This window comes from Actinoplanes sp. NPDC051861 (assembly GCF_040681145.1).
In the GTDB taxonomy this organism is placed as follows: domain Bacteria; phylum Actinomycetota; class Actinomycetes; order Mycobacteriales; family Micromonosporaceae; genus Actinoplanes.
On sequence record NZ_JBFAYE010000006.1, the window covers coordinates 258,277 to 315,947 of the forward strand.

The following is a 57,671-nucleotide window of genomic DNA, read 5'->3' on the forward strand; positions in this document are numbered from 1 at the left end:
CGATCGCCGAGCAGTTGCTGGCCCGGGTGGCGGCCGACGAGAACCTGCACATGGTCTTCTACCGCAACCTGCTCTCGGCGGCGTTCGACCTGGCGCCGGACCAGGCGATGCGCGCGGTGCACGACGTGGTGGCCGGGTTCAAGATGCCGGGGGCGAACATCGAGGGGTTCGGCCGCAAGGCGCTGTCGATCGCGCTGGCCGGGATCTACGACCTCCGCCAGCACCGGGACGAGGTGCTGGCGCCGGTGCTGCGGCAGTGGAACGTGTGGGACCGGGTGGACGTCGGCGCGGCGGGGGAGCAGGCGCGGGAGGAGCTGGCCACGCACATGGCCGACCTGGAGACCCAGGCCTCCCGCTTCGAGGAGAAACGAGACGCGAGGGCGGCCCGGCTGGCGCCTGTTTCGGAGTGAGGGCTGGGCTGCGGCGTGGCCCAGCCGCCGCCTGGCCGCACGTCGCGAACACCCAGATACAACCCCGGTATCTGGGCGCCCGCGCCGCACACCCAGACGACACCTGGACCTCGCCTCGCTCCTGCCCCCACTCCGAAACAGGCGCTAAGCCGGTAGGTCGAAGATCAGGCAGCTCGAGGTGGCGTGCGCGACCAGGCGGCCGGTGGCGTCGGTCAGCCGGGCCTCGGCCAGCGCGGTGCGGCGGCCGCGCTGCAGGACGGTGCCGGTGCAGGTGAGGCGGCCGGAGTCGACGGTGACCGGGCGCAGGAACTTCACGTTGAGGTCCATGCTCGTGTAACCCACCCCGGCCGGCAGCGTGCTGTGCACGGAGCAGGCGGCGGCGGTGTCGAGCAGCGTGGAGATCACGCCGCCGTGCACGGTGCCGATCGGGTTGTAGTGGAACTCCTGCGGGTCGAGCGTGAGCGTGACGACGCCCTCCTCGGCGTGCAGGCCGTTGCCGTCGATGAGCTGCATGATCGGCGGGGGCGGGAGCTCGCCGGTGCCCATCGCCTGCAGCATCTCCAGGCCGGTGCGGCCGGCGAGCGACCGGACGTGCTGCGCCGGGTCGCTCCAGCTGAAGGTGCGCGTCCGGGTGGCATCCTGAGTCTGCGTCATGGACGCAGGCTCCCAGGTTCTTGCTGCGTCTGTCAACGAGACGTAGCCTACTGCCCATGGAAGCGCTGAACTGGTCGGTCGACAACTGCACCATCAGCCGCGCCATGGCGATCCTGGGTGAGCGGTGGACGATCGTGGTGCTGCGCGAGATCTTCAGCGGGCTGCGGCGCTTCGACGACATGCGGGTGCGCACCGGGATCCCGCGGCAGGTGCTGACGAACCGGCTGGCACTGCTGGTCGAGCACGGCGTGCTGCGCCGCGAGCCGTACCGGGAGCCCGGCGCCCGGGTGCGCCACGAGTACCGGCTCACCGAGAAGGGCTTCGACCTCTACCCGGTGCTGATCGCCGTCGCCGAGTGGGGCAACCGCTACCTGGCCGACCCCGAGGGGCCGCCGATCGAGTACGCCCACCGCGGCTGCGGCGCCGAGGTCCGTCTCGAGATGCACTGCGCCGCGGGCCACACGATCGACGACGAACGCGCCGTCGCGCCGCGACCGGGACCGGGCACACATCGGCGCAGAATCTCCGAGTGATCGAAACAGGCGCCTGGACGCCACTGCGCATACCGGTGTTCCGGATGCTCTGGCTCGCCGTGCTGGCCGGCAACGTCGGCACCTGGATGCAGACGGTCGGGGCGCAATGGCTGGTCGTCGGCGAGCCGGGCGCCGCCACCTGGGTCAGCCTCGTGCAGACCGTCACGATGCTGCCGGTGCTGCTGTTCGCGTTGCCCAGCGGTGCGCTCGCGGACACGCTCGACCGGAGGCGGCTGCTGCTCGGCGTACAGATGACGCTCTTCTGTGTGGCGACGGCCCTGACCCTGCTCACCCTGCTGGACCACATGCGGCCTCCGCTCCTGCTCGTCTTCACCTTTCTGCTCGGGTGCGGGCAGGCGCTGACGCTGCCGTCCTGGCAGGCCCTGATCCCGGAGATCGTGCCGCACGACGCCCTGCCGGCGGCCTCCGCGCTCGGCGCGGTCAACACCAACCTGGCCCGGTCTCTCGGGCCGGCGATCGGCGGCCTGCTCGTCGCGCACCTCGGCTCGGCCGCGGTCTTCGCGCTGAACGCGCTCTCCTTCGCCGTCTTCGCGCTGGCCCTGGCGCTGTGGCGGCGCCCGCCGCGAACGCCGACCGGCAGCCCCGAGCACTTCGGATCGGCCCTGCGCGCAGGCGGGCGATACGTGCGCTACTCGCCGGAGATCCGGATGATCCTGGCCCGCGTGCTGCTGTTCGTGCTGCCCGGCAGCGCGGTCTGGGGCCTGCTGCCGCTGGTGGCGCGGGACCGGCTGGGCATGGGCGCGAGCGGTTACGGCGTGCTTCTCGCGGCGCTCGGGGCGGGCGCGATCGCCGGTGCGCTGCTGATGCCCCGGGCTCGCGCGCTGCTCAGCACCGACCGCATGATCGTCGGAACCGGCCTGGTCTACGGCGCCGCGCTGGCCGTGGTGGCGCTGGTGACCGACCCGTTCGTGGTCACGGCCGTGCTGGCCGCCGCGGGCCTGGCGTGGATGATGCTGGTCTCCCGGATGAACGTGGCGATGCAGCTGCTGCTGCCCAACTGGGTGCGCGCCCGGGCGCTGGCGATCTATCAGCTGGTCTTCGCGGGCGGCCAGGCGGCCGGTGCGCTGCTGTGGGGCCAGGCCGCCTCGGCCTTCGGCCTCGCGGAGGCGTTCGGTGCGGCCTCGGTGATGATGCTTGCGGGCGTTCTTACCGTACGGGTGATGCCCGTGCACACCTCCGAGGAGGAGGACCGGACGCCGGCCGTGTTCTGGGCCGAGCCGCACCTCATGCTCCAGCCGCACCTGGACGACGGGCCGATCCTGATCTCCGCGAGTTACCGGGTGCCGGACGCGAACACGGCTGAGTTCGCCACGGTGATGGAGGAGGTCCGGTGGTCCCGGCAGCGCACCGGCGCGACGCAGTGGGGCCTGTTCCGCGACGGCGAGGACCCGGCCGTGTTCGTCGAGGTCTACCTGGTGCCGACCTGGGCCGAGCACCTGCGCCAGCATCGTGGCCGGCTTACCGGGCAGGACGAACAGGTCGAGGAGCGCGCGGTGGCCCTGGCCGATGGCCCACCGGAGATCACGCATCTGCTTCCGCATAAAACGAATTAGGCGGATGTTTCGGTTTTGTTCCGATTAACCTCAGCAGTAGCCCGATCGGGCTACTGAGGAGGAGCGGTGGAGGGTGGCGTCAACCCGCGCCGCGGCCGGCTACTGCTCATGGGCGGAGCCGCCGGAGCGGGGTTGCTCGCGCGCTTCGTCGACCTGGCCGGCGCCACCACCGCCCGGATCGTGGTGATCGCGACGGCCAGCGAGACACCGGAGACCGCTGAGGCCGCGTACGCCGAGAAGTTCTCCGCCCTCGGCGCCGGCAGCGTCCGCGCCCTGCGGCTCACCCGCCGCCCCGAGGCGAACGCACCCGGCGTCGACGTGCTGCGCGAGGCCACCGGGGTGTTCTTCACCGGCGGCGACCAGGAGCGGATCACCAGCGTGATCGGCGGCACGGCGGCCGACTCGCTGCTGCAGGAGCTGTCCGGAACCGGCGCGCTGGTGCTGGCCGGCACGAGCGCGGGAGCGGCCATGATGTCCGCCACCATGATCACCGGTGGCGACGGCACCGGCGTCACCGCACGCAGCGTGAGCACCGGACCGGGCCTGGAGTTCCTGCCCGGCGTCCTGATCGACCAGCACTTCGCCGAGCGTGGCCGCCTGAACCGGCTGCTCAGCGCGGTGGCGCGATACCCGCACGAGCTCGGCGTCGGCATCGACGAGGACACCGCGATCCTGACCGACGGCGACTGCTTCGAGGTGCTCGGCAACGGCGCGGTCACCGTCGTCGACGCCGGCTGCGCCACCGACATCCGGGTGCCGGGGTCCGGGCCGATCGCGCTGGCCGGCGCGAGCATCCACGTGCTGCCGGCCGGCTACACCTTCCACCTCACGGGCCGCCGGCCGGTCGTCGCCGCGCCCGCCGCTGAACGGGAACGAGCCCAATGAAGATCGAGTCTCTGCGCCGCCTGCGCGGCCCCAACGTCTATCTGTCCCGTCCCGCCGTCGTCGCCCGGCTGCTGCTCGGAGACCTCACCGGCCGGGAGACCTCCGACGTCACCGGCTTCACCGAGCGGCTGCTGCGCGCGCTGCCCGGTCTCACCGAGCACCACTGCGCCGCCGGGTCGCCGGGCGGGTTCGTCAGCCGGTTGCGCAACGGGACCTACTTCGGGCACGTGACCGAGCACGTGTGCATCGAGCTGTCCCAGCTGATCGGGCGGGACGTGAGCTTCGGGCGTACGGTCGCGGCCGGCGAGCCCGGTGTCTACGACGTGATCGTGGAGTGCCCGGTCGACGAGTCGCCCGAGTCGCGGGTGCCCGGTGAGCTGCTCGGTGCCGCGATCGACCTGGTCCTCGAGGTGCACGGCGGGGCCGGCCCGACCGCGCGCACGCTCGGCACCCGGCTCGCCGGCCTGGCCGCCCTGGCCGAGCGGGAGGCCACCGGGCCGAGCACCCGCTCGATCATCGCGGCGGCCCGGCGGCGCGGCATCCCGGTGGAGCGGTTCGACGACCTGAGCCTGGTGAGGCTGGGCTGGGGCACGCGGCGCCGCCTGGCGTGGGCCGCGATGACCGACCGGACCAGCGGGCTGGGCGTGGACATCGCCGGCGACAAGCACGTGACCCGCCGCCTGCTCGGGGAGGCGGGCGTGCCGGTGGCGCCGGGCGGTGCGGCCCGCGACGAGGCGGAGGCGGTGGCGCTCCTCGGCGAACTCGGCGGCCCGGTGGTGGTGAAGCCGCGTACCGGCAACCACGGCAAGCACGTGGCACTGAACCTGGGCACCGCGGCGGAGGTGGCGCGGGCGTTCGCCGAGGCGGGCGGCGACGTCGTGGTGGAACAGCAGCTGGAGGGCCGCGACTACCGGGTACTGGTGGTGTCCGGCGAGGTGGTGGCGGCGGCCGAGCGGATCGCCGCGCACGTCGTCGGCGACGGCCGGTGCACGGTGACGGAACTGGTGGAGAAGGCGAACGCCGATCCACGCCGGGGCGTCGGGCACTCCAGGGCGCTCACCCGGATGACCCTGGACGAGACGGCCGAGCGGATCCTGCGCGGCCAGGGACACGGTCCCGCGAGCGTGCCGGCCGCCGAGGAGGTGGTGTGGCTGCGGGCGAACGCGAACCTGTCTACCGGCGGGACCAGCCGGGACGTCACCGACCAGGTGCACCCCGACGTGACCCGGCTGTGCCAGCGGGTGGCCGCGCTGGTCGGCCTGGACGTCGCCGGGATCGACCTGCGGCTGCCGGACATCGCGGCGCCGGTGCCGCCGATCGGCGCGCCGGACCGGGCCGCGTCCGGGGTGATCGAGGTCAACGCGGTGCCGGGCCTGCGGATGCACCTCGCGCCGGTGCACGGCCGGGCCCGCGACGTCGGCGACGCGATCGTGCGGGCGATGTTCGCCGGTGGCTCGGACGGGCGGATACCGACGGTCGCGGTCACCGGGACCAACGGCAAGACCACCGTCACCCGGATCACCGCGCACCTGCTCACTGGCAACGGCACCCGGGTCGGCGTGACCAGCTCGGACGGGGTGGTGATCGACGGGCGTACGGTCCACCTCTCGGACGCGACCGGGCCGCGCTCGGCGCAGATGGTGCTCGGCGACCCGCAGGTCGAGGTGGCCGTGCTGGAGACAGCGCGGGGCGGTCTGCTGCGGCGTGGCCTCGGCTACGACTGGTCGGACGTCGGCGTGATCACCAACATCACCGCCGACCACCTGGGCCAGGACGGGCTCGACTCGATCGAGGACGTGGCGCACGTGAAAGCGCTGGTCGCCGAGCGGGTCCGCGACGGCGGCACCCTCGTGCTCAACGCCGACGACCCGTGGGTGCGCAGCCTGGCCGACCGCCCTCGGGTCCGCGCGGACCGCAAACGGCTCGTCTGGTTCGGACTGGACGCGGGAAACCCGGTGGTCACCGAGCATCTGGCGCGCGGGGCGACGGCGTACGTGCTGCACGACGGCTGGCTGGTGCAGGCGACCGGGCCGCGGCGCACACCGCTGGTGAGGCTGGCCGAGGTGCCGGGCGCGTACGGCGGTGCCGCCCTGCACGTCGCGGCGAACACCCTGGCCGCGATCGCCGCCGCCCGCGCGCTCGGAGCACGGCCGGAAACCCTGGTGGACCGGCTGAGCGAGTTCGACCCGAGCCTGGACAACCCCGGACGGGGGACGCTGTTCCGTCTCGGTGAGGTCTCGATTTATCTCGATTACGCCCACAATCCGGCGGCTCTCGCCGCTACCCTGCGTACTCTTCACCGGCTCTGGGGTGCCGAGCGCTGCGTCGCGGCGATGACGCTGCCCGGTGACCGCCGCGACGACCTGCTGGCCGCGTCGGCGCAGATCCTGGCCGACGGGGTGACCCGGGCCGTGCTCTACGAGGACAGCGACCCGCGTGGCCGGGAGCCGGGCGAGGTCTCGGCTCTCGTCGAGCGGGAGATGCGCGCCCGGCGGCCGAAGCTGGACGCGATCCGGGCCGACGGCTTCCAGGACGCGGTGCGGCACGCGGTGAAGCTTGCCGTACCGGGCGACGTGGTGCTGGTCATCTATGAGAAATGGGCTCCGATCCGCGCGTTCCTCGGCGAACTGGGTGCGGTGCCGTCCGGCGGGGCGCCGGTCGCGGCCGGGCCGAAGTTACCGCTTTCACCCGCTTCGGGGGCGATGTCACCCATCGCCCGCAGCCTCACATCGAGCCGGAGGCATTGACAGATCTTGGACACAGTCGATCTCTCTGGGTGATCGAGTGTTGACCGATCGTGACAACTTCTACTGTGGACTCATCCGAAAGGTTGAGACTGCAAGTTCCGACGATCCGGGCATTCCCGCAACGCTGTCGTGGCGCTTCGTGGGCGTACCGGGGCGGAAAGCCCTTTCCCCCACGTTCAAACAGCCCATACGCCGCGCGTAGCGCTTCCCACACACCGTAACGAGTGCCTGGTAGATCGTGCTGTGCCCGGTCGATCTGTCAGCCGTTTAGGGCTAACATCCACGCCGTCTATGGGGGATGCTCGGAGTCCGATGGTGGGCACCGACTCACCCGGCATCGAGCGGCATGGCGGTGTGGCCCGATGTTTCTTCGAAGCGCGCATGTGGGGGCACATGAGCACGGCGGACCTGCCCGGTTCGGGACTGCTCGCCGGTCGTTATCGACTGGTCGAGCGCCTCGGTGCCGGCGGGATGTCAGTGGTTTGGCGAGGGTTCGACGAGGTTCTGGGGCGTCAGGTCGCCGTCAAGGTCCTGCCACCCTCGACCAGTGCCGACCCCTCGTTCCGGCGCAGGCTGCGTGCGGAGGCTCAGGCCGCGGCGCGGCTCACCCATCCCAACATCACCAATGTGTACGACTACGGCGAAGCCACCACCGTCGACGGTGAGCCGGTGCCCTATGTCGTGATGGAGCTCGTCGACGGCGAGTCGCTCGCGGCCGTCCTGGCCCGGGTGCGGATGCTGCCGTGGCCCACCGCGGTCCGGATCAGCGCCGAGGTCGCGGCCGCCCTGGCCGCCGCACACTCCCGCGGCATCGTGCACCGCGACGTCACCCCGGCCAACGTCATGCTCACCCCGGCCGGCGCCAAGGTCGTCGACTTCGGCATCTCCGCCCTGATCGGGGAGAACGACACCGACCCGGACGGCAGCCTGCTCGGCACCCCGGCCTACCTCGCGCCCGAGCGCCTCGAGGGCGGCCAGGTCAGCCCGGCCACCGACGTCTACGCGGTCGGCCTGCTCATCTACCGCATGCTGATCGGCCAGCTGCCCTGGGACGTCGGCACCACCACCGCGCTGCTGCGCGCCCATCAGTACGTGGAGCCCGAGCCACTGCCGCCCGTCGAAGGGCTTCCGCCCGCGGTGGACGCGCTGATCCGGCGGTGCCTGGAGAAGCGGCCCCAGGATCGTCCGTCCAGCGCCGAGATGGCACACGTGCTGGCCGGTGTCTCGGCCTCCGCCCCGCTGATCACCTCCGGGTTCGACGCGAACTGGGAGGACGGCGAGGACACGTTCATCCTCCCGTCGGGGTATCCGTACACGGGCTTCGGCCCGGCGGCCGCCGCGGCCGGTCTGGGCACGGTGAACACCGAGGCCGCGACCGACCCGGACGCCGTGCACCCGGTGGTGGCCGCAGCCGTCACCGAGCCCTCCCCGATGCGACCATCCCCCTGGGCCCGGCCCGATCCGTCCGCCGCGCAGGCGCCGCCCCTGCCGCCGTCACCGCCGCTGCGCCACGGTGCCGGTGGCCCGCCGGCCGGCTCCCCGCCGAACAAGCCGAACAACAGCAGCCGCAACCAGACCCGGGTCCGGCGTCTCACGGTGGTGGCCGCCGCGGTGGCGCTGCTGAGCGGTCTCACGTACGGCTGGACCGCGGTCGGCCAGTCCGACAACAAGGCGTCCGGCGCGGCACCGCTGCCCACCGTCGTCCCGCCGACCGGCCAGTGCGTGGTCAGCTACGCGGTCTGGTCCGACAAGGGTGACAGCTTCAAGGCCCAGGTGACCGTGGCCAACCGGGACGAGAAGCCGGTCGACAAGTGGAGCCTCTGGTTCCTGATGAACGGCGACCAGGAGGTCTCCGGAAACGGCAAGATCGATCTCACGCAGCAGGATCGCGAGGTCAAGGTCACATCGGTCGCCGCGCTGGAGTCGCAGCGCACGACGACCATGCAGATCACCGGGCGTTACCAGGAGAGCAACGCCGCCCCGATGGTCTTCAAGCTCAACGACCGGACCTGCGAGACGTACGTGTCCAGCGAACCCGGTGAGCCGTCCCGGCCGGTCGAGATCCTCTCCGACGGCAACGTGCGCCTCGGCGACGCCGACAGCACGCCGAGCCCGGGCGTCTCGATCGGTCCCGGCGGGGTTGTCGTGATCACGCCGACCTTCTCGTCGTCGCGCGGGCCCACCACGCCGGGCACCACCACGGGCCCGACCACCGGCACCACCACCGAGCCGACCGACACGCCGACCACGACACCGACGACGACCACCACCACAGACCCGGTGGAACCGTCGGCGCCGCCGTCGGTGGAGCCCACAACTGACCCGGTGATCGAGACCCCGACACCCACTACGACGAAGAGCACGTCTCCTCCGCCGGACCCGGGTCCCTCTTTGGGGGACTGCGACCCGGCCGATTGCGAGTAACGCATCAGGCGATCGGTCGGACTACGGCGAAAACCTGAAGCCGAACGACCGATCGCCGCGTTACGGTGAAGTCGAGACCGACAGGCGCTTCTGCTCCGAACCGCACACGGGCGGCGACGGCGACAACGGCCAGGCCCGACGCCCGGATTGCGGCGCTTTCGCACGGCGTGGCTGCCGGCCGGCCGACCGCCCGCGTGGATGATGAAATTGCCGTCCCATGTTCGGGTGTCAGCCGGAGTTCTTGCAGGTCGTCGACATCGGGGAGTTCGACATCATGATGAGCACAGTCAAGGATCTGGCTGCCGAGGCACTTTTCGTCTCCTACCTGCAGCCGTCCGAGTGTCCCAGCCGTAAGACGCTGGAGGAGGCCATCACCACGATGATCCTCCGGCACGGCAGTGACGGATGCGCGGCAGGAGTCGCCACCGAGTTCGGTGACCACCCGGAGTCGGCGGTCCGCCGGATGGCCTGGGTGCACACGGAGCTGTCGGAGGTGCTCGCGCCGCGGATCGCGGTGCTGCACTGATCGCTGTTTGATTTCGGCGATTGCGCCACCCCAGCCCTTCCCGCCCACGCATCCTGGTCGTCGTGGCAGCGGGGAGGGCTTTCTGCTGGCCGGAAGCCGGTGCGCCTGAGGTTTTTCATGAAAAAACTCCACAAAAGCAACCGAGTTCGGGCCCCGCTGCACCTCAGAACGGCCACTGTTCTTCTCGTCAGCCGGTTTCATCAGCCGGTTCGTACGAGCGAGGAGGACTACGTGACCACCACGACCGAACTCCCCGCCACCATCGGCACCGCCCACGACGCGCCGTCGGCGCGCGACATCGAGGACCTGATCCGCGAAAACATGCCGATGGTTGGCCATCTGGTCCGGGAACTGCTCAACCGGGTACCCGGCCATGTCCACGCAGATGACCTCTCATCAGCCGGGTTCGCGGCCCTTCTCGGCGCCGCCCGGTCTTTCGACGTGACCCGTGGCATACCGTTCCACCGCTTCGCGGCGGTCCGGATCCGCGGCGCCCTGCTGGACGAACTTCGTGGCCAGGACTGGGCCAGCCGATCCGTGCGGGCCCGTGCCCGCCGGGCGGCCGCCGCACGGCAGGAGCTCACCGCGGCCCTGGGCCGCACCCCCAGCGACGCCGAGGTGGCCGAGGTGCTCGGAATCGGTGTCTCCGAGTTGGCCAGTGTCGAGGACGACGTGCAGAAGGCGTCCCTGCTGAGCCTGCAGGGCTTCCCCACCGGGGCGGCCGAGGAGATGGTGCCGGAGCTGTCCGAGGGACCCGAGGACCTGCTGCTCAAGCGGGAACGTCTCGGTTATCTGCATCAGGCCATCCAGGCGCTGCCCGAGCGGCTGCGCCAGGTCGTGGAGGAGTCCTTTCTGCAGGAGCAGCCGCTGAGCGAGGTGGCGGCGCGGCTGGGCGTCACCGAGTCGCGGATCTCCCAGCTGCGCACCGAGGCGCTGCGGCTGCTGCGGGAGGGGCTGAACAGCTCGCTCGCGCCCGAACTGCTGACGGTGGCCGCGGGTGGACCGCGGACTCGCAAGGGGTGCCTGCAGCGGCGGCGGACCGAGTATTTCGCGAAGGTGGCGCAACAGGGCAGCCTGCACACCCGGTTGGCGCTGACCGACAGTCACGGGGTCCCGATAGCCGTTGCCGCGTGATCGGAGCGGGGGGTGGCCGGGGGCCGCCCCCCGTTTTTCATCACGGTGACTCCGAGTGCCGCGATCCACAGCCCCCAGGTGGTGCTCCCGATCAGCCCGGCGAGGTCCCACACCGGGAACCCGGGCACCGCGGTGGCCAGCACGTCCCCCTGGTTGAGCAGGTAGAGCGCGGACACCACCAGCCCGGTCCAGCCGATCCAGCGGGGCAGCACGCCCGACCGCAGCACCACGACGCTGACCGTTGCCGACCAGGCCACAGCGAGCACCTGCCCGAGGTGTTCACCGAGCAGCGCCCCGCCGAACTGGTGCTGCGCCGTCCAGGCCGCCTCCACCGCGGTTCGTGTCGGGCCGTCACCGTCCGTCCAGGCCTGGGCCAGCGCGGGCACCACGAAGACCCAGCGCAGGAAGCCGATCAGGCTGAGCAGGACGGAGGCGGCACCGATCGCGCCGGCCGCGCGCAGCACCGGGTCCGTGCGGCGCCCCAGAGCCGTCGCCAGCATCAGAATCGGTACGCCGAGCAGCCCATACGTCCACGCGACCGCGAACCAGGTCCCGATGAGTGTGGTGCCGCCGTTGTGGAACTCGTGAAGCACCACGGGGGCGGGCTCGCGCAGGATGTCGGGCCAGTTGAAGGTCGCCGACAGCGTGCTGGACGCCGCTCCGAACGTCACCGCGGCCGTGAGGAAGAGGGCTCCGGTCCATTTCTGTACACCGTGCAGAGTTGTCATGCGATGAATGGTGTACGGTGTGCAGAGATAAGTCAAGGGGGTTGGATGGTGGCGAGGCCGGGGCCCAAGCGGGCGCTCAGCGAGGACGAGGTGTTGAACGCGGCGCTGGCGCTTCTGGACGCCGACGGGCCCGATGGCGCTTCGATTCGGAAGATCGCGGGGACGCTGGGGGTGTCACCGAACGCCGTTTACACCTATTTTTCGGATAAATCGTCAATTGAGCAGGCATTGGTGGAGCGGCTGCTCGGTGAGCTGAACCGGGATGCTGTCTCGCGTGCGGACTGGCGCGAGGATCTGGAGACGCTCGCTCTTGATCTGCGGCGGCGGTTGACGGCCCATCCGGGCGCGGTGCCGCTCCTGCTCGGCGGGCCGATGAACGGGCCGGAGGCACTGCAGCTGGGCGAGCGGCTGCTGGAGGTGCTGGCCCGGGCGGGACTTCCTGAACAGGCCGCCGCCCGCGCGTCCTACCTCATCATGATCTACGTCTTGGGGGCGGTCGCCCTGGAGGTGGCCGATGTGCCGCAGGCGGGCGCGCTGGAACCGGAGGCTTCACGGATCGCGGCGCGACGTGCGGCCATGACCCAGGTGCCGTCGTCGATGTTCCCGCGGACCGCGGCGGCCGTCGACGTGATGGCGCAGTGGGTGGGGACGGAGCAGTACGTGTGGGGCCTCCACCGCGTCCTCGACGGCCTGGCCGCGAGCCGATAAGTGTGTGGCTTTCGGGTTAGACGTCTGACCCGAAATCCACACACTGCCTCTCGGCGGAGGGTCGGGTGCCGCAGAGGGGGTCGAGGGCGGTGCGGACCTCGCGGATGTCGGTGCCTACGGCGGTGGCCAGGATGCCGGGGCCGGCCAGGGGCATGACGGCGGCGGCCGGGCCGGCGGTGGTGGTCGGGGGCAGGTGGGGGCCGGCCAGGATCAGGGTGCCGATGGCGCGGGCGTCGCCCAGGACGGCGGGGCCGTTCCAGCCGGGGGAGCCGATCGAGAGTTCGTGGCGGTAGAGGGTTGTTCCGGCGTAGGAGATCAGGGTGTCCGCGCGTACCTCTCCGGGGTCCTCGCCGTGCCGGCCGCAGACCAGGTCGTCGCGCCAGAGCAGTGAGCCGCCCGCTTCGACCGCGACGCGGGTGACGGCGATGTGATCGCAGCCGGCGGCGGCGATCAGGGGTTCCGGGAGCCAGCGCAGGGTGGCGCCAGACGCCACGCGCGCCGTGACCAGGAGCCGGGAGGCGGGCGCGGGGCGGCCGGGGAGCGCGAGCTGGGCCGCGACGCTGAGCATCTCCAGCTCGGCGCCGGGGCCCACCTCGATGTCCAGGTGCAGGTCGTCGCCGCGCAGGGGACCGGCGGCGCCGCCGACGAGGTGGACCGTCGCGCCCGTGGTGGTGCGGGCGCCGGTGCGGCGCAGCAGGAGCGGGGACTCGCCGTGCAGGACCGCGAGCCGGGTGTTGCCGCGGGTGTCGGTCTCCGCGACGACGCGTGCTCGCGCGCGCATCAGACCCGGGCGGAGACGAGGGAACGGATCCAGTCGGCGACCGGGGTCGCGGACCTGTCCTCGGCCAGGGAGAGGAAGACGGTGGGCAGGTCGCCCCGGCGGGCTCGGGCGTCGCGGTCCATGACGGACAGGTCGGCGCCGACGAGGGGGGCCAGGTCGGTCTTGTTGATGACCAGGAGGTCGGCTGTGGTGACGCCGGGGCCGCCCTTGCGGGGGACCTTGTCGCCGCCCGCCACGTCGACCACGAAGATCTGCTGGTCGATCAGGCCCTTGCTGAACGTGGCGGTCAGGTTGTCGCCGCCGCTCTCCACCAGTACGAGATCGAGCGGGCCGAGCGCCGCCTCCAGATCCTCGACCGCGTCCAGGTTGGCCGAGATGTCGTCGCGGATCGCGGTGTGCGGGCAGCAGCCGGTCTCCACGGCGCGGATCCGTTCGGCCGGGAGTACGCCGTTGCGCAGCAGGAAGTCGGCGTCCTCGGTCGTGTAGATGTCGTTCGTCACGACCGCCAGCCGCAGCTCGCCGCCGAGCGCCCGGCACAGAGCCGCGACCAGTGCGGTCTTGCCGGAGCCGACCGGGCCGCCGATGCCGACGCGCAGCGCCCGGGGGCCGGTGTGCAGAGGGGCGTGCGGGTCCACACCCGGGTCGGGGTGGGTGTGCGGAACCTCGTCGGGGGCGTGTTCGTGGAGTTCAGGATGCAAAGAGACGCACCTCCCAGGTGGCATGGTGCTCGGCGCCGATGTCGAGCAGGGGAGCGCCCGCGGCCGGCAGGTCGTCGACCGGGTCGCGGTACCGGGACGCGGCGACTTCCGCGATCCGGTCACAGTCAGGGGCCAGGCGGGCCAGGAGCGCGTGTACCGCGTACGGATCAAGCCCGAGAAGCCTGACCCCCGCGCTGGCCGAACCGGTGATCGTGCCGTGCGCCGCGGCCACGGCCGCCTCGGCCGGGCCCAGACCGGCAGCCGCAGCCAGCGCACCCAGCGCAACCGGCTGATGGGGTTCCCGCCCGGCGGGGGCGACCGCCGGCCACATCGCACGCCCGGCCCGCAACAGAGCCCGGCCCTGCGCGCGGGAGGCCTTCCGCAGCGCCGGTGAGGGCGTCCGCGCATCAAGGCCGGCGTCGAGTTCGTGGCAGCGTGTGACGTCCGCGCAGGCCGCCGCCGCGAAGGCCGCCGAGACCAGCCCGCCGGTAGCCAGCCTGCCGAGCAGGAAACGGCCGAGCGTCTCCACGTCATGGACCCGGCCCGCGCTGACCTGGGCCTCGAGCCCGCCGGAGTGCGCGTGCCCGCCCGACGGGAGCCGGCCGTCGGCCAGCAGCAGCAGGGTGGCCAGGCTCATCAGAACAGGAAGTACCGCTGGGCCATGGGGAGTTCCGCCACCGGGTCGGGTTCGATGACCTCACCGTCGATGCGGACCTCGAACGTGTCGGCCTTCACCTCGATGCGGGGCATGGCGTCGTTCAGGGGCATGTCGGCCTTGCCCACGGATCGGGTGTCGGAGACCGGGACCAGGGCACGCTTGACGCCGATGCGGTCGCTGAGCAGGGCGTCGATCGCGGCGGGCGCGACGAAGGCGACCGAGGTCTGCGCCGGCACGACGCCGTAGGAGCCGAACATCGGGCGGGGGAGCATGGGCTGGGGGGTGGGGATGGAGGCGTTGGCATCACCCATCTGGGCGTACGCGATCATGCCTCCCTTGATCACCAAGGCGGGCCGCACACCGAATAAGGCGGGGTCCCAGAGCACGAGATCCGCGAGCTTTCCCGGTTCGACGGAGCCGACCTGCTCGGCCATCCCGTGGGCAATCGCCGGACAAATCGTATATTTCGCGACATAGCGTTTTGCGCGGTCATTGTCGGAAATGCTTTGGCCGAGCCTCGCCTTCATGACGTGCGCGGTCTGCCAGGTCCGCGTGATCACCTCACCCACCCGGCCCATCGCCTGCGAGTCTGACCCGATCATCGAGATCGCCCCGAGGTCGTGCAGATAGTCCTCAGCGGCCATCGTGGACGGCCGGATCCGGCTCTCCGCGAACGCCAGGTCCTCCGGCACCGACGAGTTCAGGTGATGGCAGACCATCAACATGTCGAGGTGCTCGCTGAGCGTGTTGCGCGTGTACGGCCGGGTCGGGTTCGTCGACGACGGCAGGATGTTCGGGTGCGACGCCACCGTGATGATGTCCGGTGCGTGGCCGCCGCCCGCGCCCTCGGTGTGGTACGCGTGAATCGACCGCCCCGCGATCGCCCGCAGCGTCTCCTCCACGAACCCGGCCTCGTTCAGCGTGTCCGTGTGGATCGCCACCTGCACGCCGGACGCGTCTGCCACGCTCAGGCAGGCGTCGATCGCCGCCGGTGTGGTTCCCCAGTCCTCGTGCAGCTTGAAACCGCCCGCACCGCCGCGCAGCTGCTCCCACATCGACTCGGCCGACGTGGTGTTGCCCTTGCCGAGCAGCAGCACGTTGATCGGCCAGGTGTCGAGGGACTCCAGCATCCGGGCCAGGTGCCAGGCGTTCGGCGTGACCGTGGTGGCCTTGGTGCCCTCGGCCGGCCCGGTGCCACCGCCGATGATCGTGGTGATGCCGGAGGCGAGCGCGGTGTCCAGGATGGTCGGGCTGATCAGGTGTACGTGACTGTCGATCGCGCCGGCCGTGAGGATCTTCCCGTTGCCGGCGATGATCTCGGTGCTGGCGCCGATCACCAGGTCGGGGTGCACGCCGTCCATGGTGTCCGGGTTGCCGGCCTTGCCGATCGCCACGATCCGGCCGTCGCGGATGCCGACGTCGGCCTTCACGATGCCCCAGTGGTCGAGAACGATCACGCCCGTGATGACCGTGTCCGGTGTGCCCTCGGCGCGGGTGGCGCGGGACTGGCCCATCGACTCGCGGATCACCTTGCCGCCGCCGAAGACGACCTCGTCACCGGGGTACGGACCGGCGCTGCGGTCCTCCTCGATCTCGATCAGCAGGTTCGTGTCGGCGAGCCGGACCCGGTCGCCGGCGGTCGGTCCGTAGAGCGCCGCGTAGCGACCGCGGTCCAAAAAGGTCAACGTGGGCTCCCGTTTTGTGTTCCTTCGCCGGTGTCCTCGTCCAGGGAGCCGGCCGGCTCGATGTCGGTGGGGTCGGGCTCGGACGCGGGTGGCAGCTCGTCCAGCGGGCCGCCGGCGAGCCCGCGCAGGCCGGGCACGATCCGGTTGCCCGCGAGCGGCACGAGCGTGACGTCGCGCGGGATGCCCGGCTCGAAGCGGACCGAGGTGCCCGCGGGCACGGCAAGCCGGTGTCCCCAGGCGGCCTCGCGGTCGAACTCGAGGGCCGCGTTCGACTCGGCGAAGTGGAAGTGCGAGCCGACCTGCACGGGCCGGTCGCCGGTGTTGCGTACGGTCAACTCGAGCACCCGGCGACCGGGATTGATCTCGATCGTGCCCTCGCCGTGGAGGATCTCGCCGGGGATGGTCATGAGATCGGCCCGTGCACGGTGACCAGCTTGGTGCCGTCCGGGAAGGTGGCCTCGACCTGCACCTCGGCCAGCATCTCGGGCACGCCCTCCATGACGTCCTCGCGAGTCAGGACCCGGCGGCCGGCGTCCATCAGCTCGGCGACCGTACGCCCGTCGCGCGCACCCTCCAGCAGGAACGCCGTGATGATCGCCGTCGCTTCCGGATGGTTGAGCCGCAGGCCCCGCTCGCGCCGGCGCCGTGCGACGTCGGCGGCGACGTGGATGAGCAGGCGTTCCTGCTCGTGCTGGCTGAGGAACAAGGGGACCTCCTGGTCGGGCTCCGGAATGCTCGCAGGTGGAAGTTTCCGACGTGTAACCCTTTGATGATCAAAGCACGCGCCCGGGCCCTACCCGGGCGGCCACGCCGTCGATCAGCAGATCCACGGCCAGGGCGAATCCGGTGTCGTCGGCCTTACCGGCCCCGATCAGCCGCCGCATGGTCCCGTTCACCTCGGTGTGCAGCAGCCCGCCCACCAGAACCGCGCAGACCGCACCCGTCCGCTCCACCTCGGGCTCGGGCAGCCCGGCACCACGCAGCACCGCGCACAGTGTGCGCCACATCGGGCCGCCTCGCTGGATCACGTCGTCGGTGGTGAACGCGTACCGGATCAGGTTGCGGTGGGCGAGGCTCAGGGCACGGAATTCGTACGCCAACCGCCGCAACTGCTCCTGCCACGGCCCGTCGCCGACCTCGATGTGTTCGGCGCCCTCGGTGATCAGCCGGGTCATGCCGTCGAGCAGCGCCGCCTTGTTCTCCACGTGGTGGTAGAGCGACATCGGATTGACGCCCAGGTCGGCCGCGAGTTTGCGCATGCTCAGCGACTCGACCCCGTCGGCGTCGACGATCCTGAGCGCCGACCGGAGGATCACGTCCCGCGTCAAGCGTTGATCACCAGACTTTGCGCTCTCAGCCATACGCCGTATGGTAGCGCCATACACCGTATGGCTGAGGAGGTTTCCCCGTGACCGCCGCGATTCCCGCACCGCGCGGGCTGCCGATCGTGGGCAATGGACTGCAGGTTCCGGTGGAGGGCACGCACCGGTTCTTCGCCGAGCTCGCCGCGCAGCACCCCGGCGGCGTCTTCAAGCTGAACCTGGCCGGCCGGCACGTCGTCTTCGTCCACGACCCCGACCTGGTCGCCGAGCTCTGCGACGAGTCGCGCTTCTTCAAGCCGGTGGACGGTCCGCTCGCCGATGTCCGCGACTTCGCCGGTGACGGCCTGTTCACCGCGCGGGAGGACGAGGCGGTCTGGGGTCAGGCGCACCGGATCCTGCTGCCGGCGTTCAGTCAGCGCTCGATGAAGGCGTACTTCCCGCAGATGCTCGCCGTCGCCGACGATCTGGTCCGCGCGTGGGAGGGCCGCTCCGAGGTGGACGTCTCCGACGACATGACGCGGCTGACCCTCGACACCATCGCGCTGGCCGGGTTCGGCCGGTCGTTCCGGTCCTTCGAGAACCCCGAGTTGCACCCGTTCCTGCAGGCGATGGGCAACGCGCTGACCGAGGTGATGCACCGGGCTCGTCAGCTTCCCGTGGTCACCAGCCTGAAGAAGAAGGCCGACGCTCGGTACAGATCCGACATCTCGGTGATGCAGGAGACGGTCGACGAAGTGATCCGGGCCCGGCGGGCGAGCGGTGCGAAGTCCAACGACCTGCTCGGCCTCATGCTCGGTGCCGCCGACCCGGTCACCGGCGAGAACCTCACCGACGAGAACATCCGCAACCAGGTGCTCACGTTCCTGATCGCCGGGCACGAGACCACCAGCGGCACGCTCTCGTTCGCGCTGCACCTGCTGCTGCGCAACCCGCACGTGCTCGCCCGCGCCTACGCCGAGGTCGACCGGATGCTGCCCGGCGACACGGTGCCCACCTACGAGACGATCATGAAGCTGGACGTGATCCCGCGGATCCTCGACGAGACGCTGCGGCTGCTCTCACCGATCCCGTTCATCGGCCTGATGTCGCGCGAGGACACCACGCTGGGCGGGCGCTATCCGATTCCCGCGGGTCAGAAGATCGGCGTGCTGCTCAAGCCCCTGCACACCAACCCCTCGGCGTGGCCGGACCCGGAGACGTTCGACATCGACCGGTGGCTGCCCGAGCGCAAGGTGGAGCATCATCCGCACGCGTACAAGCCGTTCGGCAACGGTGAGCGGGCGTGCATCGGGCGGCAGTTCGCGCTCACCGAGGCCCGGCTCGCGCTCGCGATGGTCCTGCAGCGGTTCGCGATCTCCGATCCGGACGGTCACCGGCTGCACATCAAGCAGACGCTGACGATCAAGCCCGAGGACTTCCGGCTGCGGCTGCGGGTGCGCCGGCCTCACGAGCGCCTGGCGGCGGTCCCGGAGGTGCCGACGGCGCCGGCGACCGAGGCGGCCGAGGTTCAGGCTTCGGGGGTACGGCTGACCGTCGCGTTCGGCTCCAACCTCGGCACCTCCGAGGACCTCGCACAGCAGGTCGCCGACCGTGGCCGCCGCTCCGGTTTCGACGTGACCGTCCGTACGCTCGACGAGCTCGCCACCGACCTGCCCACCGAGGGTCTCCTCGTGGTCGTCACCTCCAGCTACAACGGCAAGGCCCCGGACAACGCGCAGCTCTTCGACGACCTCTCGATCCCGGCTGGCGCACTGGACGGCCTGCGGTACGCGGTGCTGGGCAACGGCAACACGCAATGGGCCACGTATCAGGCGTACCCCCAAAGGGTTGACCTGAAGTTGCGCCAAGCCGGCGCCGAGCCGGTGGTTGCTCGCGGCGAAACAGACGCTTCGGGTGATTTCGACGGCATGGCGCAGGCCTGGCTCGACGGCCTGTGGACGGCGCTGGCCGCCCGCTACGGCACCTCCGCGCCCCCGGCCGGCACCGGTCCGCGCTACGCGGTGGAGGTCCTCGGCGACGATCAGATCCGGCCAGCCGTGGTGTCCGACGCCGCCTACCCGATCATGGTCTACGCCGTCGACGAGTTGGTCAGCGACCCCACGGACCTCTGGGACTTCAGTCACGAAGCGCCACGACCCGGCGTCAAGTCCATCACCGTCCGTATCCCCGATGGCGTGACCTATGCGGCCGGCGACCACCTGGCCGTCTACGCGAAGAACGACCCCGAACTGGTCGACTGGGCGCTGCACACCCTGCGCGTCTCCCGCGACCTGGTGGTCCGGCTGACCCAGGACGGCGACCGGCCCACCGGTCTCCCGCTGGGCCTGCCGGTCACTGCCGGGCTTCTCCTCACCGACTTCCTCGAGTTGCAGGAGCCTGCCAGTCGCGCACAGATCTCGCAGCTCACGGGGTTCACCGAGTGTCCCTGGACGACCCGTCAGCTGTCCGGCCTGATCACCTCCTACGAGGACGAGGTGCTCGCCAAACGGCTCTCCGTGCTCAGCCTGCTCGAACGGTTCCCGGCGATCGCCCTGCCGTTCGGCGTCTACCTCTCCCTCGTCGGCACGATCAAACCGCGCTTCTACTCGATCTCGTCCTCCCCCTCTGTCGACCCGTCACTGGTGACCATCACCGTGGGTCTGGTGGACGGGCCGTCACGCACGGGAAGTGGGCGGTATCGCGGAATGTGTTCGCAGTACCTGGCCCGGCTGCAGCCTGGGGACGTCTTCTATGGGCATGTGCGGGTGCCGGTGCCGCCGTTCCGGGCTCCGTCCTCGAACGTGCCGATGATCCTTATCGGGCCGGGGACGGGGTTCGCGCCGCTGCGCGGGTTCCTGCAGGAGCGGGCGATGGCGGAGTCGCGCGGGGCGGCCCTGCTGTTCTACGGGTGCCGGCATCCGTCGCACGACTGGCTCTATGGGGACGAGATGCGCGAATGGGAGGCCGGCGGGGTGGTGGACCTGCGGGTGGCATTCTCGGCGGTTCCTGGGCATCCGTGGCGGTATGTGCAGGAGGCGGTGGCGGCGGCCGGGGATCGGATCTGGGAGCTGTTGGAGGAGGGCGGGCACGTGTATCTGTGCGGGGACGGTGCGCGGATGGCGCCGGCTGTGCGGGGGGAGTTGCTGGGGTTGTACAGGCGGAAGACCGGAGGAACGGCGGAGCAGGCTGAGGGGTGGTTGCGGTCGTTGGAGGGAGCCGGCCGGTATCAACAGGACGTCTTCGCCTGAACAGTCCAGACCAGTGTGTGGTTTTCGGGTGCGGAGCGGGGCTCAATTCCACACGCGGTTGGTTGGGGGTGGAGTGTGTGGTTTTCGGGTGCGGAGCGGGGCGGAAGTCCACACACGGTTGGGTTGGGGTTACTGCGGGAGTTGTCGGCGCATCAGGGGGGTCATCGCCGTGGCGATCGCGGTGCTCAGGTGGCTGTAGTCGCGCCACACCATCGCGTTGCCGATGATCGCGGGGCAGACCGTCTCGGTGCAGAACCACGGCTGGGTGTCGATCACCGTGATGCCGCGTTCGCGGGCCGCGGCGGCGACCATCGCGCGGCGGGTCGGTTCCAGGATGGCGTCGCGCACGGGTCGCCCGCACCTGTCGATCCGCTTCGGGTTGGTGACGATGCACTCCGGTGTGGAGCCGACCGGCCACGGCGTGTCCAGGACCAGGACGAGTTGAGCCCCGGTGGCTTCGAGGCGCTCGAAGGACGTGATCCAGGCTCTGGTCCAGAGCAGGTCGCCGTCGGGGCCCTCGTCCAGCGGAACGTTGTCGGGGGTGACCATGCCGCCCGGGTCGCCGCCGCTCGAGGCCATCACGATCATCTTCGGCTTGACCTGTTCGATCTCGCGGAAGACCGATTCGCGCCAGGCGACGCACTCCTGGTAGGGGCGCTTCAGGACACCGTTGTAGACGAGCACGGTGGCCGTACGGCAGGCGGACTTGGACCGGTTCGCCAGCTTGAGGCCACGCTCGGTGGCGATCTCGTTGAACGCCGGGAACCAGTGCGCGGCGTGCGAGTCGCCGAACAGGAACATCTCGTCCCTACCGGCCGGGTCGCCGTACCAGCACGGGTGGAGCATGGCGCTCTCCTCGTACCCTGCGTGGCAGTCGTCCCGGTAGATCACCGGCTTGTCCTTGGTCGCCTTCAGCGGGCCGGGCTGCACGTTCTCCGGGATCCGCTGCAGCCTGGCCGACTGCTGGACCAGCGTGCGCACCCGGCCGAGCGGGTCGGCGGCGGTGGCGATCGCCTGCACGGTGTCGGCGGCCGGTCCGCCGGTCGGCAGCGGCGGCGTGTGGCCGCTCGCCACGAGGGCGACGGCGGCGGTCGCCGCGGACAGGCCGAGGCCCATGCCCAGGCCGCGCCACGACTGCGACTTGATCCAGGAGAACGTCCGGACCGGGTTCTCGACCAGGTGGTACGACGCGACGGCGACGACAAGCGACGCGGCGGCGAGCAGCAGGTTCAGCTGCAGTGTCGGCTCGATCTCCAGCGCCGACGGGCCGATCATCAGGACCGGCCAGTGCCAGAGATAGAAACTGTACGAGTACCGCCCGACCAGCTGGAACGGGCGCGTACCGAGAACGGTCGCCGCGCCGCCACGAGGGGCCGCGCATCCGGCCGCGATGATCGCCGCCGAGCCGAGCACCGGCAGCAGCGCCGCCGAGCCGGGGAACGGCGTCTGCTCGTCGTAGAGCAGCGCGGAGGTGATCACCGCGGCCAGGCCGGCCCAGGTCAGCACGGCGGCGAGCCTGGCGGGCAGCCCCGCGAGCCGCGCCGCGCCGATCGCCACGAGGGCGCCGATCGCGAGTTCCCACGCCCGCGTGTGCGCCCCGAAGTACGCCCACGGCGCCGACGTCTGCGTCTGGTTGACGCTCACCGTCAGCGACACCGCGGTGATCGCCGTCAGCGCGATGACGAGCGGGACCCGTGTCCGGCGGCGGGTGAGTGCGAACAGCAGGATCAGCAGCGGCCAGACGAGGTAGAACTGCTCCTCGACGGCGAGCGACCAGAAGTGCTGCAGCGGTGAGGGCGCGGCGTCGGCGTTCAGGTACTCGACGCCCTCGCTCGCGAGCCGCCAGTTGATGCCGTAGAAGGTGGCGTACAGCGCGTCCAGACTGATCGAGTTGAACCGGGTGGACGGCAGCCAGAACCAGGCGCCCACCACGGTGGCCCCGAGCACCAGGGTGGACGCGGGCAGCAGCCGGACGGCGCGGCGGGCGTAGAAGCCGGCGAGCGAGACCGTGCCGGTGCGCGACAGCTCGTTCAGCAGCAGCGTCGTGATCAGGAAGCCGGAGATGACGAAGAAGACGTCCACTCCGACGTAGCCGCCGGCCAGGCCGGTGACACCGGCGTGCGACAGGACCACGAGGACGACGGCGACGGCCCGCATGCCCTCGATGTCGGGGCGGAACCCGAGATGTGGCCGGGGCTTGGGGATCGTTTCGGCCGGAGTTGCTGCAACTCTGTCTACGGTGACCGACATGTCCTGCCTTGGGGGGCGCAGTGGCGGGGCTAAGTGGGGGATCGTACCGATCGCCTCACAGCTTCAACACAGGACCTTCATCGGATCTTCATCGGTCAGTCGTATCGGGCTGCGCCGGAGTTGCCGGGTTTGTAGTGCTTGTCTCCTCCTCTTCGGGGGCTTCGGTGGTCGTCGCTGTCTCCTCCGGCCGGGTGGGCTCCGGCTCCGCCGTGGTCGTGCTGGTGGCGGGCGGTCGCGTCGCCTCGGGTTGATCGTCCTCGGCGCCGGTGGACGTGCGGTCGTCGTCCTCGGCGGCGGGGTTGGTCTTGGCCTTCTGCTGGCCGGCGTTGCCCTTCTTGGCCGGCGAGGGGGACTGCGACGGCACGCCGGCGCTGGGGGTGGGGGTGGAGGCCGGATTGTCCTCGAAATACCCGAAAGGGTCAGTCGCGGCGAAAACGGCGCCGATCCCGAGGAGCGTGAGAAGTGCCGCGGCGATCGCGAGGACGGCCCGCCGGCGTCGCGGTGGCGGCGGGCTGTCCGGAGCGACCCACTGCTGAGTGGCCTCGGTGGGCGGCGGAAGGGGAGGAGCGACAGCCACAGCACCGACAAAAGAAGCGGGAGCTGCGGCCTCGGCGGCCTCGGCCATCGCGGTGGCCGACGGGAAGCGCGCCGCCGGATCCTTGGCCAGCGCCGTCTCGATCAGCTCCCGGACCGGCGCGGGCACACTGTCCGGCAGCGGCGGCGGTTCACTGTCGAGATGCTGCAGGGCGACCATCAGAGGGTTGTCGCCCATGAACGGCGGGCGCCCGGCGAGGCAGTGATAGGCCACCACACCCAGGGCATAAAGGTCGGCCGACGACGTGGTGACGCGCTTGGCGACCTGCTCCGGTGCGATGTAGAGGGCGGTGCCGACGACCTCCTTGGCCCCGGTCAGGGTGACCGAGTTGGCCGACCGCGCGACGCCGAAGTCGACGAGGACCACGGTGCCGTCCGGCTCGACGATGAGGTTCCCGGGTTTGACGTCGCGGTGCACGATGCCCGCCTCGTGTGCGGCGGCCAGCGCGCGGGCGGCCTGCGCCACGATCGACATCGTCTGGTGCGGTGTGAGCGGGCCGCGCTCGGCGATCCACTGGTTCAGCGGTACGCCGTCGACCCGGGCCATCACCAGGAAGGCGCCGTCACCGGTGTCGCCGAAGTCGTAGACCGGGGCAACACCCGCGTGCCGCAGCGCCGCCATGGCACGTGCCTCGTGGTGGAACCGGGTCCGGAAACCGGTGTCGCCCGCGTACCCGGCCAGCAGCGTCTTCACCGCGACCGGCCGGTCGAGGACGGTGTCGGTGGCGCGCCAGACCTCGCCCATGCCGCCCGCGGCGATCCGGTCGTCCAACCGGTAACGGGCACCGAGCAACTCTCCGGGGGAAGGCATGGGTCTTCCCGTACCCAATTAAGTCTGTCGTTATCCGCCCGCCCCGGAGGGCGGACGGATCGAAGAAAGAGGGTCAGGCGCCGGTGTAGAGGACCGCGTCGATCTCGATGTCGAAGCCGACCAGCGCCACTGGCAGCGTCGTCCGGACCGGCAGGTGCTCGCCCTTGATGTACTCCCGGTAGATCGTGTTCATCTCCGCGAAGTCATCGAAGTCGCGCAGGTAGACGCCGATCCGCACGGCCTGGTCGAGGCTGGAGCCGGCCGCCTCCGCGACCGCAGCCAGGTTCTGGAAGGCCGCGTGCGCCTGCTCGGCGAAGGTCCCGGTGACCCAGGTGCCGTCGGGCCGGGCCGGAACCGCCCCGGCCAGGTAGATGGTGTCGCCGGCGACGACGGCGTGCGAGTACGGTCCGCCGGGCGGCGCTGCCTTGTCGGTCATCACGGCACGCTTGGGCATCAGGAACTCCTCGGTTCGGTTCTCGGGAACTGTTCGGCCAGGCCCTCCACGTCCACCAGGGGCGTGCTGAGCAGGGCACGGATGCGGCGCTCACGGTCGGCCAGGGCGGACCGTTGCGGGTCGGTGAGCGGGATCCACGGCGCGGGCGGTGCGGGCAGGCGCGGTGTCAGGAGGCAGCCGGCGACGTACGTGCCCTCGTTGACGAGACGGATCGGCGAGGTGCGGACGGCACGATGCGCGTCGGCGACGGTGAACGGCTCACGGCGTACATCAAAGATCGCGAAGTCGGCGGGGTCGCCCACCGTGAGCGAACCGCCCGGCAGGCCCAGCGCCCGGGCCGGACGGACCGTGACCGCATCGACCACGTCGGACAGCGCGACGCCGCAGGCGAGCAGTTTGGCCATGGTCGTGGGCAGGTCGAAGACCGGGCCGTGCAGCGAGCGCGCGTGCAGGTCGGTGGAGATCGTGTACGGGGAGAGCCCCGCCTCCAACTGCCGTTCGAGCACGTCGAAGGCGAACCCTCCGGACCCGTGCCCCAGATCCAGCAGCACGCCCCGCGCCGCCGCCTCCCGGACGGCCGGCCCGAGCGGCGCCGCGATCCCGCTCGCGCAGTGCGTCATCAGGTCGCCCGGCCGCAGCAGCCCGGCCACCTCGTCCAGCGACGGCGGCGTGGTGCCGATGTGGACCATGACCGGTACGCCGCACGCCTCCGCCGCCGCCAGCCCGCGCCGCAGCGGCTCCACCCCGTTCTCGCCGACCGTCTCATGATCGATGCGCACCTTGATCCCGCAGAACAGGTCGCGGTTCGCCTGGATCGTGTCGATCGCCAGCGGCACGTCGCAGTTGCCCAGGTCGCGGCACTCGCCGGTGCGCCCGGCCAGGCCGACCGCCGAGATGTTCAGCAGCGCGCGCACCCGCACTGACGCGGTCTGCGCGACCCGCCGCAGCCCGGCCACCGTGTACGCGCCCGCCGACCCCGCGTCCACCCACGTGGTGACGCCGGAATACCACGCGATCGGGTCCGGGTCGATGCCCCAATAACCGGGTCCGACGTGGGTGTGCGCGTCGATCAGGCCGGGCGTGACCAGCTTCCCGGTGGCGTCGACGACCTGGCGGGCGTCGCGCGGCAGACCGGGACCGACGGCGGCGATCCGGCCCTGGCCCACCGCGATGTCCCGGTCGTCGCCGACGATCAGCAGGTCCCAGCTCACGAGACGGCCCCCACGATGCTGAGGCGGTAGAGCCGGGTCGGCCGGCCCTTGCGGTGCTCCTGCGCGCTGCCGGTCTCGATGACCAGGCCGGCCGCGGTGAGTTTGCGGATCAGCCGGCGCCCGCTCGGGTCGGTGATGCCGAGGGTCCGGGCCAGTTCGCCGGGGGAGAGCGCCCGGCCGTCCAGGCTGCGCTCGATGGCGGCGAGCCGGGAGAGGGTGGCGGGGCTGAGCCCGGCGCGGGTCGCGAGCTGCTCGATCCCGCCGTGCTCGCGGTAGGTGTAGGTGAGCGGCACCGCGGTCGCGCCCATCGGCCCGATCGTCATCCCGTCGCCGGTGAACAGGTACGCACCGGGTTCCGTGTCCTGCTCGGCGCGGGCCGCCGCCCGCTCGGCCAGGGCGACGCTGAGCCGGGCGGACGCGCCGATGCCGAACCCCGCGACGGCGCGTACGCCGAGGGTCTGCCGTGCCTCGGCCAGGACCGGCAGGCCGACCCACTGGTGTGTCACGGTCTCGAACAGCGACGCGGGCGCGAAGACCAGCACGCCGCGCGGGCCCCGGTGGTCGATCCAGGCGTCGGCGAACTCGGGAGTGTTGAGCAGCAGGTGCTGCAGGGCGACGCGCGTGCGGTCGTCGGGTTTGCCGATCAGGAACAGCGCGGCCGCGAACCGCTGCCCGTCGGCGCGCTTGTGGTGGATGCGCAGGGCGAGTTCGTTGAGGTCGGCGCGGATGGTGCCGGGGGTGGCGAGGGCGTGCAGCACCGCGGTCTGCCCGTCGAGCGCGGCGGCGACGCCCATCCGGACGCTGATCACGTACGGCGCGCCGGTGCGGGCCAGCTGCTCGCGGTGGAAGTCGGCCACCTCGGCGACGGGCTGCGCCGGGTCGAAGGGCAGGGCCGCGATCGCCGTCCGGTCCAGGCCGAGGGCGGCGGCGACCTCGTCGACCGTCTCGGTGGCGAACGTGTCCACGCTGACCGGCGTGGCCGGCCATCCGTTGCCGCGGGCGCGGGCCCAGGCCAGCGCCAGGTCGAGGGCGGCCGAGCGGGTGACTTTCACCGGCAGGCCGTCCGGGATCAGGTCACGGCAGCGAGCGTACGGGACGAGCCCGAGCAGCAACCCGTCCGGCCGATGGTCGCGCAGCAGCCCCGCGACCAGGTCGCGGATCTCGTCCTCGCGCTCGTAGATCGCCCAGGCGAACTCGACGCCGGTGAGCGTGCTCGCCGCGTCGGCGAATCGGGCCCGGTGGGCGGCGTGCACGACCAGTCCGATCATTTCGTCCCGTTCTCAAATGGTTCGTAAATCTATGGGTTGACGCCTCACCTGGCAGCCGACAGTCTAGAGCACAATCTAAACGAACTACTTACGAACATGGTGCGTTTATGAAGAAGCGATTGATCGTCCTGGCTCTGGCCCTCGGCCTCTCCGCCTGCGGGGCTCCGTCCACCTCGTCGTCCTCCGGGGCCGCCGCAGACGGCGGGCCGCGTACCGGCGCCCTCAAGGTCTGGCTCTTCGACGAGCCGAACCGCGCCCCGAAGGAGGCGGTCGTCAAGGAGGCGGTCGCCGAGTTCACCGCCGCACACCCGGACACCACCGTCGACCTGCAGTACATCGCCGTGGACACGCGCAGTGAGCGGTTCAAGGGCGCCTTCAACGACCCGGCCAGCGCGCCCGACGTGGTCGAGTACGGCAACACCGACCTGCCCGAGTACGCGGCCGCCGGTGGCCTCGCCGACCTGGGTGCGACCGTCTCCGGCTGGGCCGAGGGCGCCGACCTGAGTTCCTCGGCGCGGGCGAGCGCCACCTACGAGGGCACGCTGCTCGGCGTGCCGTGGTACGTCGGCGTGCGCGCCCTCTACTACCGCACGGACCTGTTCACCGAACTCGGGCTGAAGCCGCCGGCCACGCTGGCCGAGCTGAGCACCACCGCGAAGACGATCCGGTCGAGGAAGCCGGACCTGTACGGGATCGCGGTCGGCGGCAAGTACACGTACGGCGCGATGCCGTTCGTGTGGGCCAACGGCGGCGAGCTCACCGCGATCAACTCGGCGCAGTCGCGGACCGGGCTGAAGGCGTACACCGACCTGATCGCCGCGGACAACTGCCCGCCGCAGAACTGTGCCGACCTGACCGGCGGCAAGACCGTCGAGCTGTTCGCCAGTGGCAAGGCCGCGATGGGCATCCTCGGCAACTTCAACCGGGCCGCCGTCGACGCCGGTGTTGCCAAGGGTAGGTACGCCGTCGTCCCGCTGCCCGGCGTCACGGCCGGCTCGATCGCGCCCGCCTTCGCCGGCGGCAACAACCTCGGGATCATGAAGAACGCACAGCGGCCGGCGCTGGCCGCCGACTTCCTCACCCTGCTGGCGAGCAAGAAGTACCAGGCCAAGATGTACGACGCGATGGGCAACCTGCCGACCCTGAAGGCCGCCAGCGCCGAGATCGCCGCCAAGGACACCTTCGTCAAGCCGTTCCTCGACACCATCGACGCCGGGACCAAGTTCGTCCCGCTCGACCCGGGCTGGGGCAAGATCGACTCCTCCGCGGTGCTGCCCACGATGATCGAGAAGGTCGCCACCGGCAAAGCCACCGTGGACCAGGCCACCGACGAGGCCGCCAAGCAGATCGACGAGGCGCTCACCAAGTGACCCTGCGGCGCGGCTTCACCCCGCTCTGGCTGCTGCTGCCCGCGGTGGTGGTGCTCGGGGGCCTGTTCCTCTACCCGATGTACCAGCTGGGCCTGCTCTCGGTGCTCGACTTCACCCAGGCGCAGGTCAGCGGCGGGCAGCCCACCCGGTTCGTCGGCGCGGAGAACTACACCCGGCTGACCGGTGACCCGAGGTTCTGGTCGGTGCTGGGCGCGACCGTGGTCTTCGCCGCCGCCTGCGTGCTCGCCACGCTGGCGGTCGGCGCGGCCCTGGCAGTGCTGCTCACCCGGATCGGCCGGGTGGCACGGCTGACGCTGTCTCTGGCCGCGATGGCGGCTTGGGCGGTTCCCGCGGTCTCCGGCTCGACGACCTGGATGTTCCTGTTCGACACCGACCTGGGCTTCGTGAACCAATTGTTCGGCATCGAGGGATACAACTGGATGTACGACCGCTACACCGCGTTCGCCCTGGTCGGTGCCGCTGTCGTCTGGGCGTCGTTCCCGTTCGTCATGGTCACGCTGTACGCCGGCATCGAGGCGATCCCCAAGTCGGTGCTGGAGGCGGCGTCCCTGGACGGCGCGGGCCCCTGGCGCTCGTTCTGGCGGATCATGGTGCCGATGTTGCGGCCGGTGCTCGCGATCGTGGTGATCCAGTCGATCATCTGGGACTTCAAGATCTTCACCCAGATCTACGTGATGACGCGCGGCGGCGGGCTCGCCGGCCAGAACCTCACCCTCAACGTGTACGCCTATCAGCAGGCCTTCGCGTCCAGCGAGTACGGCCGGGGCGCCGCGATCGGCGTGGTGATGATGCTGATCCTGCTGGCGGTGACCCTCGTCTACCTGCGGGCGCTGCGCCGATCGGGAGAACAGCTATGAGACTCGGCCGGCGCCTGCTGGACACGGTGGCGGTGCTGATCGCGCTGATCACCGTCTTCCCGATCTACTGGATGGTGCTGTCCGCGGTGAAACCGGCCGGGGAGATCCAGTCGCTCGACCAGAAGCCGTGGACCCTGGCACCCTCGCTGGACGCCTTCCGGCGGGTCCTGTCGGTCAACGACTTCGGCCGATACCTGCTCAACAGCCTGATCGTGGCGCTGGTCGTGGTGGCCGTCTCCGGCCTGATCGCGTTCCTCGCCGCGGTCGCGCTGAGCCGGTTCCGCTTCCGGTTCCGCACCACGATCCTGGTGGCGTTCCTGATCGCGCAGATGGTGCCGATCGAGGCCCTGACCATCCCGCTGTTCTTCCTGGTCCGCGACATCGGCGCCACGGTGCCCGGCATCGGGCTCAACACGCTGGGCTCGCTGATGCTGGTGCACACCGCGTTCACGCTGCCGTTCGCGATCTGGATGCTGCGCGGCTTCGTCCAGGCGATCCCGGACGAGCTCGACGAGGCGGCGCAGATCGACGGCGCCGGGCGGTTCACGATCCTCTGGCGGATCCTGTTCCCGCTGGTGGCGCCGGGTCTCGCGGCGGTCAGCGTGTTCTCCTTCATCCACGCGTGGAACGACTTCCTCTTCGCGCGTACCTTCATCATCAGCGCGGCCGACAACCAGACTCTCCCGATGGCGCTGCTGGTCTTCTTCAAACCCGACGAGAACGACTGGGGTGCGATCATGGCAGCATCGACGCTGATGACCCTGCCGGTTCTGATCTTCTTCCTGGTGGTCCGCCGCCGGCTCGTCGCCGGCCTGGGCGGGGCGGTGAAGGATTGATCCCGCACCCTGCGCGGGTGGCCCTCTCCGGGGGGCACTCACCCTTCGCGGGCGAGCCGCGGCTGATCATCGATCCAGCTTTACCCCGTGAGGGGTACGAGCTGAGCGTCGCCGACGAGATCGAGGTCCGCGGCGGGTCCGCTGCCGGTGTCTTCTACGGCCTGCAGACCCTCCGTCAGCTCGGCCGCCCCACCCCCCGGGTGAGCATCACCGACGCGCCGCGGTTCGGCTGGCGCGGCGTGCTGCTCGACGTCGCCCGCCATTTCATGCCGGTGCCGGACGTGCTCCGCTTCCTCGACCTGCTGGCCTTCCACAAGCTCAACGTCCTGCACCTGCACCTGACCGACGACCAGGGCTGGCGGGTCGAGGTGCCGGGCTGGCCACGGCTCACCTCGGTCGGGGCGTGGCGCAGCGAGTCGATGCTCGGGTCGCGCATCCACTCGCTCCACGACGGGACGCCGCACGGCGGGTTCTACACCGCTGAGGATCTGCGGGCGATCGTGGCGCACGCCGCCGAGCGGCACATCACGGTCGTGCCCGAGATCGACATGCCGGGGCACATGCAGGCCGCGATCGCCGCCTACCCCGCGCTGGGCAACGGCTGGACCGGACCGGTCCGGACCGGCTGGGGCATCTCGCCGCACGTGCTCAACCTGGCCCCGGCCACCCTGGACTTCTGCCGGCAGGTCCTCGACCACATCTGCGACATCTTCCCGTCCGAGCTGATCGGCATCGGCGGTGACGAGTGCCCCACCGAGGAGTGGACCGACGGCCAGTCCCAGGCCGCGTTCACCGCGCTGATGGCCGAGCACCTGGCCGGCCGCGGCCGCCGGATCTACGGCTGGGACGAGATCCTGGCCGGTGGCGCGCCGCCCGGCGCGGTCGTCGCGGCCTGGCGTGGCATCGAACCGGCCGAGGTCGCGATCCGGGCCGGCCATCAGGTCGTCTGCTGCCCCGACGTGAAGCTCTACCTGGACTACCGCCAGTCCGAGGACCCGGGCGAGCCGACACCGGTCGGCACCCTGCTCACCCTCGAGGACGTGTACGCCTACAACCCGCCGGAGTCACCACTCGTTCTCGGCGCTCAGGCGAACCTCTGGACCGAGCACATGGAGTCGCTGCGGCGGGTGGAGTACATGGCCTTCCCGCGACTCTGCGCGTTCGCCGAGGTGGTGTGGGGCCCGGCCGAGCGGGACTTCGCCGATTTCGCGGCGCGGCTGCCCGAGCATCTGGCCCGGCTCGACGCGCTGGGTGTGAACTACCGCCCACTCAGCGGACCCCGGCCGCAGGACGCCCGGCCGGGTGCACCGGGCAACCCGCGTGCGCTCGACGACCGCCTCGCCGAACTGCACGAGATGACCGCGGACCTGCGGTGACCTCAGGGCAGCAGGGGGAGGAGCCGCTCGGCCAGCCGCAACGAGCGCATGTTTCTCCCGCCGTCGCCCTCGAACATCCAGACCTCGGAGAGCACGCCCTGGGCGAAACCCCACGCGGTGACCCGGTCGACCGGGATGCCCAGGCCGTCGGCGAGCTGCTCGATCCGCGCCCGCGCCAGATCCAGCACGGTGTCGTCGGGATCCAGCGGATCCGGGTTGTAGAGCAGCGCGCCGGCCTCGTACCCGGGATCGCCGATCACACCGTGCGGGTCGATGGCGAGCCACGGTTCCCGGTCCGCGGTCAGTACGTTGTCGTGGTGCAGGTCGCCGTGGAGCACCACCCGTCCGGTCGCCGTGGCGCAGAGATCGGCGAACAGCTCGCGGGCCCGCTCCACCAGGTGACGGGGGATCGGGCCGCCGTCCGGGAAGCGGCGCAGGTGGTCGTCGAAGGAGGCGACCCGGCGGGACAGCTCCGGCAGCGGCAGGCCGGGCGGCGCGGGCCGGTGCAGCCGCCGCATCACGTCGATCAGCGCGGCCGTCGCCTCCTCGTCCCGCTCCGGCACGAGCGAGCGGACCTGCACACCGGGCCTGGCCTCCTCCTCCAGCAGCGCGCCGAGCGTGTCGTCGCGGCCCAGCAGCGCCACCGCGCCGTTCCCGGCGAAGAACTCCAGCGCGACCGCCTCGTCGGCGAGGTGCCCGGCCTCCGGAACGCCCAGTTTCAGCACCGCCGTCGAGCCGTCCGCCCGGCGTACCCGCGTCACCCAGTTCATGCTCAACGGAAACGGTTCCTCGACAGTCAGGTCCCATTTCCGCAGTACCTGCCCCGCGATCCGGGGCAAGGCGGCGAGCCACCGCCGTCCGTCGGCACCCCAGCAGTCCTCGACGGTACGGGTGAACGTGGCGGGCAGCGCGATGTCGACCATGACCGGCAGTCTCGCAACAGCCGACGGTTTCGCAACAGCGGACCGTCTCGCAACAGCCGACGAGGGAGGGCAACGTGTCGATCGACTGGCGCAGCAAGGGATTCTGGTCGCCGGAGGAGGTCCTCGACCCTGAGCGGATAGCCGCGGAACGACCAAGCATCTTCGGCGGCGGCTTCACCTGGCCGCTGCTGGTGGTCCGGCGTGCCGGGGTGGAGGCGAACATCGCCACGATGGCGGCCTTCTGCGAGCGGCACGGGTTCGACTTCGCGCCGCACGCCAAGACGTCGATGGCGCCCGGCCTGATCCAGGCGCAGCTGCGGGCCGGCGCGTGGGGCATGACCGTGGCGACGGCGAACCAGGCGCTGATCCTGCGGCGGCTCGGTGTCGAGCGGGTGCTGATCGCCAACGAGATCCTCGACCCGGTGGCGCTGCGCTGGCTGGCTGCCGAGCGCGCGGCGGGCTGGGAGGTGTACTTCCAGGTCGACTCGGTCGCGGGGGTACGAGCGGCGGCCGCGGCCGGTGGGCCCTTGAGCGTCCTCGCCGAGCTCGGGCACCCGGGTGGGCGTACCGGGGTGCGGACCCTGGACGAGCTGGAGACGGTGGCGCGGGCGGTCGAGGCGGCGCCCGGTGTCGAGCTGGCCGGGGTGACGGCGTACGAGGGACAGCTGCCCGACCAGTACGCCGTCGACGAGTTCCTGGACCGGCTCGTGGAGGGGTTCGAGCTGCTGGCGAAGGAGGGACTCCTGCCCGAGCAGCCGATCCTCTCCGCCGGTGGCAGCGCCTGGTTCGACCGGGTCGCCGAGAGACTCGAGGGCTTCGGCAGGCGGGCCCGGCTGATCCTGCGCAGCGGCGCGTCGGTCACTCACGACGACGGGTTCTACCGGGAGCACACGCCGTTCGTTCGCGTACCCGATCAGGGCGGTCTCACCGCGGCCCTGGAGGTCTGGGCCCAGGTCCTGTCGGCGCCGGAGCCGGGTCTGGCGCTGGTCGGCATGGGCAAGCGGGACGTGCCGTTCGACGAGGGACTGCCGGAGCCGCAGGAGATCCGCGACGCGAGCGGGTCGGTACGGCCGGCGGCCGGCCTGCGGGTGACGAGGCTGAACGACCACCACACGTATCTGGAGTCCGGGCCCGGCGGCGGGACCGGGCTGGAACCCGGCGACCTGATCCGGTTCGGGATCTCGCACCCGTGCACCGCCTTCGACAAGTGGCGGGACATCCCGGTGGTGGATGAGGAGCGGCGGGTCGTCGAGGTCCTCCACACGTATCTGTGAGTCGCTCGGGGGAGTCAGTCCCCTCGATGGGGGATGTTCCGTGGAGATCACGGGTGTTTATGGTGATTGAGCGCTGATCAAGCGACTTCAACCACTGCGCCCGCTGGAGTCCGCCATGCCCGTTTTCCGTGCAGCCGCCAGCGAACCGCCCGACCGACCGGCGCAGAACGCCACACCGCACCACGCGCCGGTGGGCGGGACCTACACCGGAGGGGTCGCGGCTCAGCGCAACGTGACGTATCCCGCGCCGGCGCCGGCGCAGCAGCGGCAGGGCGGCCCGGCGGCGCCGTGGACGCCGCCCGTGCAGCGGACCGCCGGACCACGGTTCGCGGAGGGCCCGACCGAGCCGTTGCGGGACACGGAGACGCGTGCGTCCGCGCGTACCCCCGAAAAGCGTGACCGAAGCGCCTGGGTGACCATCGCGGTGGTGGTCAGTCTGCTGGCTCTCGCGGTGGCGGTGGGCGCGGGATTCCTCTCGTGGCGTGCCATGGAGATGGCGCGGGCCGCGCAGGCACCGGTGGCACCGGGCCGCGTGACCGAACCCGAGGAATACCCGGTGAGCTACGCGAAGGAGCCGCTACGAGTGCAGGTGGGCTGTTCCGCTGTCCTCTTCCTCGACCTCGACGAACCTCGCGCGGACGCGCCGGAGCAGACCGCCGACCTGCGCTACGACAGCCGGTGCGGTGACCAGCCGCCACGGCTCAGCCTCGGCGCGGGCGCGGCGTCCGGCAGCCAGCGCACCGGCGCCGACCTGGACGCGGCCGGCTGCCTGCGCGCGATCCGGACCAGCCCGCTGGGCCCCGGTGCCGACATCGAGGTACGCAAAGGCGTGGCGATCTGCGTGCTGACCGCGGCGAATCCGGCCGAACTCGTGCTCGTGGAGATCATCGACGTCGGCGGCACCGGCACCGCCGGCCTGCGTGCCACATCGTGGCGGGTCCCCCGCTGACCGGCCCGTGGCACGCGGCGCGGGGCGTGCCTGACAGAATGTCGGGTGCGCCCCGCGAACCCTGTTAGGAGACGTTTCCGTGATCCGTACCCATGACGCCGGCACTCTGCGCGCGAGCGACGCCGGCACGACGGTGACGCTCGCCGGGTGGGTCGCCCGCCGGCGTGACCACGGCGGTGTCATCTTCGTCGACCTGCGGGACTCCTCGGGCGTGGTCCAGGTGGTGTTCCGCGAGGAGGACGCGCACGCGCTGCGCAACGAGTTCTGCGTGAAGGTCGTCGGCGAGGTGAACGCCCGCCCGGCCGGAAACGAGAACCCGGAGCTCGCCACCGGCGAGATCGAGGTGGTCGCCAGCGAGCTGACCGTGCTCTCCGAGGCGGCCGCGCTGCCGCTGCCGGTCGACGACACGATCACCGCCTCCGACGACCTGCGCCTGAAGTACCGCTACCTCGACCTGCGCCGCTCCGGCCCGGCGAAGGCGCTGCGCCTGCGCAGCCGCGCCAACCAGATCGCCCGCGAGGTGCTGCACGCACGCGACTTCAACGAGATCGAGACGCCGACGCTGACCCGGTCGACGCCCGAGGGCGCCCGCGACTTCCTGGTCCCGGTCCGTCTCCAGCCCGGCACGTGGTACGCGTTGCCCCAGTCCCCGCAGCTGTTCAAGCAGCTGCTGATGGTGGCCGGCATGGAGCGGTATTACCAGATCGCCCGCTGCTACCGGGACGAGGACTTCCGCGCCGACCGGCAGCCGGAGTTCACCCAGCTCGACATCGAGATGTCGTTCGTCACGCAGGACGACGTGATCGCGCTCGGTGAGGAGATCGTGTCGAAGCTGTGGAGTGAGCTGGCGGATCACGAGATTCCGCTGCCGATTCCGCGGATCACGTGGACCGATGCGATGAATCGGTACGGCTCGGACAAACCGGACCTTCGGTATGGGGTTGAGCTGGTTGAGCTGACTTCCTATCTGCGTGGGACGTCGTTCCGGGTCTTCGCCGGCGCCATCGACGCCGGGGGCTATGTCGGCGCCGTGGTGATGCCGGGAGGCGCGTCGCAGTCGCGCAAGGAGCTGGACGGTTGGCAGGACTGGGCCAAGGCTCGGGGTGCCAGGGGTCTGGCCTATGTGGTGCTCGACGAGTCGACGGGCGAGGCTCGTGGACCTGTCGCGAAAAATCTGTCATCTGACCATTTGTCGGGTTTGGCGGACGCGGTTGGGGCCAAGCCGGGTGACGCGATCTTCTTCGCGGCGTCGGCTGAGCGGCGTGAGGCGCAGGAGCTGCTCGGCGCGGCGCGGATCGAGATCGCCAAGCGGGCCGGGCTGATCGACGAGTCGGCGTGGGCGTTCTGCTGGGTCGTCGACGCGCCGATGTTCGAGAAGACCGACGAGGGCGGCTGGACCGCGGTGCACCACCCGTTCACCTCGCCCAACGACGAGTGGATCGGGACGTTCGAGGAGGCGCCGGACCGGGCGCTCGCCTACGCGTACGACATCGTCTGCAACGGCAACGAGATCGGCGGCGGCTCGGTCCGTATCCACCGGGCCGACGTGCAGAGCCGGGTCTTCGACCTGCTCGGCATCACGCCGGACGAGGCCGCGGACAAGTTCGGCTTCCTGCTGGAGGCGTTCAAGTACGGCCCGCCGCCGCACGCCGGCATCGCGCTCGGCTGGGACCGGACGTGCATGCTGCTCTCCGGCAACGAGTCGATCCGTGAGGTCATCGCGTTCCCGAAGACCCGGGGCGGCTATGACCCGCTGACCACGGCGCCGACGCCGATCACGCCTCAGCAGCGACTCGAGGCGGGTATCGACGCGAAGCCGAAGGCGGCTGGGGACGCTTCGTAGGTTTGCTTCTGTTCGGCGGCCGGGCTTCCTGCCCGGCCGCCTCTTCTTTGCGGATGATGCACAGTTTCTTTGCATAGATTCTGTGCACAGATATTGTGGAAGCATGTCCGACGAGATCAATCAGGTCCACCTCTCCGGCAAGCAGATCCGGGTGCTGGCCCACCCGCTGCGGGTGCGGCTGCTCGGGCGTCTGCGGGCGGAGGGCCCGGCCACCGCCACGAGACTGGCCGAGATGCTGAACACGAACACCGGCGCGACCAGCTACCACCTGCGGCAGCTGGCGGACGCGGGCCTGGTGGTCGAGGAGGAGCGACCCGGCGGCGGGCGCCAGCGGTGGTGGCGCGCCGCGCACGAGATGTCGAGCTGGCGCCGGAGCTACTACGTGGACGACCCGGATGCCACGGCCGCGGCCTCGTGGCTGGAGATCTTCCAGGTGAATCGCTTCGTCGAGCTGGCCGAGGAGTGGCAGCACGGTCTGTCGCGGGAGCCGGCGGAGTGGCGTGACGCCGGTGAGCTGTCCGACTACCTGCTGACCATGACCGCCGGGCAGGTGCACGACCTGATGGAGGAGATCGAGGAGGTCGTCGTCCGCCACGAGCGCGCCTCCCAGGCGGACCCGCAGCCCGGCGCGCGCCGGGTCTCGCTCTACCTGGCGGCGCTGCCGCGGATGCCGGAGGAGAGCCGATGACCGCCGAGCAGCTCCGCCTTCGCTACCTCGTCCTGCTGGGGCTGCGCTGGCTCCCGGTCGGGCTGGTCATCCCGGTCATCGTGCTGCTCCCGCTGGAGCGCGGGCTCACAGTCGCGCAGGTCGGTGCGGTCGCCGCCGTCCAGGGCTTCACGGTCCTCTTCCTGGAGCTGCCGACCGGCGGCCTCTCCGACGCGGTGGGGCGCCGGCCGGTCCTGCTGGCCGCAGGCGTGATCAATCTGGCCGCGCTGAGCCTCTGGACGGTCGCCGACACGGTTTCGATGTTCGCCGTGGTCTACCTGCTGCAGGGGGTTTACCGGGCGCTCGACAGCGGGCCGCTCCAGGCCTGGTTCGTCGACGAGGCTCTGGCGCGGGACCCGGAGGCGGACATCGAGACCGGCATCAACCGGGGCGAGGTGGTGCTCGGCCTGGCGATCGCCGGTGGCGCCCTGGCGAGCGGCGGCCTGGTCTGGCTGGGCCCGATCGGCGGGGTGAGCGCGCTGACCGTGCCCGTCGTTGCCGGGCTGATCATCAGTGGGCTCGGCACGGTGGCGACCGCACTGCTGATGACCGAGGAGCGGCCGGCTCGCGGCCTCTCGGGTTTCATGGCCTCGGTCCGCGGGGTGCCGGCGGCGATCGGTGGTGCGCTGTCGCTGGTGCGGCGATCGAGGGTGGTGTTCGCGCTGATCATGGTGGAGTTCTTCTGGAGCGTCGGCATGGTGACGTTCGAGAAGCTGATGCCGGTGCGGCTCAGCGAGGTGATGGCCGATCCCGGTGCGGCGGCGGCACTGCTCGGCCCGGTGAATTCGGCGGCGTGGGTGGCGTCGGCGGCCGGCGCGGCAGCGGTGCCGCTGATGACGAAGCGCCTCGGTGCCCACTGGACCGGGTTCACGCTGAAGCTCGTGCACGCGCTGACGATCGTCGCGATGGGGCTCCTGGCCGGTCCGGCGGGGGTGATCGGTGGATTCCTGCTCTGCTACGCGGTGCACGGTGCCGCCAACCCGGTGCACGCGGGGCTGTTGCACCGGCAGGCGGAGGGCGGTTACCGCGCGAGCCTGATCTCGCTGAACTCGATGGTCGGGCAGCCCGGCTTCGCGATCGGGGCGATCGTGCTGACCGCGGTGGCGTCCGGTGCCGGGACATCGGCGGCGATCGTGGTGGGCGCGGTCGTGCTGGCTCTCGGTGCCCCGCTCTACCTGGTCCGTCCAAAGGTCGAGTTTCGGGAGGCCACCCATGCGGGTACCAGCGGGTCACTGGCTCTCTGATCCCCCCGGAGGAACCGATGCTCGCCATCGCTGCAGCCGTCGTTTTCGGCGTTTGGCTTCTGGCCGACCTGCTGGACACCCAATTCGGCGCACCCGACCTGTTCAACTTCCCGACGATGGCCTCCCTCGGCCTGTTGCTGCTGTCGCTCTACCTGGCCGGCATCGGCAGCGGCCCGCGGACCGGCACCGGCACCAGCGGCCGTCGCTTCTACGGCCGCCGGCCCGGTCGCGGCTGACGCTCGACGTCCGGCCGCTCTTGACTCTCTGTGATCGCCCGCCCACTGTGGGCGGGCGATCACGGGAGCGCTTCCAGCTCCGTTTCGGATCACTGCCGCCCGGCCGGTAATGTCGATTGCGATGGACACGGACGGGCTTTTCTCCCTCACGCCGCCGGCGCACCCGGCGGGTGCCGAGACCGCCGGTTTCGCGTCACCGTCCGTTGACGCTCCGCTACCGGTGCGGATGCGCCCGGCGACCATCGACGAGCTCGTCGGCCAGGAGCACCTGCTCGCTCCGGGAGCGCCGCTGCGGCAACTCGTCACCGGGTCCAGTCCGATGTCGGTCATCCTGTGGGGACCCCCGGGCACCGGCAAGACGACGATCGCGCACCTGGTCGCCAACGCCACCGACCGCAAGTTCGTGGCCATGTCGGCGCTGACCGCCGGCGTCAAGGACGTGCGCGCGGTGATCGACACCGCCCGGCGCGAGCGGCGTTACGGCGGGCCGCCGACCGTCCTGTTCATCGACGAGGTCCACCGCTTCAGCAAGACGCAGCAGGACTCACTGCTCGCGGCGGTCGAGGACCGCACGGTCACGCTGCTCGCCGCCACCACCGAGAATCCGTATTTCTCGGTCATCTCGCCGCTCCTCTCCCGCTGCGTGCTGCTCACCCTGCAGGCCCTCGAGGAGGACGACGTCCGCCGGCTGATCCGCCGCGCGGTCACCGACGAGCGCGGGCTGGGCGGGGCGGTCACCCTCTCCGCCGAGGCAGAAGATCATCTTGTACGCCTGGCGTCCGGTGACGTACGCAAAGCTCTGACCGCCCTCGAGGCCGCGGCCGGATCAGCGCTGGCCCAGGACGTCAAGGAGATCGACCTCGCCACCGCCGAACGAGCCGTGGACGTGGCCGCCGTCCGCTACGACCGGGACGGCGACGCGCACTACGACGTGATCAGCGCGTTCATCAAGAGCATGCGCGGCAGCGACCCGGACGCGGCGCTGCACTACCTGGCCCGGATGCTGGTCGCCGGCGAGGACCCGCGGTTCATCGCCCGGCGCATCGTGATCTTCGCCAGCGAGGACGTCGGCATGGCCGATCCGCAGGCGCTGCTCGTGGCGTCGGCCGCGGCCCAGGCGGTGCAACTGATCGGCCTTCCCGAGGCCCAGCTGAACCTCGCGCAGGCCGTCGTGCACATGGCCACCGCCCCCAAGTCGAACAGCGTCACCACGGCCCTCGGCGCCGCGATGGCCGACGTGCGGGCCGGTCGCGGCGGCGTGGTCCCGCCGCACCTGCGCGACGCCCACTACCCGGGCTCCAAGGGCCTGGGCCACGGCCGAGGCTACCGCTACCCCCACGACGACCCACGCGGCGTCGTCCGCCAGCAGTACGCACCGGACGATCTCGTGGGAACGGACTACTATCGGCCGTCCGACCACGGCGCCGAACGCGCGGTGGGCGAACGGGTGCCCCGACTGCGCCGGATCGTGCGCGGTTCGGCAACACCCGTAACCGGAGGCGTGACCAGGTCGGTTACCGCTTCGGCGGGCACGCCGAACCACGCGGCGGCTGGTGTTCGCGCCGAGGATGCGTCACAGTCTTCGGCGGACTCCGCTTCCGAAGTGATCGCGCAGGGTCCGGGAACCGTAACAGATGGTGTGGCAGCCGTCGACAGTGACCAAAAGCCGGAAGACGACAGCGGCGACAGCGCCGGGAAGGAACAGCCGTGAAAGCGCGGGGTGCCGAACGGCCCGACGACGACGCCGGTAAGAAGGGTCGTCGCTTCGGGCGTGGCCGGCCCGAGCAGCCGGTTGTGCCCGAGGAGATCCCGCAGGAGGAGACCGGCTGGCTCGACGACCTCCGCACAGCCAAGGAGGAACGGTCGGCCATCGGCCCCGGCGCGGCACCCGGCGAGGCCCGCACCAGCAAGTCGGGCCGCATGGCACCGGGCCCCGACGAGGCCCCGGCCGGCGAGATGCCCGGCGACTTCGGCGACGACGCGCCGGGCTGGCAGGCGGGCTCGGGCGAGCACTCCACCGGCGGCTGGCAGGGCGGCCAGGGCTCCCGGGCGATTCCCGCTCAGCCCGGCCGGATGACGCCGGGTTCGGTGTCCTCGCCGCCTTCCGTGTCTCCGGTCTCCGCCGCACCGTCCGCGCCCGCCCCCGCGCCCGCCCCCGCGCCCGCCCCCGCGATGCCACCGGGTGCCCCGCCGTTGTCGGGTCCCGGCCAGCGGTCGGGTCTGGTTCCTGGTGGTCCTGGTGGTCCTGGTCAGCGGCCGGGGGCTGTTCCCGGTGCTCCTGGTCAGCGGCCGGGGGCTGTTCCCGGCGCTCCTGGTCAGCGGCCGGGGAGCGAGCAGATGCCTCGGGAGATGTCGCAGGGGCCGGGTCGTGGGCAGGTTCCTCCTGGTCAGGCGCCCGGTCAGATGCCGCCCGGTCAGCCGAGTGGTCAGGTGCCGCCGGGTCAGATGCCGCCCGGTCAGCCGAGTGGTCAGATGTCGCCGGGTCAGATGCCGCCGGGTCAGCTGAGTGGTCAGGTGCCGTCGGGTCAGATGCCACCGGGTCAGCTCGGTGGTCCGGGTCGTCGGCCGGCTGTGCCCGGTCAGGGTCCGGGCCAGATGAGTGGACCGGTGCCGCCCGGCCAGGGCCGTGGCCAGGTGCCCGGCCAGTTGCCTGGCCAAGCCCCCGGCCAAGCCCCCGGTCAGTTGCCGCCCGGGGTTCGCCGGGCCGGCCCGCCCCCGCAGGGCGGCCGTGCGGCAGGTCCGGGGGAGCCCGGACACGGACGGCGCCAGATGGACGCCGACCCGACCTACGGCGGCCAGAACCCCGCCGGCGGTCCCGCTCCCGTTCCGCTGTCGGGCAACGCACCCGAGATCCCCGGCGTCCACCCGGCCTCCCCGCCCTCTCGCGGCGCGGCCCCGGGCGTGCGCCCCACCTCACCCGCCGCCAGGCCGGTTTCCCCCGGCGTGCGCCCCGTCTCTCCCGGCGCCCCGGCCCGCGACCGTTTCCGCTCAGGCGAACCGGCCCGCCCCGGCTTCGACCACCCGTCCGGCCCGATCCCGGGGTATGACCCGGTCCATCAGTCCGGCGCCATCCCGCCCCTGCCCGGGCAGGGAGATGACCGGCGCGGTCGCCGGCACTCACGTTCCGAGGAACCGGAGAGCCCCACCGGCCGCCATGGCCGAGCCGGACACGCGGCCCCGCCCGCCGGCGAACGCACCGGCAGGCACGGCACTGTCGACGGTCCCGCCCAGCCGGGCAACCACACGGGCGCACACGGTTCCGCTCAGCCCGGTTCGCACACGGGCGCGCACGGACTTGTCCAGCCCGGTTCGCACACGGGCGCGCACGGACTTGTCCAGCCCGGTTCGCACACGGGCGCGCACGGACTTGCCCAGCCCGGTTCACACACGGGCGCGCACAGTTTCGTCGAGCCCGGTTCGCACACGGGTGCGCACGGCGTTGTCCAGCCGGGTTCGCAGGCCGGTGGCCAGGCTCCCGGCGGCGGACGGCAGGGCGGCGAACCTCGCGGACCGCAGGGCGGCGAACCTCGCGGACGGCAGGGCGGCGAGCCTCGCGGCCGGCGCCGCGCCCCCGAACTCCCCGGCCCCGGCGGCAACCCGAACCAGATGGGCGCCGCCCCCAACCGCTCCGGTTCGGGCGCCGCACCCAACCGCCCCGGTTCGGGCGCCACCCCCAACCGCCCCGGTTCGATGCCGGGCCTCAACCAGCCCGGCGGAGCCCACCAGAGCGGCCCCATCCCCGGGCGTGACCAGTCCGGGCCAATCCCCGGGCGCGACCAGAGTGGGCCGATCCCCGGGCGTGACCAGTCCGGGCCGATCCCCGGGCGTGACCAGAGTGGGCCCATTCCCGGGCGTGACCAGACCGGGGCTGTCGGCGGGCCGAATCAGACCGGAGCTGTGCCGGGGCCGCGGCGGATCGGGCCCGGGGACGGGCGCCCGGTTCGGGCGGCTGCGGCGGTGGTGCCTCCGGTGGTGCCCGGTCGTGAGGGTGCCCGCACGCCGGCAGTTCCGGGGCGGGCCGGTGCGATGGCGGAGAGCACGTCAGGTGTGATTCAGCGGCCGGGTGCTGGTAGGGGACCGCGCGGTGCCGCCGTACCTCCCCAGGGCGGCGACCGCGGCGCCGCCGGTGTTGCCGTGCCCGGACAGCCGGGGCCGGGTCGTCGTGGCCCGGATCCCTACGACGAGAACGACCCCGAGGACTTCGAACCGGCCAACCGCCGTGATGCCGCTCCGCGTGCTCGTGCCGGCGCCGCGGTACCCGGTCGCGCCCCCAACGACCCGGCGATGGGCGCTGCCCCGGGTAGAGGCAAGGGACGCGCCGGTCGCCCCGCCGCCGGCACGGAGAGCGGCCCGGTAACAGCGATGGGCGCGGCACCCGGCCGCCTGGCACCCGGCCTTCCCAGCGGCCCTGGCGCTCCCGGCGGCCCTGGTGTTCCGGGCGTCCCTGGTGTTCCGGGCGGCCCCGGTGTTCCGGGCGGTTCTGGTGTTCCCGGCAGCCCCGGTGCTCCCGGCGGGTCCGGTCCTTCCGGTGGCCCTGGCCGTCCAGGCGCGGCCGGCGGTCCGGGCTCGGGTCCCGACGCCCGCGGCGGCCGCGGCAGGGACGGGCGTGGCGGTCGCGGCGCTGACGGAGGTGCCCGTGGCGGTGCTGTGGTGCCCGGACAGGGCGGCCCCGGCTTCGGCCCGGACGGTCCGGATGGGCGTGGCGTCGGTCCGGATGGGCCCGGCTTCGGACCGGATGGTGCGGACGGGCGTGGTGGCAGGCCTGGCGGCGCCCGTGGCGGTGCCGCGGTGCCCGGTCAGGGTGGGCCCGGCTTCGGCGGGGACGAGTTCGACGGGCGTGGTGGCGACAGCGGGACCCGCGGTGCGGTAGGACAGCGCTCCGGGCCGGTGCCTGGCGCGGCGCCGGTGTCGCCCGGTCAGCGTTCGGGGGCGGGGCGGCCCGGCTCGGCGCCGGTTTCTCCGGGGTTGCCTCGTGAGCGGTTCAACGGCGGTCGTGGTCCTCAGCGCGGCGGCGCGGCAGTGCCTGGGCCGGGTGGTCCGGGGAAGGGCGAGGAGCGGTTCGGCGGCCGGGGACCCGAGGGGGGTGCCCGCGGTGGTGCGGGTCAGGGCCCCGAGGACCGGTTCGGCTCGGACGGTGGGCCCGCTCGCGGTGGTGCCGCGGTTCCGGGACACAGTGAGCCTGGCCCGAACAACACCGGCCCGGTAGTTACAGCACGCGCCGGCGCAGCCGTTCCCGGTCGCGCGGTAGTAGGACAAGACGGGCAGAACGGTGCCGGAGGGCCGAAGGGCCGCGCGTCCATCGAGAGTGGACCCGACACCGCACGGGCCACCGCGGGCGTCGCCCGGGCCTCGGTCGGCGCCGCGCAGGTGGGCGGGCCCGGTTCCGGCGCGGCGGCGCGAGCGGCCGTCACGCCCGTCTCCCCGGCCGCGAGCGCGTCCCCCGTACCCAAGAATTCCGTACCCAAGAAAGACCCGGCGGCGGATCTCGATGAGTCCGCCGGTGGGCTTTCTGAACTGCGCCGCAAGATGCGCGCTCAGCGTCAGCTCCGCCTGGTCACCCTGGTCTCGCTCGCCGCGCTGGTCCTGCTGATCCTGCCCGCGTTCTTCGGCATCCGGGCGATCTCCTCCGACCCGGTCTTCACCTCGCTGAACGCGCTGCAACTCCCCTCCTGGGCCACCACCAAGATCGAGGATCAGGGGAGTGGCAGTCGGTGGTGCTTCCTGGAGTGCCGGTTCCGCGAGCGGATCACCGAGTCCGAGCGGCCGCTGCAGGAGACCGCGGACGCCTACACCAAGGCGCTGAACGACGCCGGCTGGAAGCCGTGGCAGAACGCGGAGTGCCCGGAGTCGCCGATCAAGCCGGAGGAGGGCTCCTACAGTTGCTGGCGGCGGGACGAGTTCACTCTGGACCTGCACGTCAGTCTGCCGGGGTGCGAGGTGGACCAGGCGCTCGCCGAGACCGTGCCGGAGGCCGGTAGTGCGGAGGCGACCGCGGGGGAGGCCGCTCCGGAGGAGTGCGTCGGATCGACTGTGATCATCAAGGTGCAGAACACGATCTCTGATCAGCGGGGGAAGACGGATCAGGCGCCGGGACCCGTGGGTGTGACGCCGGATCCGGTGCTGCCCGCTGACGATCCTCTCTTGGAGCCGACACCCGAGGCGTCGTGACGCGCGTGGTGGTCACGGACGGTAGGGTCTGCTAGTTGTCCCGCCGAACCCGTGACCACCCGAAGAGGAGACGCGCTACATGGACGCCGGAGAAATCGCAGGTCTGATCGCGGCGGGCGCCTTCCTGATGCTCGTGCTGGTGCTCGCCGTGCCGATCCTCAAGCTGGGGCGCACCGTGGACGCCGCCACCCGGGCGATCAACGACACGGTGGACCGCACCGGGCCGCTGCTGACCAACGTGAACACCACGGTGGAGAACGTGAACACCGCTCTGGGTCAGGTTCAGGTCTCATTGGACGGGGTCAACATCCAGCTCGCCAAGGTCGACACCATGACCGAGCACGCCCAGAACATCACGGCCAACGTCGCCAACCTGGTCACCGTCGTGTCCGCCGCCGCCGCGAACCCGCTGGTCAAGGTCGCCTCGTTCGGGTACGGCCTGCGCAAGGCCGCCGCCGCCCGCCGCCACGCCGAGGACGAGCGTGAGGTCCGTGCCGCCATCAAGCAGCGCCGCCGGGCCGGGCGCTGAGCCGAAAGGGAACGCCGTCATGAAACGCCTGCTCTGGCTCGGTGTCGGCCTGGCCGTCGGCGCCATCGTCGTCCGCAAGCTCAACCAGAAGGCCAACGAGCTCACGCCCAGCGGCATAGCCACGTCTCTGTCGGAATCCGCTGGCGGGCTCGTCGAATCGGTGCGTAGCTTCGTGGAGGACGTCCGCGACGGCATGGCCGAGCGGGAGCAGCAGATTCACCAGGCATTCGCCGCCGGTGAGCTGTATGAGGACAAGTTCGCCGAGTACCGCGAGGACGCGGGGCCCGGCTCGCAGGAGGGAATTCGATGAAGACGGCGGAGATCAAGCGGCGCTATCTGGCGCATTTCGAGGCGAACGGGCACACGGTGGTCCCGAGTGCCCCGCTGCCGGCCATCGACGACCCGAACCTGCTGTTCATCAACGCCGGCATGGTGCAGTTCGTGCCGTACTTCCTCGGTCAGCGCACGCCGGCGTTCAACCGCGCGGTGAGCGTGCAGAAGTGCATCCGGACGCCGGACATCGACGAGGTCGGCAAGACCAGCCGGCACGGCACGTTCTTCCAGATGAACGGCAACTTCTCGTTCGGTGACTACTTCAAGGCGGGCGCGATCCCGCTGGCGTGGGAGCTGATCACGAAGCCCGTCGAGCAGGGTGGTTTCGGTCTGGACCCGGAGCGGATCTGGGCGACCGTCTACCTCGACGACGACGAGGCCATCGAGATCTGGAAGCAGACCGGCATGCCGGCCGAGCGGATCGTGCGCCGCGGCAAGAAGGACAACTTCTGGTCGATGGGCATCCCGGGTCCGGCGGGCCCGTGCTCGGAGCTCTACTACGACCGCGGCCCGGACTACGGGCAGGAGGGCGGCCCGGAGGTCGACGAGGACCGCTACCTGGAGTTCTGGAACCTGGTCTTCATGCAGTACGAGATCACCGACGTGAAGTCGAAGGAGGACTTCACGATCGTCGGTGACCTGCCGAAGCAGAACATCGACACCGGCATGGGCCTGGAGCGCATCGCGTCGATCCTGCAGGGCGTCGACAACCTGTACGAGATCGACGAGGTCCGGCCGATCCTGGCGAAGGCCGCGGAGATGACAGGCAAGAAGTACGGCGCGCACTCGGGTCACGCGGCCAACCAGTCGCACCCGGACGACGTACGCCTCCGCGTCATCGCCGACCACGTCCGCACCGCCCTCATGCTGATCGGTGACGGCATCGTCCCCTCCAACGAAGGCCGTGGCTACGTGCTGCGCCGGATCATGCGCCGGGCGATCCGCTCGATCCGTCTCCTCGGCTGGCAGGAGCCCGCGCTGCCGGTGCTGCTGCCGATCGCGCGTGACTGCATGGCGCCGTCCTACCCGGAGCTGGCGGAGGAGTTCGGCCGCATCTCCACATACGCGTACCAGGAGGAGGACACGTTCCTCTCCACGCTGCGGGCGGGCACCACGATCCTCGACACCGCGATCACCGAGTCCAAGAAGTCCGGCAAGGCGGCGTTGTCCGGCGACAAGGCGTTCCAGCTCCACGACACGTACGGTTTCCCGATCGACCTGACCCTGGAGATCGCGGCCGAGCAGGGCCTGCAAGTGGATCAGGACGGCTTCCGGCGGCTCATGGCCGACCAGAAGGCGCGGGCGAAGGCCGACGCGGCGGCGCGCAAGACGGGTCACGCCGACCTCTCGGCGTACCGGTCGGCGCTCGACGCGGGCGGCCCGATCGAGTTCACCGGCTACCAGGAGGTCAGCCGGGAGTCCCGGGTCCGTTCGCTGATCAGCGACAAGGGCTCGGTCGAGGTGGCCGGCGAGGGCGACTTCGTCGAGCTGGTGCTCGACACCACCCCGTTCTACGCGGAGGGTGGTGGCCAGCAGCCCGACACCGGCCTGATCACCGTCGGCGGTGGCCGGCTCGAGGTCGTCGACGTGCAGCAGCCGATCCCGGGGCTCATCGTGCACAAGGCGCGGGTGATCCGCGGCGAGGTGCGTACCGGTGAGACCGGTCTCGCGGAGATCGACATCGACCGCCGCAAGGCGATCTCCCGGTCGCACACCGCGACCCACCTGGTGCACCAGACCATGCGCAACTTCCTCGGCGAGTCGGCCACCCAGGCGGGTTCGCTGAACGCGCCGGGCCGGCTGCGGTTCGACTTCCACACGCCCGGGGCGGTCAACCCGTCGGTCCTGTTCGACGTCGAGCAGCAGATCAACGAGGTGCTGCTGCGCGACCTCGAGGTGCACGCGTTCATCACCTCCCAGGAGGAGGCGCGCCGGCTGGGCGCGATGGCGCTGTTCGGCGAGAAGTACGGCGACGAGGTCCGTGTCGTCGAGGTCGGCGACTACGCGCGTGAGCTCTGCGGTGGCACACACGTGGCGCGCTCCGGCCAGCTCGGTCTTGTGAAGATCCTCACCGAGGCGTCGATCGGTTCGGGCGTACGCCGGGTCGAGGCCCTCGTCGGCATCGACGCGTTCGGCTTCCTGGCCAAGGAGCACCTGCTGGTGTCCCGCCTGGCCGAGCTGTTCCGGGTGCCAGGTGACCAGGTCGCCGACCGGGTCGAGCAGACCGTCACGGCGCTGCGCGACGCGGAGAAGGAGCTGGAGAAGCTGCGGGCGCAGATGGTGCTCGGCGGCGCGGGTGCTCTGGCGGCCCAGGCGAAGGACGTGAACGGTGTGGCGTACGTCGGCACCGAGGCGTCGGAGGGCGCGGCCGGCAACGACGTGCGGACCCTCGCCCAGGAGATTCGCGGCAAGATCGACGCGGCTCGCCCGGCGGTCGTGGCGGTGGCGTCCCGGTCCAACGGCAAGGCGTCGCTGATCGTCGCGATCAACGGCGCGGCGAAGAGCCGTGGGCTCTCCGCGCAGGACCTGGTCCGGGGCGCGCTCTCCGGGCGGGGCGGCGGCAGCCCCGACCTCGCGCAGGGCGGCGGCCTGCCCGCCGAGGAGGCGCCGCGCCTGCTCGCGTCGATCGAGCAGGCGGTCGGCACCGCTCAGTAACCGTCTTCGAAAGAGCGGGCCCATCACTCAACGTGACGGGCCCGCTCTTTTTGGGTGCGCGGGATAGCGTTTACCCAGGAGCGACCATTACTCTTCGCGTCGAAGCTTGATCAGGACAGGATGTGTGCAGGGTGACGGAGCGCTTCGCCAGGGGCGTACGCCTCGGCGTGGACGTGGGCCAGGTTCGGGTCGGTGTGGCCAAGTGCGACCCGGACGGCATCCTCGCGAGCCCGGTGGTGACCGTGCCACGGGACCGGGAGGCGGGCCCGGACGACGTTCCGGCGGACATGACCGAACTGGCCCGCCTGGCGGCCGAACACGAGGCGATCGAGATCGTGGTCGGGCTGCCGGTGGATCTGAGCGGGCGTGAGGGTGTGGCGGCCGGCCACATCCGCGCGTACGTGCAGCGGCTCACCCCCGTGGTGGCGCCGCGGCCGGTCGTGCTCTCGGACGAGCGGATGTCCACCGTCGTCGCCACCCGCCGGTTGTCCGAGCGGGGTGTGCGCGGCAAGCGCCAGCGGGCGGTGGTCGATCAGGCGGCCGCCGTCGAGATCCTGCAGGGCTGGTTGAACGCGCAGCGGAGGCAGAGCTTTTGAGCGACCACGTAGGGCAAGCGTTCGGCGAGGGAGTGGACCGCGGCCGATGGCGACATCGGAAGAAGAGCGGGCCCGGCCGATCCTTCCTGGCCTTCTTCATGGTGCTGATGCTCTTCGGCATACTGGGCGGCGGTGCCTGGTTCGGCTACGACAAGGTCAAGGGCTTCCTGGGTGCCGCGGACTTCGCGGGTCCCGGCTCCGGTGAGGCCGTGATCGAGGTCAAGCAGGGTGACACCGCCACCGACATCGCCCAGGCTCTGTACGGCGCCGGAGTGGTCAAGAGCGCCGCTGCCTTCATCGACGCCGCCAAGGACAATTCCGACAGCAAGAACATTCAGGTCGGATCGTACATCCTTCGTAAGGAGATGAAGGCGGTCGACGCGCTGGAGATGCTGCTCGACCTGAAGAACAAGAACATCAACAAGGTCACCATCCCCGAGGGCCTCACCTACCTGCAGGTGTACGACAAGCTCTCCAAGGCCAGCGGCATACCCGTCGACGAGTTCAAACAGGCCGGCAAGGACCCGCAGAAGCTCGGCGTGCCGGCGCTCTGGTTCAAGCGCACCGACGGCAAGAAGGTCGACAAGGCCAACATCGAGGGCTTCCTGTACCCGGCCACGTACGAGCTGCCGAAGGACGCGAAGGCGGCCGACATCCTCAAGATTCTTGTAGCGCACTTCAACAGCGAGATGAAGGACCTGGACTTCCCGAACACGGTCACGGCCAAGCTGAACATCTCGCCGTACGAGGCCCTGGTCGCGGCGTCCATCGCGCAGGTCGAGGCGCTGCTCGACGAGGACATGGGACCGGTCGCCCGGGTGCTGTACAACCGGGCCTACACCGGCAACTTCCCCTGCGAGTGCCTGCAGCTGGACAGTACGGTCAACTATTGGCTGCGGCTGACCGGCAAGGACGCCAAGTCGTCGGAGAAGCTGCTGGAGTCGGAGCTGCACGACCCGAAGAACCCGTACAACTACGACGTCAAGGGGATGACGGTCGGCCCGATCAGCAACCCGGGCGATGTGGCGCTGCGGGGTGCGATGAACCCGGCGAAGAGCAAGTTCTACTTCTTCGTGACGGTGGACCAGAAGGGCGCCATGGCGTACGGCGAGACCTTCGAGGACCACGAGGCGAACATCCAGACGGCGTGCAAGAACGGCATCCCGATCTGCTGACCGCGTTTCGCCGGCACTCCCGGAACGTTGGACAATGAGCGTTCCGGGAGCGCCAGGTCGACGGAGCGTGACTGGGGTGGGCGACGACGCATCGATGTGGGTATGGTGCCCGTCAGGCCGGCTGGACGGGCAGCGGAGGCAGGAAATGATCGACGAACTGGATGTGGCGTTCGATGAGGACGCCGAGCGCACCAAACCTCGCCGCCATCGGGCGGGCAAGGGCGGTGGCCGCTCGGCGGCCGCATTCGTGCTCACGTTCGTGCTTCTCGCAGCACTCGGCGGTGTTGTCTACTTCGGCTACACCAAGGTTCGCGGCCTCTTCGTCGCCGCCGACTACCCCGGTCCCGGCGTCCCGTCCGTCGAGGTGGTCGTCCCCAAGGACGCGTCGCTCACCGAGATCGGCAACGAGCTCGTCAAGGTCGACGTGGTGAAGAGCACCAAGGCGTTCACCAACGCCGCCAAGGACGAGCCGAAGAGCAAGAACATCCAGTCCGGCACGTACAACATGCTCAAGCAGATGAAGGCGAAAGACGCCCTCACGCTGATGCTCGACCCGAAGTCGCGGGTCACCGACGGCATCACGATCCCCGAGGGCAAGACCGCCAAGCAGACGTTCGAGTTGCTCTCCAAGGCCACCGGCATCCCGGTGAAGGACTTCGAGGCTGCCGCGAAGGACCCGGTCGCCCTCGGCGTCCCCGACTGGTGGTTCAAGCGCACCGACGGCAAGAAGGTCTCGGTCACCTCCGAGGGCTTCCTCTTCCCGGACACCTACGAGTTCGAGCCCAAGGCCACCGCGTCCAAGATCCTGGAGACGATGGTCGACCACTTCCTCACGGTCACCGGCGAGCTCAGCTTCGCCGACGACGTGCAGAAGAACCTCTCGGTCTCGCCCTACGAGGCCCTGATCGTCGCCTCCCTCTCCCAGGCCGAGGCGGGCATTCCGGACGATCTCCCCAAGGTCTCAAGGGTCGCCTACAACCGGGCATACAAGGAGAAGATCCCCCTCCAGTTCGACGTGACCACCAACTACTGGCTCGAACTGAACGGCAAGGATCCCAAACACTCCGGCAGCCTCCTCCAGAAAGAGATGGAGGACCCCAAGAACCCCTACAACACCGAGATCGTCAAGGGCCTCCCCACCGGCCCCATCAACAGCCCCGGCCGAGCAGCCCTGAGCGGCGCGATGAACCCACCCTCCGGCCCGTGGCTGTTCTTCGTCGCCATCGACAAGAGCGGCCGCTCCGCCTTCGCGGTCACCAACGAGGAACACAACCGCAACGTCCAGAAGGCCTGCGAAAACGGGATCCCGCTCTGCAATAAATAGGCTTACATTCAAAAGCCACCCATAAGGTACGCGACTCGTGCTCTACCCCCTCTAGACCCGCGACCAGCCTGCCACCCCAGGCCGTCCGGCGGGCTACGGCGCCCTGTGCATGGTCACCGCCCTCACCGCCCCACCACCCCCAACCAGCCCACCCCCACCCCCAACCAGCCCATCCCCACCCCTCCTCACCCGCCCGGCAGCCCTCTCCCCTCCCTCACCCGCCCGACAGCTCTCCCCCCTCCCTCACCCGCCCCGCAGCCCTCCCCTCACTCGCCCGACAGCCCCCACCGATCTCGGGCGCCCGTGCCGCCCCGCACGCGTCTGGCGGCCCAACATCCGCGGCTTGCGTGGTGAAAGCCCGCTCCGCGTCCGAGAGCTCGCCCGCGTCCGGGCCCGCTCCGCGTCCGGGGGCCCGCTCCGCGTCCGGGGGCCCGCTCCGCGTCCGGGGGCCCGCTCCGCGTCCGGGGGCCCGCTCCGCGTCCGGGGGCCCGCTCCGGGTTCGATCTCGGGCGCCCGTGCCGCCCCGCACGCGTCTGACGGCCCAACATCCGCGGCTTGCGTGGTGAACGCCCGCTCCGCGTCCGAGGGCCCGCTCCGCGTCCGAGGGCCCGCTCCGCGTCCGAGAGCCCGCTCCGCGTCCGAGAGCCCGCTCCGCGTCCGAGGGCCCTCTGCGTGTGGTGTGCTCGGTGGTTCGCTGTGTTCTCGGGGCGGCCCTGACGTCTACTTGCGGAGACCTGGTGTCGTCCCGGCCGCCGTGAGTTTCCGCGTTAAAGGGCTCGATCGGGTGACCCGCGAGTCGGATGGGCGTCAATTTGACGACAGCTGGAGGGGCGCGTGAGGAGACTCCGCCAACCCGCCCGGAGGTGGTAGGGGTGCTGGTGGCCGCGGACCCCCGCGACACCCCGACAGGAGCGCCCGGACTGCCGCGGCGCGGTGGGAGTGGGGTTGGGGTGGGTCGTAGAGTGAGCCCGTGCAGAGCCTAGAGGAGACACCGGCCGGCGGCCGTAAGGCTGCGGTGTGCGGTAAGCCGATCGCCCACTCGCTCTCCCCAGTGATCCACAATGCCGGGTTCGCCGCCAGTGGGCTGAGTGGCTGGACCTATGAGGCGATCGAGTGCGCCGAGTCGGAGCTGCCCGATCTCGTGGCGGGGCTGGGGCCGGAGTGGGCCGGGCTCTCGCTGACGATGCCCTTGAAAGAGGCCGCTCTGCGGATCGCCGACGTGGCCACGCCCGTGGCGATCGCGGCCGGTGTGGCGAACACGCTGGTGCGACAGCCGGACGGCTCCTGGCACGCGGACAACACCGATGTCGGTGGCATGGTTCGGGTGCTGCGGGAGGCGGGGATCGGGGTGAGCCGGGGCCGGCACGCGGTCAAGGAGGCGCCGCCGCGGATCACCGTGCTGGGTGGTGGCGGCACCGCGCGGGCGGCTCTGGCGGCCGCCGCGGAGCTGGGTGCCGAGTCGGTGACGGTGGTGACGCGGCGGGCGGAGGCGCGCGACGAGCTGGAGCCGGTTGCCGTGGCGCTCGGGATCAAGCTGGAGGGTGCCGGCTGGGCGGACGCGCCCGGTGCGTTCGAGGCCGACGCGGTGATCTCCACGGTGCCCAAGGGCGCGGCGGACCAGCTGGTCGACGACGTCAAGTGGCTGGCCGGGAGTGTGTACTTCGACGCGCTCTACGACCCGTGGCCCACCCCGCTGGCGGCGTCGGCGACCGAGGCCGACGTGCCGGTCTTCTCCGGGCTGGACCTGCTGCTGGCGCAGGCGCTGAGCCAGTTCGAGCAGTTCACGGGCGTGGACGCGGCACCCGAGGACGCCATGCGGGCCGCCCTCGACGAGGCGGTCAAGAAGAGGAAGTGAGCGCCACCGTGGCCAGCAGCGCGGCCACCGCGAAGGACAGGATCACGACGCTCATCGGTACGCCCTGGCCGGGGTCGCCGATGCCGGCCAGCGGAGCCGCCGCCGAGGCGATGACCGACTGCGCGCCGCCGAGCAGAGCGGCCGCCGCGCCCGCGTTCGCCGGGTAGCGGTCCAGCGCCAGGGCCGTCGTGTTCGGCTGGATCACGGCGATCGCGCCGACCAGCAGGAACAGCCCGGCCGCCAGCACGATCAGGTTGCCGGTCAGGGCGCCGACGAGCGCGAGCACGCCGGCGCAGCACTGGACGGCCAGACCGAGATACATCAGCAGGGTGAGGCTCCAGCGGTTGAGCAGGCGATTGTTGGCCTGGCTGAGGACGATCAGTGCGACCGCGTTCGCCCCGAAGAGCAGGCTGTACGCCGTGGGGCTCAGGCCGTACCCGTTCTGCAGCGCGAACGACGACCCCGCGAGGTAGGCGAAGAGCGCGGCGAAGGTGAAGGACTGCGCGAGCGCGTACCCTAAAAATGTCCGATCCCGAATGACCCTGCCCGCCGTGCGTGAGATGGCAGCGAGCCCGCCCCGGCTGCGCCGCGAAGCGGGCAGCGTCTCCGGAAGACCGATCGCGACCAGTGCCGTGAGCAGCAGGGCGATGACGCCGAGAGCCACGAAGATCCCGTGCCAGGAGGTCAGCCGGAGCACGAGGCTGCCGAGGCTGGGCGCGGCGATCGGGGCCAGGCCGAAGACCAGGATCAGGCTGGAGTAGAGCTTGGCCGCGGCGGCACCGGAGCTGACATCGCGGACGACGGCGCGCGCCACCACCACGCCGGCGCCACCGGCGAGCCCCTGCAGGAAGCGCAGGCCGGTCAGCGCCGGCGAGGTGGGCGCAAGGGCGATCAAGAACGAGATCATTGCGTACGCGAAAAGCCCCGCGACAACCGGCCTCCGCCGCCCCCACCGATCGCTCAGGGGCCCGAACACCAACTGCCCGAGCGCCATCCCGACCAGGCAGGAGGTCAGGGACAGCTGCACCTCGGCGGGGGAGACCCGCAGGTCACGGGCGATCTCGGGCAGCGCCGGGAGGTACATGTCGAGCGACAGCGGCCCGACCGTGGTGACCAGCCCGAGGATGACGATGAGCAGAGGGCGGTTGATCAACACTGGCACGGCCGGAAATCTAGCCGGTCGAGGACTCCCGCAGGTCGGGACAGTGCTGCCCGCATACCGGGCGCGGAGTGTGGCGTGCCAGACTGTTTGCCGTGTTGCGCTGGCTAACCGCAGGTGAATCGCACGGACCGGCGCTCGTCGCGCTGCTGGAGGGTGTTCCCGCCGGGGTGGAGGTGACGAGTGCGGACATCACCCGTGACCTCGTGCGCCGCCGCCTGGGTTACGGGCGCGGCGCCCGGATGAAGTTCGAGCAGGACGAGATCGAGGTCATCGGCGGTGTCCGGCACGGGCTCACGCTGGGCAGCCCGGTCGCGATCCGCGTCGGCAACACCGAGTGGCCCAAGTGGGAGACCGTCATGGCGGCCGACCCGGTCGACCCGGACGAGCTCGCCGCGCAGGCCCGCAACGCGCCGCTGACCCGGCCCCGCCCCGGGCACGCCGACCTGGCCGGCATGCAGAAGTACGGGCACACCGACGCCCGCCCGATCCTGGAGCGCGCCAGCGCCCGGGAGACCGCGGCCCGCGTCGCCGTCGGTGTCGTCGCCAAAGCCCTGATCAAGCAGGCGCTCGGCATCGACATCGTCTCCCACGTGATCGAGCTCGGCTCGGTCGCCGCGAAACCCGGCCTCATCCCCACGCCGGACGACTTCGACCGCATCGACGCCGACCCGCTGCGCTGCCTCGACCCGGAGGCCAGCGCCCGCATGGTGGCCGAGGTCGACGCCGCCAAGCAGGACGCCGACACGCTCGGCGGCATCGTCGAGGTCCTCGCCTACAACGTGCCCCCGGGTCTCGGCTCGCACGTCCAGTGGGACCGCAAGCTCGACGCCCGCCTCGCCACCGCGCTCATGTCGATCCAGTCCGTCAAGGGCGTCGAGATCGGCGACGGCTTCACCCAGGCCCGCTCCCGCGGCTCGGTCGCCCACGACGAGATCATCCCGACCCCCGACGGCGTCCGCCGCATCACCGACCGCGCCGGCGGCCTCGAGGGCGGCATCACCAACGGCGAGCCGCTGCGTGTCCGCGCCGCCCTCAAACCGATCTCCTCGCTGAACCGCGCCCTGCAGACCGTCGACATCGTCACCGGCGAACCCGCCACCGCGATCAACCAGCGCTCCGACGTCTGCGCGGTCCCGGCCGGCGCCGTCGTCGCCGAGGCGATGGTCGCCCTGGTCCTCGCCGAGGCCGCCACCGAGAAGTTCGGCGGCGACTCGGTCACCGAGATCCGCCGCAACCTGACGTCCTACCTGGACGCCCTGGTGATCCGCTAGTGGCGCCGGCCGTGGTCCTGGTCGGCGTGATGGGCGCCGGCAAGACCACCGTCGGCGAGGCGGTCGCGTCGCAACTCGACCTCCCGTTCGCCGACACCGACACCATCATCGAGACCCGAGCCGGCAAACCCATCCCCGAAATCTTCGTCGACGACGGCGAACCGGCGTTCCGAGCCTTGGAGCGCCAGGTCGTGGCAGAGACGCTGGACTCTTTCGAGGGCGTCCTCGCGCTCGGCGGCGGCGCCATCCTCGACGACGGCACGCGAAAGCTGCTCGCGGATCACACCGTGGTCTTCCTGACTGTGGGCCTGACGGATGCCCTGAAGCGCGTGGGGATGGGCGCGGGCCGGCCGCTGCTTGCACTGAACCCCCGGGCGACCCTGAAGTACCTGATGGATCAGCGGAAACCGCTGTATCTGGAGGTCGCCACCCACACGATCGCGACCGACGGCCGCGAGCCGGAGGAGATCGCCGCCGAGGTCGTCACCCTCCTCAGCGCCTGACTCCGGCTCGTAGGACCTGGACCGTATCCGGCAGGTCCTCAGTGCCGACGACCCTCTGCCCGTGGGAAAGCTCCACCCTCAACGGCCCTCCGGCCCAGTCGCGCAACGCGGTGAGGTCGATCGGTTCCGACCAGGAGCCGAGGATGACTCGCTCCAGCTTCGAGCAGCGCACGAGCAGCGCGACATCGATCTCGGAGTCGTGGAAGAGCCTGACGTCGCGCACACTTTCCGGCAGACGGATGGTCGCGAAGAGCACAGGATCGTCGGCCGTGATAATCACGGGACGGTCAGATCCGGCAGATGGCCATCCGGTCGGGCGGCAGATGAGTCTGCCGGTCGAGGTTGAGGGCGCAGAGCATCGCCGCCATGAGCGGGCTCCCGGCCAGGCGGTAGAGATGCTGGCTGGCCGCCAGCTTGTTCTCGTATCTGACGAGCTCCACGGCGGGGGACGGCAGCGACGGTGATGTGCGTGCGGCCCGGTGCCATTGATCGATCAGTGCGCGCACGTCGGCCGGGGCCAGGCGTTCCGGCGTGAGCGAGTCGAAGCCGTCAGCCTCCAGCCAGCGCACCGGAGCCGCCGGCGGCCGTGACGTGACGACCACCAGCATCTCCGGAAAGGCGGCGAGAAGGTCGCGCAGCCAGGTGCGAACCCGGGGGCGGCGTTCGATCGGCAGCTCGTCCACGCCGTCCACGAGAAGCAGGGCCCGTCCGCCAGCCAGTTGCTCGGACACCCACGAACCGGGCATCGACGCGATGATCGGGTCGGCGACGCCGGTGAGGAACTGCTCGGGCGCGGTGATCGCCAGCCATTGCAGCAGTGTGGACTTGCCGCCGCCGGCCTCACCGCGGATCAGCGTCCGGGATCAGGCGGCGAGCGCCTGCTCGACTCGCTCCGAGCCGGTGCCGTCCCGGTTGGCGTGGCGCAGCATGGCGGGATCCCAGAGGGCCTGACCACCGCGAGCCGGGCCGTCGTCGCCGCTGACCGAGAGGCTGATGTAGGCGACGTCGAGTGTGGTCCGCGGCCGGAACTGGGTGTCCAGGCCGACCAGTTCGAGGGCGTTCAGTTTGCGTGCCAGGAAGTCGAGGTAGACCGGCAGGAAGTCGCCGGTGTCCGGCACTGCCACCGTGAGTTTCGCCAGCGCTGCAGACATCAGGTCGGTGACCTCGGACAGTCGGGTGAGGA

At 71.1% G+C, this 57,671-nt stretch carries 51 protein-coding genes (2 of these 51 only partly in view); 32 read left to right on the top strand and 19 right to left on the bottom strand.

Annotation, left to right across the window (positions count from 1 at the left end):
* Window positions 1-410: the end of an acyl-ACP desaturase gene (locus AB0M02_RS19915; RefSeq protein ID WP_364228693.1), read on the top strand. The gene continues 526 nt to the left of window position 1, outside the view; only the last 410 of its 936 coding nucleotides appear in the window; its start codon lies off the left edge, out of view; the stop codon is at window positions 408-410.
* A gap of 144 nt (window positions 411-554) precedes the next feature.
* Here AB0M02_RS19915 and AB0M02_RS19920 read toward each other — a convergent pair whose 3' ends face one another.
* On the bottom strand, window positions 555-1,064 hold the full coding sequence (locus tag AB0M02_RS19920) for a PaaI family thioesterase (RefSeq protein WP_364228695.1): 510 nt from the start codon (window positions 1,062-1,064) through the stop codon (window positions 555-557).
* Between the two features lie 56 nt (window positions 1,065-1,120).
* Here AB0M02_RS19920 and AB0M02_RS19925 point away from each other — a divergent pair, with 56 nt between their 5' ends.
* The 7 genes from AB0M02_RS19925 to AB0M02_RS19955 all read left to right on the top strand — a co-directional run bounded on the left by AB0M02_RS19925 (window position 1,121) and on the right by AB0M02_RS19955 (window position 10,887).
* Window positions 1,121-1,597 carry a helix-turn-helix domain-containing protein gene (locus tag AB0M02_RS19925; protein WP_364228697.1) on the top strand — a complete coding sequence of 159 codons (477 nt, stop codon included), beginning with the start codon at window positions 1,121-1,123 and terminating at the stop codon, window positions 1,595-1,597.
* Window positions 1,594-3,171 carry an MFS transporter gene (locus AB0M02_RS19930; protein ID WP_364228699.1) on the top strand — a complete coding sequence of 526 codons (1,578 nt, stop codon included), beginning with the start codon at window positions 1,594-1,596 and terminating at the stop codon, window positions 3,169-3,171. The genes AB0M02_RS19925 and AB0M02_RS19930 overlap by 4 nt, the downstream gene beginning before the upstream one ends.
* A 66-nt stretch (window positions 3,172-3,237) precedes the next feature.
* On the top strand, window positions 3,238-4,056 hold the full coding sequence (locus AB0M02_RS19935; RefSeq protein WP_364228701.1) for a cyanophycinase: 819 nt from the start codon (window positions 3,238-3,240) through the stop codon (window positions 4,054-4,056).
* Window positions 4,053-6,803: a cyanophycin synthetase gene (cphA, locus tag AB0M02_RS19940; protein ID WP_364228703.1), complete on the top strand. Its 2,751-nt coding sequence runs from the start codon at window positions 4,053-4,055 to the stop codon at window positions 6,801-6,803. The genes AB0M02_RS19935 and cphA overlap by 4 nt, the downstream gene beginning before the upstream one ends.
* A 393-nt stretch (window positions 6,804-7,196) precedes the next feature.
* Window positions 7,197-9,227, top strand: a complete 2,031-nt coding sequence (locus AB0M02_RS19945) for a serine/threonine-protein kinase (protein WP_364228705.1) — start codon at window positions 7,197-7,199, stop codon at window positions 9,225-9,227.
* Window positions 9,228-9,444: 217 nt separating this feature from the next.
* A complete protein-coding gene (locus AB0M02_RS19950; protein WP_364228706.1) occupies window positions 9,445-9,753 on the top strand; it encodes a hypothetical protein in 309 nt (102 codons plus the stop codon).
* A 231-nt stretch (window positions 9,754-9,984) separates the two neighbouring features.
* Window positions 9,985-10,887 carry a sigma-70 family RNA polymerase sigma factor gene (locus AB0M02_RS19955; RefSeq protein ID WP_364228708.1) on the top strand — a complete coding sequence of 301 codons (903 nt, stop codon included), beginning with the start codon at window positions 9,985-9,987 and terminating at the stop codon, window positions 10,885-10,887.
* Here AB0M02_RS19955 and AB0M02_RS19960 read toward each other — a convergent pair.
* Window positions 10,857-11,615, bottom strand: coding sequence for a DUF4386 domain-containing protein (locus tag AB0M02_RS19960; protein ID WP_364228710.1), 759 nt, complete (start codon window positions 11,613-11,615; stop codon window positions 10,857-10,859). The two genes, AB0M02_RS19955 and AB0M02_RS19960, sit on opposite strands and share 31 nt — an antisense overlap.
* Window positions 11,616-11,660: 45 nt before the next feature.
* On the opposite strand from AB0M02_RS19960, the gene AB0M02_RS19965 reads away from it, so the two are divergent.
* On the top strand, window positions 11,661-12,323 hold the full coding sequence (locus AB0M02_RS19965) for a TetR/AcrR family transcriptional regulator C-terminal domain-containing protein (RefSeq protein ID WP_364228712.1): 663 nt from the start codon (window positions 11,661-11,663) through the stop codon (window positions 12,321-12,323).
* Between the two features lie 16 nt (window positions 12,324-12,339).
* On the opposite strand, the gene AB0M02_RS19970 is transcribed toward AB0M02_RS19965, so the two are convergent.
* The 7 genes from AB0M02_RS19970 to AB0M02_RS20000 form a co-directional block, all read right to left on the bottom strand.
* Window positions 12,340-13,104, bottom strand: a complete 765-nt coding sequence (locus tag AB0M02_RS19970; RefSeq protein ID WP_364228714.1) for an urease accessory protein UreD — start codon at window positions 13,102-13,104, stop codon at window positions 12,340-12,342.
* Window positions 13,104-13,802: an urease accessory protein UreG gene (ureG, locus tag AB0M02_RS19975; RefSeq protein WP_364228716.1), complete on the bottom strand. Its 699-nt coding sequence runs from the start codon at window positions 13,800-13,802 to the stop codon at window positions 13,104-13,106. The genes AB0M02_RS19970 and ureG overlap by 1 nt, the downstream gene beginning before the upstream one ends.
* Complete coding sequence (locus AB0M02_RS19980) at window positions 13,792-14,439, bottom strand: urease accessory UreF family protein (RefSeq protein WP_364228718.1); 648 nt, start codon at window positions 14,437-14,439, stop codon at window positions 13,792-13,794. The genes ureG and AB0M02_RS19980 overlap by 11 nt, the downstream gene beginning before the upstream one ends.
* Complete coding sequence (locus AB0M02_RS19985) at window positions 14,439-16,145, bottom strand: urease subunit alpha (RefSeq protein WP_364228720.1); 1,707 nt, start codon at window positions 16,143-16,145, stop codon at window positions 14,439-14,441. Before AB0M02_RS19985 ends, AB0M02_RS19980 begins: the two co-directional genes overlap by 1 nt.
* A complete protein-coding gene (locus AB0M02_RS19990; protein ID WP_364228722.1) occupies window positions 16,142-16,552 on the bottom strand; it encodes an urease subunit beta in 411 nt (136 codons plus the stop codon). The genes AB0M02_RS19985 and AB0M02_RS19990 overlap by 4 nt, the downstream gene beginning before the upstream one ends.
* Window positions 16,549-16,851, bottom strand: a complete 303-nt coding sequence (locus AB0M02_RS19995) for an urease subunit gamma (RefSeq protein ID WP_364228724.1) — start codon at window positions 16,849-16,851, stop codon at window positions 16,549-16,551. The genes AB0M02_RS19990 and AB0M02_RS19995 overlap by 4 nt, the downstream gene beginning before the upstream one ends.
* A gap of 67 nt (window positions 16,852-16,918) precedes the next feature.
* Complete coding sequence (locus AB0M02_RS20000) at window positions 16,919-17,506, bottom strand: TetR family transcriptional regulator (protein ID WP_364228726.1); 588 nt, start codon at window positions 17,504-17,506, stop codon at window positions 16,919-16,921.
* A 47-nt stretch (window positions 17,507-17,553) separates the two neighbouring features.
* Between AB0M02_RS20000 and AB0M02_RS20005 the strand changes: the two genes are divergently transcribed.
* Window positions 17,554-20,694 (top strand): cytochrome P450, encoded by a 3,141-nt coding sequence (locus tag AB0M02_RS20005; protein ID WP_364228728.1) that lies wholly within the window; start codon window positions 17,554-17,556, stop codon window positions 20,692-20,694.
* 129 nt (window positions 20,695-20,823) lie between these two features.
* Here the strand turns inward: AB0M02_RS20005 and AB0M02_RS20010 are convergent, their stop codons facing one another.
* The 5 genes from AB0M02_RS20010 to AB0M02_RS20030 form a co-directional block, all read right to left on the bottom strand.
* Window positions 20,824-22,851 carry an acyltransferase family protein gene (locus AB0M02_RS20010; protein WP_364228730.1) on the bottom strand — a complete coding sequence of 676 codons (2,028 nt, stop codon included), beginning with the start codon at window positions 22,849-22,851 and terminating at the stop codon, window positions 20,824-20,826.
* Between the two features lie 181 nt (window positions 22,852-23,032).
* Entirely contained in the window at window positions 23,033-24,349 is a 1,317-nt protein-coding gene (locus AB0M02_RS20015) for a serine/threonine-protein kinase (protein ID WP_364228732.1), read from the bottom strand.
* Window positions 24,350-24,422: 73 nt separating this feature from the next.
* The gene (locus AB0M02_RS20020) at window positions 24,423-24,803 is read right to left on the bottom strand and encodes a RidA family protein (RefSeq protein WP_364228734.1); all 381 of its coding nucleotides are present in this window, start codon (window positions 24,801-24,803) and stop codon (window positions 24,423-24,425) included.
* Window positions 24,803-26,014, bottom strand: a complete 1,212-nt coding sequence (locus tag AB0M02_RS20025) for an amidohydrolase/deacetylase family metallohydrolase (RefSeq protein WP_364228736.1) — start codon at window positions 26,012-26,014, stop codon at window positions 24,803-24,805. Before AB0M02_RS20025 ends, AB0M02_RS20020 begins: the two co-directional genes overlap by 1 nt.
* Window positions 26,011-27,282, bottom strand: a complete 1,272-nt coding sequence (locus AB0M02_RS20030) for a helix-turn-helix domain-containing protein (RefSeq protein WP_364228738.1) — start codon at window positions 27,280-27,282, stop codon at window positions 26,011-26,013. The genes AB0M02_RS20025 and AB0M02_RS20030 overlap by 4 nt, the downstream gene beginning before the upstream one ends.
* 107 nt (window positions 27,283-27,389) lie before the next feature.
* On the opposite strand from AB0M02_RS20030, the gene AB0M02_RS20035 reads away from it, so the two are divergent.
* The 4 genes from AB0M02_RS20035 to AB0M02_RS20050 are packed head-to-tail and all read left to right on the top strand — an operon-like array spanning window position 27,390 to window position 31,742.
* Window positions 27,390-28,652, top strand: a complete 1,263-nt coding sequence (locus AB0M02_RS20035) for an extracellular solute-binding protein (RefSeq protein WP_364228740.1) — start codon at window positions 27,390-27,392, stop codon at window positions 28,650-28,652.
* A complete protein-coding gene (locus AB0M02_RS20040) occupies window positions 28,649-29,530 on the top strand; it encodes a sugar ABC transporter permease (protein ID WP_364228742.1) in 882 nt (293 codons plus the stop codon). Before AB0M02_RS20035 ends, AB0M02_RS20040 begins: the two co-directional genes overlap by 4 nt.
* A complete protein-coding gene (locus AB0M02_RS20045) occupies window positions 29,527-30,366 on the top strand; it encodes a carbohydrate ABC transporter permease (RefSeq protein WP_364228744.1) in 840 nt (279 codons plus the stop codon). The genes AB0M02_RS20040 and AB0M02_RS20045 overlap by 4 nt, the downstream gene beginning before the upstream one ends.
* 17 nt (window positions 30,367-30,383) lie before the next feature.
* The gene (locus tag AB0M02_RS20050) at window positions 30,384-31,742 is read left to right on the top strand and encodes a beta-N-acetylhexosaminidase (protein WP_364228746.1); all 1,359 of its coding nucleotides are present in this window, start codon (window positions 30,384-30,386) and stop codon (window positions 31,740-31,742) included.
* 2 nt (window positions 31,743-31,744) lie between these two features.
* Here the strand turns inward: AB0M02_RS20050 and AB0M02_RS20055 are convergent, their stop codons facing one another.
* Window positions 31,745-32,665, bottom strand: coding sequence for an aminoglycoside phosphotransferase family protein (locus tag AB0M02_RS20055; RefSeq protein WP_364228748.1), 921 nt, complete (start codon window positions 32,663-32,665; stop codon window positions 31,745-31,747).
* Window positions 32,666-32,739: 74 nt separating this feature from the next.
* Between AB0M02_RS20055 and AB0M02_RS20060 the strand changes: the two genes are divergently transcribed.
* From AB0M02_RS20060 to AB0M02_RS20135, 16 genes are all read left to right on the top strand, one after another.
* Entirely contained in the window at window positions 32,740-33,939 is a 1,200-nt protein-coding gene (locus tag AB0M02_RS20060) for an alanine racemase (protein WP_364228750.1), read from the top strand.
* Between the two features lie 115 nt (window positions 33,940-34,054).
* The gene (locus AB0M02_RS20065) at window positions 34,055-34,888 is read left to right on the top strand and encodes a hypothetical protein (protein ID WP_364228751.1); all 834 of its coding nucleotides are present in this window, start codon (window positions 34,055-34,057) and stop codon (window positions 34,886-34,888) included.
* A 79-nt stretch (window positions 34,889-34,967) separates the two neighbouring features.
* The gene (gene aspS / locus AB0M02_RS20070; protein ID WP_364228753.1) at window positions 34,968-36,731 is read left to right on the top strand and encodes an aspartate--tRNA ligase; all 1,764 of its coding nucleotides are present in this window, start codon (window positions 34,968-34,970) and stop codon (window positions 36,729-36,731) included.
* A 103-nt stretch (window positions 36,732-36,834) separates the two neighbouring features.
* On the top strand, window positions 36,835-37,419 hold the full coding sequence (locus AB0M02_RS20075) for a winged helix-turn-helix domain-containing protein (protein ID WP_364228755.1): 585 nt from the start codon (window positions 36,835-36,837) through the stop codon (window positions 37,417-37,419).
* Entirely contained in the window at window positions 37,416-38,681 is a 1,266-nt protein-coding gene (locus AB0M02_RS20080) for an MFS transporter (protein WP_364228756.1), read from the top strand. The genes AB0M02_RS20075 and AB0M02_RS20080 overlap by 4 nt, the downstream gene beginning before the upstream one ends.
* A gap of 17 nt (window positions 38,682-38,698) precedes the next feature.
* Window positions 38,699-38,917 carry a hypothetical protein gene (locus AB0M02_RS20085; protein ID WP_364228758.1) on the top strand — a complete coding sequence of 73 codons (219 nt, stop codon included), beginning with the start codon at window positions 38,699-38,701 and terminating at the stop codon, window positions 38,915-38,917.
* Between the two features lie 121 nt (window positions 38,918-39,038).
* Window positions 39,039-40,628, top strand: coding sequence for a replication-associated recombination protein A (locus AB0M02_RS20090; RefSeq protein WP_364228760.1), 1,590 nt, complete (start codon window positions 39,039-39,041; stop codon window positions 40,626-40,628).
* A 2,718-nt stretch (window positions 40,629-43,346) separates the two neighbouring features.
* Window positions 43,347-43,787, top strand: a complete 441-nt coding sequence (locus tag AB0M02_RS20095) for a hypothetical protein (RefSeq protein ID WP_364228762.1) — start codon at window positions 43,347-43,349, stop codon at window positions 43,785-43,787.
* Between the two features lie 656 nt (window positions 43,788-44,443).
* Window positions 44,444-45,085, top strand: coding sequence for a hypothetical protein (locus AB0M02_RS20100; RefSeq protein WP_364228764.1), 642 nt, complete (start codon window positions 44,444-44,446; stop codon window positions 45,083-45,085).
* 79 nt (window positions 45,086-45,164) lie between these two features.
* On the top strand, window positions 45,165-45,614 hold the full coding sequence (locus tag AB0M02_RS20105) for a DUF948 domain-containing protein (protein WP_364228766.1): 450 nt from the start codon (window positions 45,165-45,167) through the stop codon (window positions 45,612-45,614).
* A 19-nt stretch (window positions 45,615-45,633) separates the two neighbouring features.
* Window positions 45,634-45,924, top strand: a complete 291-nt coding sequence (locus AB0M02_RS20110) for a hypothetical protein (RefSeq protein ID WP_364228768.1) — start codon at window positions 45,634-45,636, stop codon at window positions 45,922-45,924.
* On the top strand, window positions 45,921-48,602 hold the full coding sequence (alaS, locus tag AB0M02_RS20115) for an alanine--tRNA ligase (protein ID WP_364228770.1): 2,682 nt from the start codon (window positions 45,921-45,923) through the stop codon (window positions 48,600-48,602). The genes AB0M02_RS20110 and alaS overlap by 4 nt, the downstream gene beginning before the upstream one ends.
* 131 nt (window positions 48,603-48,733) lie before the next feature.
* Window positions 48,734-49,198 carry a Holliday junction resolvase RuvX gene (ruvX, locus tag AB0M02_RS20120; RefSeq protein ID WP_364228771.1) on the top strand — a complete coding sequence of 155 codons (465 nt, stop codon included), beginning with the start codon at window positions 48,734-48,736 and terminating at the stop codon, window positions 49,196-49,198.
* Window positions 49,195-50,373 (top strand): endolytic transglycosylase MltG, encoded by a 1,179-nt coding sequence (gene mltG, locus AB0M02_RS20125; RefSeq protein ID WP_364228773.1) that lies wholly within the window; start codon window positions 49,195-49,197, stop codon window positions 50,371-50,373. The genes ruvX and mltG (AB0M02_RS20125) overlap by 4 nt, the downstream gene beginning before the upstream one ends.
* A gap of 145 nt (window positions 50,374-50,518) precedes the next feature.
* A complete protein-coding gene (gene mltG / locus AB0M02_RS20130; RefSeq protein WP_364228775.1) occupies window positions 50,519-51,697 on the top strand; it encodes an endolytic transglycosylase MltG in 1,179 nt (392 codons plus the stop codon).
* A 1,015-nt stretch (window positions 51,698-52,712) separates the two neighbouring features.
* On the top strand, window positions 52,713-53,552 hold the full coding sequence (locus tag AB0M02_RS20135; protein WP_364228965.1) for a shikimate dehydrogenase: 840 nt from the start codon (window positions 52,713-52,715) through the stop codon (window positions 53,550-53,552).
* Here AB0M02_RS20135 and AB0M02_RS20140 read toward each other — a convergent pair.
* Window positions 53,536-54,714: a multidrug effflux MFS transporter gene (locus AB0M02_RS20140; RefSeq protein ID WP_364228776.1), complete on the bottom strand. Its 1,179-nt coding sequence runs from the start codon at window positions 54,712-54,714 to the stop codon at window positions 53,536-53,538. The genes AB0M02_RS20135 and AB0M02_RS20140 overlap by 17 nt on opposite strands.
* Before the next feature lie 92 nt (window positions 54,715-54,806).
* Here AB0M02_RS20140 and aroC point away from each other — a divergent pair, with 92 nt between their 5' ends.
* Both aroC and AB0M02_RS20150 read left to right on the top strand, forming a co-directional pair.
* Window positions 54,807-55,985: a chorismate synthase gene (gene aroC, locus AB0M02_RS20145; RefSeq protein ID WP_364228777.1), complete on the top strand. Its 1,179-nt coding sequence runs from the start codon at window positions 54,807-54,809 to the stop codon at window positions 55,983-55,985.
* On the top strand, window positions 55,985-56,488 hold the full coding sequence (locus AB0M02_RS20150) for a shikimate kinase (RefSeq protein WP_364228779.1): 504 nt from the start codon (window positions 55,985-55,987) through the stop codon (window positions 56,486-56,488). The genes aroC and AB0M02_RS20150 overlap by 1 nt, the downstream gene beginning before the upstream one ends.
* On the opposite strand, the gene AB0M02_RS20155 is transcribed toward AB0M02_RS20150, so the two are convergent.
* The 3 genes in view from AB0M02_RS20155 to AB0M02_RS20165 are tightly spaced (at most 9 nt apart) and all read right to left on the bottom strand, a layout consistent with a single transcriptional unit that may run on beyond the window.
* Window positions 56,478-56,768, bottom strand: coding sequence for a hypothetical protein (locus AB0M02_RS20155; RefSeq protein ID WP_364228781.1), 291 nt, complete (start codon window positions 56,766-56,768; stop codon window positions 56,478-56,480). The genes AB0M02_RS20150 and AB0M02_RS20155 overlap by 11 nt on opposite strands.
* A 7-nt stretch (window positions 56,769-56,775) precedes the next feature.
* Window positions 56,776-57,342: an NACHT domain-containing protein gene (locus AB0M02_RS20160; RefSeq protein WP_364228967.1), complete on the bottom strand. Its 567-nt coding sequence runs from the start codon at window positions 57,340-57,342 to the stop codon at window positions 56,776-56,778.
* Window positions 57,343-57,351: 9 nt separating this feature from the next.
* Window positions 57,352-57,671: the end of a hypothetical protein gene (locus AB0M02_RS20165; RefSeq protein ID WP_364228783.1), read on the bottom strand. Its footprint extends 496 nt past the window's final position; 320 of the gene's 816 nt are visible here — the last part of the coding sequence; the start codon falls outside the window, past its right edge — the gene reads right to left on this strand; the stop codon is at window positions 57,352-57,354.

Bases quoted from the DNA above. Each gene is read 5' to 3' on its own strand.
- AB0M02_RS20110 (WP_364228768.1), top strand. From the start codon at position 45,634: ATGAAACGCCTGCTCTGGCTCGGTGTCGGCCTGGCCGTCGGCGCCATC.
- AB0M02_RS20045 (WP_364228744.1), top strand. From the start codon at position 29,527: ATGAGACTCGGCCGGCGCCTGCTGGACACGGTGGCGGTGCTGATCGCG.
- mltG (WP_364228775.1), top strand. From the start codon at position 50,519: ATGATCGACGAACTGGATGTGGCGTTCGATGAGGACGCCGAGCGCACC.
- AB0M02_RS19965 (WP_364228712.1), top strand. From the start codon at position 11,661: ATGGTGGCGAGGCCGGGGCCCAAGCGGGCGCTCAGCGAGGACGAGGTG.
- AB0M02_RS20035 (WP_364228740.1), top strand. From the start codon at position 27,390: ATGAAGAAGCGATTGATCGTCCTGGCTCTGGCCCTCGGCCTCTCCGCC.
- AB0M02_RS19925 (WP_364228697.1), top strand. From the start codon at position 1,121: ATGGAAGCGCTGAACTGGTCGGTCGACAACTGCACCATCAGCCGCGCC.
- AB0M02_RS19920 (WP_364228695.1), bottom strand. From the start codon at position 1,064: ATGACGCAGACTCAGGATGCCACCCGGACGCGCACCTTCAGCTGGAGC.
- AB0M02_RS20055 (WP_364228748.1), bottom strand. From the start codon at position 32,665: ATGGTCGACATCGCGCTGCCCGCCACGTTCACCCGTACCGTCGAGGAC.
- AB0M02_RS19970 (WP_364228714.1), bottom strand. From the start codon at position 13,104: ATGCGCGCGCGAGCACGCGTCGTCGCGGAGACCGACACCCGCGGCAAC.
- AB0M02_RS20105 (WP_364228766.1), top strand. From the start codon at position 45,165: ATGGACGCCGGAGAAATCGCAGGTCTGATCGCGGCGGGCGCCTTCCTG.
- AB0M02_RS19990 (WP_364228722.1), bottom strand. From the start codon at position 16,552: ATGACCATCCCCGGCGAGATCCTCCACGGCGAGGGCACGATCGAGATC.
- AB0M02_RS20080 (WP_364228756.1), top strand. From the start codon at position 37,416: ATGACCGCCGAGCAGCTCCGCCTTCGCTACCTCGTCCTGCTGGGGCTG.
- AB0M02_RS20020 (WP_364228734.1), bottom strand. From the start codon at position 24,803: ATGCCCAAGCGTGCCGTGATGACCGACAAGGCAGCGCCGCCCGGCGGA.
- AB0M02_RS20010 (WP_364228730.1), bottom strand. From the start codon at position 22,851: ATGCGGGCCGTCGCCGTCGTCCTCGTGGTCCTGTCGCACGCCGGTGTC.
- cphA (WP_364228703.1), top strand. From the start codon at position 4,053: ATGAAGATCGAGTCTCTGCGCCGCCTGCGCGGCCCCAACGTCTATCTG.
- AB0M02_RS20015 (WP_364228732.1), bottom strand. From the start codon at position 24,349: ATGCCTTCCCCCGGAGAGTTGCTCGGTGCCCGTTACCGGTTGGACGAC.
- AB0M02_RS19980 (WP_364228718.1), bottom strand. From the start codon at position 14,439: ATGAGCCTGGCCACCCTGCTGCTGCTGGCCGACGGCCGGCTCCCGTCG.
- alaS (WP_364228770.1), top strand. From the start codon at position 45,921: ATGAAGACGGCGGAGATCAAGCGGCGCTATCTGGCGCATTTCGAGGCG.
- AB0M02_RS20100 (WP_364228764.1), top strand. From the start codon at position 44,444: ATGCGCGCTCAGCGTCAGCTCCGCCTGGTCACCCTGGTCTCGCTCGCC.
- AB0M02_RS20090 (WP_364228760.1), top strand. From the start codon at position 39,039: ATGGACACGGACGGGCTTTTCTCCCTCACGCCGCCGGCGCACCCGGCG.
- AB0M02_RS20000 (WP_364228726.1), bottom strand. From the start codon at position 17,506: ATGGCTGAGAGCGCAAAGTCTGGTGATCAACGCTTGACGCGGGACGTG.
- AB0M02_RS20075 (WP_364228755.1), top strand. From the start codon at position 36,835: ATGTCCGACGAGATCAATCAGGTCCACCTCTCCGGCAAGCAGATCCGG.
- AB0M02_RS20030 (WP_364228738.1), bottom strand. From the start codon at position 27,282: ATGATCGGACTGGTCGTGCACGCCGCCCACCGGGCCCGATTCGCCGAC.
- AB0M02_RS19945 (WP_364228705.1), top strand. From the start codon at position 7,197: ATGAGCACGGCGGACCTGCCCGGTTCGGGACTGCTCGCCGGTCGTTAT.
- AB0M02_RS20065 (WP_364228751.1), top strand. From the start codon at position 34,055: ATGCCCGTTTTCCGTGCAGCCGCCAGCGAACCGCCCGACCGACCGGCG.
- AB0M02_RS20085 (WP_364228758.1), top strand. From the start codon at position 38,699: ATGCTCGCCATCGCTGCAGCCGTCGTTTTCGGCGTTTGGCTTCTGGCC.
- AB0M02_RS19960 (WP_364228710.1), bottom strand. From the start codon at position 11,615: ATGACAACTCTGCACGGTGTACAGAAATGGACCGGAGCCCTCTTCCTC.
- AB0M02_RS19950 (WP_364228706.1), top strand. From the start codon at position 9,445: ATGTTCGGGTGTCAGCCGGAGTTCTTGCAGGTCGTCGACATCGGGGAG.